General features: G+C 53.4%; 47 protein-coding genes and 7 tRNA genes. 30 read left to right on the top strand and 24 right to left on the bottom strand.

From position 1 onward, the window contains the following. Window positions 1-70: 70 nt before the first annotated feature. Window positions 71-280 (top strand): hypothetical protein, encoded by a 210-nt coding sequence (locus IEW52_RS03865; RefSeq protein WP_188628765.1) that lies wholly within the window; start codon window positions 71-73, stop codon window positions 278-280. A 139-nt stretch (window positions 281-419) separates the two neighbouring features. Here IEW52_RS03865 and IEW52_RS03870 read toward each other — a convergent pair. The 4 genes from IEW52_RS03870 to rsmC all read right to left on the bottom strand — a co-directional run bounded on the left by IEW52_RS03870 (window position 420) and on the right by rsmC (window position 2,017). Next, window positions 420-505: transfer RNA gene (locus IEW52_RS03870), tRNA-Leu, on the bottom strand. Window positions 506-577: 72 nt separating this feature from the next. Next, a tRNA-Leu gene (locus IEW52_RS03875) sits at window positions 578-663 on the bottom strand. A 106-nt stretch (window positions 664-769) separates the two neighbouring features. After that, a tRNA-Leu gene (locus IEW52_RS03880) sits at window positions 770-855 on the bottom strand. A 133-nt stretch (window positions 856-988) separates the two neighbouring features. Beyond that, complete coding sequence (gene rsmC, locus IEW52_RS03885; RefSeq protein WP_188628766.1) at window positions 989-2,017, bottom strand: 16S rRNA (guanine(1207)-N(2))-methyltransferase RsmC; 1,029 nt, start codon at window positions 2,015-2,017, stop codon at window positions 989-991. A gap of 292 nt (window positions 2,018-2,309) precedes the next feature. Between rsmC and dapA the strand changes: the two genes are divergently transcribed. After that, window positions 2,310-3,182: a 4-hydroxy-tetrahydrodipicolinate synthase gene (gene dapA / locus IEW52_RS03890; protein ID WP_188628767.1), complete on the top strand. Its 873-nt coding sequence runs from the start codon at window positions 2,310-2,312 to the stop codon at window positions 3,180-3,182. 79 nt (window positions 3,183-3,261) lie between these two features. Here the strand turns inward: dapA and hfq are convergent, their stop codons facing one another. After that, window positions 3,262-3,642 carry an RNA chaperone Hfq gene (gene hfq / locus IEW52_RS03895; RefSeq protein ID WP_188628768.1) on the bottom strand — a complete coding sequence of 127 codons (381 nt, stop codon included), beginning with the start codon at window positions 3,640-3,642 and terminating at the stop codon, window positions 3,262-3,264. 97 nt (window positions 3,643-3,739) lie between these two features. On the opposite strand from hfq, the gene IEW52_RS03900 reads away from it, so the two are divergent. After that, a complete protein-coding gene (locus IEW52_RS03900; protein ID WP_188628769.1) occupies window positions 3,740-4,912 on the top strand; it encodes a multidrug effflux MFS transporter in 1,173 nt (390 codons plus the stop codon). Between the two features lie 189 nt (window positions 4,913-5,101). Here the strand turns inward: IEW52_RS03900 and IEW52_RS03905 are convergent, their stop codons facing one another. Then, on the bottom strand, window positions 5,102-5,311 hold the full coding sequence (locus tag IEW52_RS03905; RefSeq protein WP_188628770.1) for a cold-shock protein: 210 nt from the start codon (window positions 5,309-5,311) through the stop codon (window positions 5,102-5,104). Between the two features lie 318 nt (window positions 5,312-5,629). Between IEW52_RS03905 and IEW52_RS03910 the strand changes: the two genes are divergently transcribed. Then, complete coding sequence (locus tag IEW52_RS03910) at window positions 5,630-5,938, top strand: putative quinol monooxygenase (protein ID WP_188628771.1); 309 nt, start codon at window positions 5,630-5,632, stop codon at window positions 5,936-5,938. Between the two features lie 11 nt (window positions 5,939-5,949). On the opposite strand, the gene IEW52_RS03915 is transcribed toward IEW52_RS03910, so the two are convergent. From IEW52_RS03915 to mutY, 7 genes are all read right to left on the bottom strand, one after another. After that, the gene (locus tag IEW52_RS03915; RefSeq protein ID WP_188628772.1) at window positions 5,950-6,930 is read right to left on the bottom strand and encodes a hypothetical protein; all 981 of its coding nucleotides are present in this window, start codon (window positions 6,928-6,930) and stop codon (window positions 5,950-5,952) included. A gap of 465 nt (window positions 6,931-7,395) precedes the next feature. Beyond that, window positions 7,396-7,471 (bottom strand) — tRNA-Thr (locus IEW52_RS03920). Window positions 7,472-7,491: 20 nt separating this feature from the next. Further along, a tRNA-Phe gene (locus IEW52_RS03925) sits at window positions 7,492-7,567 on the bottom strand. A 30-nt stretch (window positions 7,568-7,597) separates the two neighbouring features. Beyond that, window positions 7,598-7,673 (bottom strand) — tRNA-Phe (locus IEW52_RS03930). A 31-nt stretch (window positions 7,674-7,704) separates the two neighbouring features. Beyond that, window positions 7,705-7,780, bottom strand: a tRNA-Phe gene (locus IEW52_RS03935). Between the two features lie 95 nt (window positions 7,781-7,875). Beyond that, window positions 7,876-8,151 carry an oxidative damage protection protein gene (locus IEW52_RS03940; protein WP_188628773.1) on the bottom strand — a complete coding sequence of 92 codons (276 nt, stop codon included), beginning with the start codon at window positions 8,149-8,151 and terminating at the stop codon, window positions 7,876-7,878. Continuing rightward, the gene (gene mutY, locus IEW52_RS03945; RefSeq protein ID WP_229667782.1) at window positions 8,151-9,209 is read right to left on the bottom strand and encodes an A/G-specific adenine glycosylase; all 1,059 of its coding nucleotides are present in this window, start codon (window positions 9,207-9,209) and stop codon (window positions 8,151-8,153) included. The genes IEW52_RS03940 and mutY overlap by 1 nt, the downstream gene beginning before the upstream one ends. A 222-nt stretch (window positions 9,210-9,431) precedes the next feature. Between mutY and IEW52_RS03950 the strand changes: the two genes are divergently transcribed. The 3 genes from IEW52_RS03950 (at window position 9,432) to IEW52_RS03960 (ending at window position 13,065) form a co-directional block, all read left to right on the top strand. Beyond that, a complete protein-coding gene (locus IEW52_RS03950) occupies window positions 9,432-10,610 on the top strand; it encodes an aminotransferase-like domain-containing protein (RefSeq protein ID WP_188628775.1) in 1,179 nt (392 codons plus the stop codon). 251 nt (window positions 10,611-10,861) lie between these two features. Next, a complete protein-coding gene (gene trmB, locus IEW52_RS03955) occupies window positions 10,862-11,578 on the top strand; it encodes a tRNA (guanosine(46)-N7)-methyltransferase TrmB (protein WP_188628776.1) in 717 nt (238 codons plus the stop codon). 143 nt (window positions 11,579-11,721) lie between these two features. Further along, a complete protein-coding gene (locus tag IEW52_RS03960) occupies window positions 11,722-13,065 on the top strand; it encodes a M18 family aminopeptidase (RefSeq protein WP_188628777.1) in 1,344 nt (447 codons plus the stop codon). 83 nt (window positions 13,066-13,148) lie between these two features. Here the strand turns inward: IEW52_RS03960 and coaE are convergent, their stop codons facing one another. The 6 genes from coaE to ampD form a co-directional block, all read right to left on the bottom strand. Further along, window positions 13,149-13,751, bottom strand: a complete 603-nt coding sequence (gene coaE / locus IEW52_RS03965; RefSeq protein WP_188628778.1) for a dephospho-CoA kinase — start codon at window positions 13,749-13,751, stop codon at window positions 13,149-13,151. After that, on the bottom strand, window positions 13,748-14,614 hold the full coding sequence (locus IEW52_RS03970) for a prepilin peptidase (protein WP_188628779.1): 867 nt from the start codon (window positions 14,612-14,614) through the stop codon (window positions 13,748-13,750). Before IEW52_RS03970 ends, coaE begins: the two co-directional genes overlap by 4 nt. 58 nt (window positions 14,615-14,672) lie before the next feature. Then, a complete protein-coding gene (locus IEW52_RS03975) occupies window positions 14,673-15,887 on the bottom strand; it encodes a type II secretion system F family protein (RefSeq protein ID WP_188628780.1) in 1,215 nt (404 codons plus the stop codon). A gap of 32 nt (window positions 15,888-15,919) precedes the next feature. Continuing rightward, entirely contained in the window at window positions 15,920-17,641 is a 1,722-nt protein-coding gene (pilB, locus tag IEW52_RS03980; protein WP_188628781.1) for a type IV-A pilus assembly ATPase PilB, read from the bottom strand. Window positions 17,642-17,644: 3 nt separating this feature from the next. Further along, window positions 17,645-18,076, bottom strand: a complete 432-nt coding sequence (locus IEW52_RS03985; RefSeq protein ID WP_188628782.1) for a pilin — start codon at window positions 18,074-18,076, stop codon at window positions 17,645-17,647. A gap of 270 nt (window positions 18,077-18,346) precedes the next feature. Next, window positions 18,347-18,895, bottom strand: coding sequence for a 1,6-anhydro-N-acetylmuramyl-L-alanine amidase AmpD (gene ampD, locus IEW52_RS03990; RefSeq protein ID WP_188628783.1), 549 nt, complete (start codon window positions 18,893-18,895; stop codon window positions 18,347-18,349). A gap of 78 nt (window positions 18,896-18,973) precedes the next feature. Here ampD and IEW52_RS03995 point away from each other — a divergent pair, with 78 nt between their 5' ends. The 11 genes from IEW52_RS03995 to IEW52_RS04045 all read left to right on the top strand — a co-directional run bounded on the left by IEW52_RS03995 (window position 18,974) and on the right by IEW52_RS04045 (window position 38,348). Then, window positions 18,974-19,477, top strand: coding sequence for a retropepsin-like aspartic protease family protein (locus IEW52_RS03995; RefSeq protein WP_188628784.1), 504 nt, complete (start codon window positions 18,974-18,976; stop codon window positions 19,475-19,477). Between the two features lie 98 nt (window positions 19,478-19,575). Beyond that, complete coding sequence (gene nadC / locus IEW52_RS04000; RefSeq protein ID WP_229667783.1) at window positions 19,576-20,418, top strand: carboxylating nicotinate-nucleotide diphosphorylase; 843 nt, start codon at window positions 19,576-19,578, stop codon at window positions 20,416-20,418. Between the two features lie 274 nt (window positions 20,419-20,692). Then, window positions 20,693-21,454 (top strand): pyruvate dehydrogenase complex transcriptional repressor PdhR, encoded by a 762-nt coding sequence (gene pdhR / locus IEW52_RS04005; RefSeq protein ID WP_188628786.1) that lies wholly within the window; start codon window positions 20,693-20,695, stop codon window positions 21,452-21,454. Window positions 21,455-21,514: 60 nt separating this feature from the next. After that, window positions 21,515-24,175, top strand: a complete 2,661-nt coding sequence (gene aceE / locus IEW52_RS04010; RefSeq protein ID WP_188628787.1) for a pyruvate dehydrogenase (acetyl-transferring), homodimeric type — start codon at window positions 21,515-21,517, stop codon at window positions 24,173-24,175. A 10-nt stretch (window positions 24,176-24,185) separates the two neighbouring features. Next, window positions 24,186-26,084 (top strand): pyruvate dehydrogenase complex dihydrolipoyllysine-residue acetyltransferase, encoded by a 1,899-nt coding sequence (gene aceF, locus IEW52_RS04015; RefSeq protein WP_188628788.1) that lies wholly within the window; start codon window positions 24,186-24,188, stop codon window positions 26,082-26,084. A gap of 150 nt (window positions 26,085-26,234) precedes the next feature. Further along, window positions 26,235-27,662 (top strand): dihydrolipoyl dehydrogenase, encoded by a 1,428-nt coding sequence (lpdA, locus tag IEW52_RS04020; protein ID WP_188628789.1) that lies wholly within the window; start codon window positions 26,235-26,237, stop codon window positions 27,660-27,662. Between the two features lie 227 nt (window positions 27,663-27,889). Beyond that, complete coding sequence (locus tag IEW52_RS04025; protein WP_188628790.1) at window positions 27,890-29,761, top strand: methyl-accepting chemotaxis protein; 1,872 nt, start codon at window positions 27,890-27,892, stop codon at window positions 29,759-29,761. Between the two features lie 176 nt (window positions 29,762-29,937). After that, window positions 29,938-32,244, top strand: coding sequence for a patatin-like phospholipase family protein (locus IEW52_RS04030; RefSeq protein WP_188628791.1), 2,307 nt, complete (start codon window positions 29,938-29,940; stop codon window positions 32,242-32,244). A gap of 240 nt (window positions 32,245-32,484) precedes the next feature. Beyond that, window positions 32,485-35,082, top strand: coding sequence for a bifunctional aconitate hydratase 2/2-methylisocitrate dehydratase (gene acnB, locus IEW52_RS04035; protein ID WP_188628792.1), 2,598 nt, complete (start codon window positions 32,485-32,487; stop codon window positions 35,080-35,082). 215 nt (window positions 35,083-35,297) lie between these two features. Continuing rightward, entirely contained in the window at window positions 35,298-37,502 is a 2,205-nt protein-coding gene (locus IEW52_RS04040; RefSeq protein WP_188628793.1) for a TonB-dependent receptor, read from the top strand. Window positions 37,503-37,667: 165 nt separating this feature from the next. Beyond that, window positions 37,668-38,348, top strand: a complete 681-nt coding sequence (locus IEW52_RS04045; RefSeq protein ID WP_188628794.1) for a Fe2+-dependent dioxygenase — start codon at window positions 37,668-37,670, stop codon at window positions 38,346-38,348. A gap of 131 nt (window positions 38,349-38,479) precedes the next feature. On the opposite strand, the gene IEW52_RS04050 is transcribed toward IEW52_RS04045, so the two are convergent. Next, the gene (locus IEW52_RS04050) at window positions 38,480-39,910 is read right to left on the bottom strand and encodes a uracil-xanthine permease family protein (protein ID WP_188628795.1); all 1,431 of its coding nucleotides are present in this window, start codon (window positions 39,908-39,910) and stop codon (window positions 38,480-38,482) included. Window positions 39,911-40,369: 459 nt separating this feature from the next. On the opposite strand from IEW52_RS04050, the gene IEW52_RS04055 reads away from it, so the two are divergent. Both IEW52_RS04055 and IEW52_RS04060 read left to right on the top strand, forming a co-directional pair. After that, the gene (locus tag IEW52_RS04055) at window positions 40,370-41,410 is read left to right on the top strand and encodes a sterol desaturase family protein (protein WP_188628796.1); all 1,041 of its coding nucleotides are present in this window, start codon (window positions 40,370-40,372) and stop codon (window positions 41,408-41,410) included. 62 nt (window positions 41,411-41,472) lie between these two features. Continuing rightward, window positions 41,473-41,832: a YacL family protein gene (locus IEW52_RS04060; protein WP_188628797.1), complete on the top strand. Its 360-nt coding sequence runs from the start codon at window positions 41,473-41,475 to the stop codon at window positions 41,830-41,832. Between the two features lie 55 nt (window positions 41,833-41,887). Here IEW52_RS04060 and arfB read toward each other — a convergent pair whose 3' ends face one another. Further along, complete coding sequence (gene arfB, locus IEW52_RS04065; RefSeq protein ID WP_188628798.1) at window positions 41,888-42,304, bottom strand: alternative ribosome rescue aminoacyl-tRNA hydrolase ArfB; 417 nt, start codon at window positions 42,302-42,304, stop codon at window positions 41,888-41,890. A 186-nt stretch (window positions 42,305-42,490) separates the two neighbouring features. On the opposite strand from arfB, the gene IEW52_RS04070 reads away from it, so the two are divergent. From IEW52_RS04070 to IEW52_RS04090, 5 genes are all read left to right on the top strand, one after another. Continuing rightward, window positions 42,491-42,829 carry a P-II family nitrogen regulator gene (locus IEW52_RS04070; RefSeq protein ID WP_188628799.1) on the top strand — a complete coding sequence of 113 codons (339 nt, stop codon included), beginning with the start codon at window positions 42,491-42,493 and terminating at the stop codon, window positions 42,827-42,829. Window positions 42,830-42,843: 14 nt separating this feature from the next. Then, a complete protein-coding gene (gene amtB / locus IEW52_RS04075; protein WP_188628800.1) occupies window positions 42,844-44,070 on the top strand; it encodes an ammonium transporter AmtB in 1,227 nt (408 codons plus the stop codon). 228 nt (window positions 44,071-44,298) lie between these two features. Continuing rightward, complete coding sequence (locus IEW52_RS04080) at window positions 44,299-45,312, top strand: Fe(3+) ABC transporter substrate-binding protein (protein WP_188628801.1); 1,014 nt, start codon at window positions 44,299-44,301, stop codon at window positions 45,310-45,312. Window positions 45,313-45,347: 35 nt separating this feature from the next. Further along, entirely contained in the window at window positions 45,348-46,970 is a 1,623-nt protein-coding gene (locus IEW52_RS04085; protein WP_188628802.1) for an ABC transporter permease, read from the top strand. After that, window positions 46,970-48,031, top strand: coding sequence for an ABC transporter ATP-binding protein (locus tag IEW52_RS04090; RefSeq protein ID WP_188628803.1), 1,062 nt, complete (start codon window positions 46,970-46,972; stop codon window positions 48,029-48,031). The genes IEW52_RS04085 and IEW52_RS04090 overlap by 1 nt, the downstream gene beginning before the upstream one ends. A gap of 94 nt (window positions 48,032-48,125) precedes the next feature. On the opposite strand, the gene argR is transcribed toward IEW52_RS04090, so the two are convergent. Beyond that, window positions 48,126-48,626 carry a transcriptional regulator ArgR gene (gene argR / locus IEW52_RS04095; RefSeq protein ID WP_229667776.1) on the bottom strand — a complete coding sequence of 167 codons (501 nt, stop codon included), beginning with the start codon at window positions 48,624-48,626 and terminating at the stop codon, window positions 48,126-48,128. A 133-nt stretch (window positions 48,627-48,759) separates the two neighbouring features. Between argR and IEW52_RS04100 the strand changes: the two genes are divergently transcribed. The 5 genes from IEW52_RS04100 (at window position 48,760) to mdh (ending at window position 52,636) form a co-directional block, all read left to right on the top strand. Beyond that, window positions 48,760-49,497: an ATP-binding cassette domain-containing protein gene (locus IEW52_RS04100; protein WP_188628804.1), complete on the top strand. Its 738-nt coding sequence runs from the start codon at window positions 48,760-48,762 to the stop codon at window positions 49,495-49,497. Between the two features lie 64 nt (window positions 49,498-49,561). After that, a complete protein-coding gene (locus IEW52_RS04105) occupies window positions 49,562-50,251 on the top strand; it encodes a transporter substrate-binding domain-containing protein (protein ID WP_188628814.1) in 690 nt (229 codons plus the stop codon). Window position 50,252: 1 nt separating this feature from the next. After that, complete coding sequence (gene artQ / locus IEW52_RS04110; RefSeq protein ID WP_188628805.1) at window positions 50,253-50,900, top strand: arginine ABC transporter permease ArtQ; 648 nt, start codon at window positions 50,253-50,255, stop codon at window positions 50,898-50,900. Then, window positions 50,893-51,570 (top strand): arginine ABC transporter permease ArtM, encoded by a 678-nt coding sequence (gene artM, locus IEW52_RS04115; RefSeq protein ID WP_188628806.1) that lies wholly within the window; start codon window positions 50,893-50,895, stop codon window positions 51,568-51,570. The genes artQ and artM overlap by 8 nt, the downstream gene beginning before the upstream one ends. A 130-nt stretch (window positions 51,571-51,700) precedes the next feature. Then, window positions 51,701-52,636 carry a malate dehydrogenase gene (gene mdh, locus IEW52_RS04120; RefSeq protein WP_188628807.1) on the top strand — a complete coding sequence of 312 codons (936 nt, stop codon included), beginning with the start codon at window positions 51,701-51,703 and terminating at the stop codon, window positions 52,634-52,636. Window positions 52,637-52,952: 316 nt separating this feature from the next. Here mdh and IEW52_RS04125 read toward each other — a convergent pair whose 3' ends face one another. Together IEW52_RS04125 and IEW52_RS04130 are read right to left on the bottom strand one after the other, a co-directional pair. Continuing rightward, window positions 52,953-54,416: a carbon starvation CstA family protein gene (locus tag IEW52_RS04125; RefSeq protein ID WP_188628808.1), complete on the bottom strand. Its 1,464-nt coding sequence runs from the start codon at window positions 54,414-54,416 to the stop codon at window positions 52,953-52,955. A gap of 174 nt (window positions 54,417-54,590) precedes the next feature. Beyond that, the gene (locus IEW52_RS04130; protein WP_229667777.1) at window positions 54,591-55,481 is read right to left on the bottom strand and encodes a hydroxymethylglutaryl-CoA lyase; all 891 of its coding nucleotides are present in this window, start codon (window positions 55,479-55,481) and stop codon (window positions 54,591-54,593) included. Window positions 55,482-55,681: the final 200 nt, after the last annotated feature.

Genomic DNA, 55,681 nt, shown 5'->3' on the forward strand with positions numbered 1-55,681 from the left:
GTCGGGAAACGATTGATTTAAGTGTTAATGATAATTATTATCGATAGTGGTGAGAGAGGGAGGAGCCACTATGGTGATGTTATTGGTATTAGGCTGGTTATTAATGCTGTGGTGGGTGCCAGGCTCATCACTGATCTTGTGGCTGAGTGCGGGATTCGCTCTTTTTGCCGTAGTGCTGGCGATGCCTTCGGTCAGCCGTCATTGGTACTGGTTACCCGTTGGTGGCCTGGCCGGGTTGGGAATGCTGGTTGGCATGATGATGACTGATACTGCCATCTAGCAGGGGATATTGCGGGTACTCAGCATCATTGACCTTTATATAAGGTGCCAAGGCTGGGTATCAGAACAAGTTGAAAACAAACTGGAAGAGATAATCGGGATTTGGCTGTGAGCCAGAAAACTGCAGAAGAGAACAATGGTGGTGCGAAGGGGGGGACTTGAACCCCCACATCCATAGGACACTAACACCTGAAGCTAGCGCGTCTACCAATTCCGCCACCCTCGCATACCTGATTGTTCTGCTATTTTAGATGGGCTACCATCGTGCTTTTTGAGTACCTTCCACTATAGTTTCTAGTGGTGCGAAGGGGGGGACTTGAACCCCCACATCCATAGGACACTAACACCTGAAGCTAGCGCGTCTACCAATTCCGCCACCCTCGCATACTCAAATTGTCTGGCTGTTTTAGATGAAGCCATCATCGGTTCCTGGCANTGTTTTAGATGAAGCCATCATCGGTTCCTGGCATCGGTTATCTTGCGATAACCTTGGTGCGAAGGGGGGGACTTGAACCCCCACATCCATAGGACACTAACACCTGAAGCTAGCGCGTCTACCAATTCCGCCACCCTCGCATTGCCAAGGACTGCGAATTCTATAGATTTTTTGCCGTTCGTCAATACAACAAACCGGATAAACTGTAAAAAACCGGCATAGGGTGGCCGGTTTTTGTAAAATGAGGTTTATTCAGATTTTGCGAGAAGAAAATTAGCGGCGAGTAGCGCGATAAATCTTGAACTTGCCGTTAACCGCCAGGGTATCGCAATGACCAAAGCTTTTTTCTATGAGCTCGGGATAGGGCAGGAAGGCATTAGCCACCAGCGTCAACGAGCCACCCGGCAACAAATAATCCCTGGCCGACGTCAGCAGGGTTTCGGTAGTGTGATAGAAGGTTTTCAAACCCGCATGAAACGGTGGGTTGGCAATAATATGATTAAAGGTGCCGCTCACCTGGCTCAAACCATCGCTGGCATAGATTTTGGCATTGGCATCCAGCTGGTTGTCTGCCAGAGTGAGGCGGGTGGCTTCCAGCGCGAGCGCACTGATGTCGATACACTCCAGCATCAGCTCGGGTTGGCGTTTGAGCACGCTGGCACCAATTACACCCGCACCACAGCCAAAGTCGAGCACGCGGCCTTTCAGAGGGCTCAGGTTATCCAGCAGCAAGCGTGATCCTGAATCGAGGTGGCCAGCACTGAATACGCCTGGCAGGGTGCATACCTGCAGTTGTTCTTTTTCCAGGGCGTAGCCTTTTTGCCAGTCAGACAGCACCAGCGGCTCGGCAGGACGAATGATCTCTGCCTGATACAAACTGGCGCGACGAGCGCTGTCCAGCTTGTTGACCAGATCGCAGTAAGGAGCCAGTAACTTGGGGGCCGACTTGACGCCGCCCTTGTTATCACCGGCAATAAACACTTGGCCTCCCACGGCCAATAATGGCAAACAGGCTGCCAATAAATACTCGGCCTCGGCCTTGGCCTTGGGCATCAGTAGCAAGAGTGCCGCCGCTTGCTGTGGCTGAGGGTGAGTGCCAAATTCTATTTCGGTCATGCCCTGACTTTTTTGCCACTGAAAATAACGAAAATCAGTGGTGAATATCCGAGGCGCAGGGCCCGCATCGGCCAGCAGGGCGGGCAGGTTATCTTCCAGCAGACCGCACACCAGCAGGGGCTGCCGGGTTAGTACATCCAGGTTACGAGCCAGCATTTGGCTGACCGGGGTTAAGGCCTCAAACATCTCGGGTTCCACACTAAATTATTTGGTTGTGCATTATACATATCTACCGGCCTATTGACATTTGTCGGTCATTAGCAAAAGATGCAGAACAAGGTCTTTTTCAGGTAGTGCTCATGCTTTTTATTGTGAAACGTAAACAGGACAAACCGCTAAAACGAAAAGCGGTAGCTGCTGTTGCGTAACCGACGCCTGATCTCTTTAAGACAAGAAGTTCTCAAACCCCGGTGATGCAACAGCAACCGGGGTTTTTTATTTAAATTTTTAAATCCTCTAGCCAGGAGAAGGAGTTTCCATGTTTCGCGGTTCTTTAGTTGCCCTTTTAACCCCCTTTGACGGTACTCGTATTGACGAGCCGGCATTGCGACGCTTGGTTGACTGGCATATAGCAGAGGGAACTCATGGCCTGGTGCCGGTGGGTACCACGGGTGAAAGTCCCACCCTGACCCACGATGAGCATTGCCGTGTGATTGAAATTGTGGCCGAGCAAGCCGCTGGCCGGGTGCCGGTGATTGCCGGTGCTGGCTCCAACAACCCGGTTGAAGCCATTGAGTACAGCAACTGTGCACAGCGAGTGGGTGCCAATGCCACCTTGCATGTGGCCGGTTATTACAACCGCCCTAATCAGGATGGCCTGTATGCGCATTTTAAAATGCTGCATGACGCCACCGAGCTGCCGATTATTGTCTATAACATCCCCCCGCGTGCGGTAGTGGATATCAAACCCGAGACCCTGGCTCGCATGGCCGAGCTACCACGTATCGTGGGCGTAAAAGATGCCACCGGCGACTTGTTGCGGCCCTGGTCCGAACGTCAGGTAATTAAAAAGCCTTTTGCCTGGTTATCTGGCGAAGACGGCACCGCAGTGGCGTACAACGTGGGTGGCGGTCAGGGCTGTATCTCGGTCACCGCCAACGTGGCACCACGCCTGTGTGCCCAGTTGCAGGAGTTTACCCTGGCCGGAAAGTGGGAAGAGGCGCGCGCCTTGCAAGACAAGCTGCTGCCCCTGCATCAGGTACTGTTCCTCGAGCCTAACCCTGCAGGTCCTAAATATGCGCTGTCGCTGTTGGGCATGGCGAGCGAAGAATGCCGCATTCCTGTCGTTCCGTTGCAGGAAACCACCAAGGCGCAGATCCGTCGAGTGATGGAAGAGCTGGAGCTGATTTAATATCCGTAAAGCATGAGGCGTAACAGCCATAAAATAAAAAGGTCAGCGCGAGCTGACCTTTTTATTATAACGAGCGGGGTTAACCTTGATCATCATCCGTGGGGTGGTCGTAGTGCTCATCGCGACGCTGATACTGATCATCTCGCGAGTTCTGATGGCTTTCGTAACGTGGGCGACGTGGCTTGTTAATAATCACGCCGGTGCGAGGTGGGCGACGAGTAGCCGGAGAAATAGTCGAGATCTTGGCTTTATAGATGAGCTGCTGCTGGCCACGAGGGTCAGAGAGCAAAATACTGTATTGGTCAAAGGCACTGATCATCCCTTCCAGCTTGATGCCATTGGTAAGGAAGATGGCGCAATGAGTCTGATTCTTGCGCAGCCAGTTCAGTGCCGCATCCTGTCCGTTACCCAATGAAAATGCTTGTTGAAGCGATTGGGGATTAGCTGATTGGCCAGTCATGTAGGCAGTCCTGTTTGTTATTATTCAATCTTGATTGTGCTTAATGAATACCCGACTTGTCAAAGTAAAGCTCATATTAATCTAGAGAGGACAATACGTGACTGCCCCGCCTGCTAATACTAAAACGCTTATTCTGGCCTGTCTTATCGTTAGTATAGGGCAGTTGAGTGTAGGATTGCTGTTGCCGGTCTTACCCGCCATCAGTCAAAGTCTGTCTGAAGATCCCCAGCGGGTGCAGTGGCTTATTTCTGCCTATTTGTTTGCCTTTGGCCCCATACAATTACTTTACGGACCCTTAAGTGATGCCAAGGGGCGCAGGCCGGTGCTGATAGCCGGATTGGCGTTGGCCATACTGGGCGTAGGTTTATGTCTGTTGCCTGAGGTCTCCTTTAAGTGGCTCCTGGTGGGGCGCTTGTTGCAGGGGCTGGGGGCAGGTTGTGGCGCCGTGGTATCGCGGGCCATGCTACGCGACAGCTTTGCCGGACCGGCATTGCGCAATGCGCTGTCGTATGTGGCGATGGCCGCGGCCTTTACGCCCATTGTTGCACCGGCAGTGGGCGGTTTTATTGGCTTTCATTTTGGCTGGTACAGTGTGTTTGCCGCCATGCTGATTTATCTGTTGGTGTTATGGCTGTTGCTGTTGGCCGGCTTTGAAGAAACGCATCGGGGTGAAAGGCAAACCATGCGATTTACGACCATCATTGCCAACTACTGGCGTCTGTTGGGATTACGCCATTTTTTAGGCCATGGCGGTATGTTGTGGGGGCAGTTTTCCCTGATGATGGTCTCGGTTTCCGTTATGCCTTATATCATGCAGCAACAAATAGGCATGACGGCGGCAGAATACGGTAGCTGGGCGCTGATCCCGGCTATGGGGCTCTTGTTGGGTGGAGTAATCAACAATCGTATTCAGCGCTTTGTGGCGGCGGAGCAAGTATTGCGACTCAGCCCCTTTATTCAACTGGGCGCGGGTATCTGGCTGTTATGCATGCCGGTACAACCCATCTGGATGATTAGCGGGATTTTTATTCAGGCCCTGGGTAATGGCATGGCGTTTCCCAATGCCATGAGCCGATTGTTAGAGCCTTATCGAGAGCTGGCCGGTGCCGCAGCAGCGCTGTCGGGGGCACTGCAGATGCTGAGTGCCAGCTTGCTGACCATCACTCTGGTTTACTTTGGGGTAGCCACGGCGTTTAGTTTAGGAGTCTGTATTGTACTGGGGGCAGTGGCGCTTAAAGGATTGTCCTGGTGCGCAATAGGGCGTTGGTGATTATTTGTTAAGAGTGAAGTGTAAGGTGTTAAGGGAAAGTGCCATCGGGCCTTGTGCCAAGTCAACAAAGAGCGGTGTTTGTCTTTGGCTGATAGCTCACGGCTATTCACCTAAGGTGCTGAATGTCAGACATAAAAAAAGCCGCGCCCTAGGGGCACGGCTTATAGATTCTTTTGGTGAGGTAGTCTCTTACAGAGGAACTACGTTCTCAGCCTGAGGACCTTTCTGACCTTGAGCTACTGTGAACTCAACAGCCTGGCCTTCTGCCAAAGTTTTGAAACCCTGGCTCTGGATAGCGCTGAAGTGTACGAATACATCAGGGCCTGATTCTTGCTCGATGAAGCCAAAACCTTTTGACTCATTGAAGAACTTTACTTTACCTTTAACGATATTAGACATACCTAAATCCTGTAAACAAATCTACCATAAATACGCGTGCTTGAAAAAATACAGATTTAACTTATGAAATACAGGACGAGGTACTACTAGAACATCGTAACAAGAACATAAATATAACCATATTTTTCGAGCTGCAAGCACTCTAACCGCTTATCGGATTAGGGTCAACAGCTATTTTACCTCTCAAGGAACTTAAGCAGCCTAAACGGGCACTGTTTCTCTATATCTTCTCTATCATCGAGAGCTGTCCGGCTATTCAGCTGCGGGAGTGATGTATTAGCATGTGTTTTGATTTTTAACCTAGACCAAGAGAGTGACATGTCTGATTTATATTGTGTGGCCCGCTTCCGGGCTCATCCAGGCCAGGTCCAGGCGTTGCAACAAGCACTAAAAAGCCTGATCAGCGAGACCCACAGAGAAGAGGGGTGTTTGTTATATCAGCTTAGCGAAGAGGTGCCATATGCCGGTGCCAATGGTGAGCCCTGGGATTGCGTGTTCATCGAGCATTGGGCCAGTAGAGAGGCGTTTGGTGCTCACTGTGCTCAGCCCTATATCAAAGATTACTTTGAACAGGTCGCCCCAGAATTGGTGGCCGAAGCCGATGTCAGGTTACATCGGCCGGTTTAAGGCGGCATGAATCAGCGGCGAAATGTCAGGTCGCCTCTGAACATCATTTCTACCCGCAGGGTCACACCAAACTGGGCATCGTAATTGTGATCCCGTGGGAAGTGCAGTTCAGGGATAAAGTCGAGAAACAGAATCTCTCGATGTAAATTGCGCCGGTAGTGGGTATAAAGATAATAATCGTGTAGCCGTGGACTGGATGCACTGCGGCCTACAGCCGCGACGGCATAGCGCATTACGCTGCGCGAACCGAGTACCTGGTTAAGCTCAATGCCTTCGGAATACTCAAGCGTATCGACTTCTTCCTGCCACTGAAAGTTGGTAATGAAGCGCAGATGATGATGTTCATCCAGAGGGCGTCCAAAATCCCATTTGCTGCGTACCGAGTAACCTTCTTCATTGAACCAGGAAGCGCGGTTATAAGATTCTAACTGCCAGGGTGACTCCAGGTTCCATAATCGTTCGCCGGTAAAGCGCACATAAGGATCCGGTGGCCAGCGTACCTTTACCCCAGCGCCCGCTTGTAAATTCCAGGCTTCGGTCTTGTCCCGCTTGCCTAATTTACTCAATCCTACAATGGTGCTGCCCAGGCCACTTTGATCGTTACGCAAGCGGCTGGAGCCTTGCTCGGCCAGTGTGCCTTCGGATTCTTCGGGATCACTTTCAATAATAAAGCGCAGCCGTTTTTTAGTGGTAGGAAGGTCAAGACGAAAGCGTACCCCTGTTTCGGCATTAAAGTCGTCTACGTCGTTCCATTCCAGCTCTTGGCTGAGGCGCAGGTAAGAATTGTTCTCTATCTTCAGACTGTCGTCACTGCCAAAAAATCCATCGATATTTCGTGAACTATTGGTTACCCAGTTGGATACGGCGTCGTGCATGGGGGCGATTTTTTCTACTGCCCACCCCGGAAGATCACTGTCGTCTACCGTGTCTACTTCCTCTGCGCTCACCGTATTGGCCATTGCCAGCAAGACCATCAGACATATTTTTTTCATGGCGATATCCTTTTGCCTTTTGCACAAGCCTAGGTTTATTGAAATAAAAATGCCAACGCCATCAACAGCTAAAGTGAAAGTTTAGTGATAATACCAGGCAGATTAAATAACTGATCTATTTGGTTACTCTGCAAAGGTCGAACAAAGGGCCAGCTCCTCCGACACGCCGTGAATACCTCCATGTAGGCTCCACCGCAGAGGGGGATGGCGTGTCGTGGGAGGCCGCTGTGTTACCTCTGGCGCTCCGGCCCAATACCTGATCAGATCTTTAATGTAATGGGTCTAAGGCTATATTCGGGCTGGAGGAAAGGAGAGCAGAAGAGGGCATAGTCGCAAGCAGAATACTTTCCATACTGCAGCATAAAACGGAACGGAGAGTAGGGTAAATACACCTGAACATCAGGCACAAAAAAACCAGCCTGATGCGATTAAGCGGGGCTGGTTTGATTGGTCTTGCTTTATTTATGGTGCCGGCACCAAGAGTCGAACTCGGGACCTACTGATTACAAGTCAGTTGCTCTACCAACTGAGCTATGCCGGCCTTAACTGGTAACACAAAGATGGTGCCCGGAGACAGAATCGAACTGCCGACACGGGGATTTTCAATCCCCTGCTCTACCGACTGAGCTATCCGGGCGTAGTACGCATGGTTGCATGCTATTTAAAATGGTGCCCGGAGACAGAATCGAACTGCCGACACGGGGATTTTCAATCCCCTGCTCTACCGACTGAGCTATCCGGGCATAGTACGCATTGCTGCATACTACTTAAAAATGGTGCCCAGAGACAGAATCGAACTGCCGACACGGGGATTTTCAATCCCCTGCTCTACCGACTGAGCTATCTGGGCTAACGGGGCGTAATTAGATAAGATCGGCTCTATCAAGTCAACCGCTTTTTCAAACACATAAGCGTGTTTGCTCAAGCCTTGAACAAAGCGATGCTTTAGTCTGCAGCCGGTGGGGTGTAACCCTCAACTTTGACCTCGGCGCCTTCAAATAAATAAGCCACCATTTCCTGTTCCAGCAACTGTCTGTGCTCGGCATTCATCATGTTGAGCTTTTTTTCGTTGATCAGCATGGTTTGCTTGTGTTGCCAACCGGCCCAGGCTTCTTTGGATATATTTTCATAAATTCGTTTGCCCAAATCGCCCGGGTAGAGCTGAAAATCAAGGCCTTCGGCTTCTTTTTGTAAACGTTGGCAAAAAATAGTGCGACTCATTAATGATTCCTCTCTTGCAGTTGCGGGTAAGCGAGCAGCTTTTTCGTGGCAGCTGCCAGGCCGACCGACGCCGGTTGTTCCAAGTTATACCAAAGTCGCTCCGATCCGGCCATGATCTCGTCGGGGATCTGCCCTAATTCTACCAGCCAGGGGGTGATATCCAGATGAAAATGGCTGAATGTATGGCGAAAGCCCGGCAGGGGAGTCGGCTCTGAAGCATCAGGGTAGCGTTTTAGCCAGTGTCTTAGTTCATGTTCGTCATGAAATTCGGGAAAACAGTACAAGCCGCCCCAAATTCCCTGCGGCGGGCGCTGCACCAGTAAAATTTGCCTGCCTTGTTTAAGTAACAATAAGCTGGCCTGCTTTGCTGGCTGCACCGTTTTTTTCGGTTTGGAATGAGGGAAGGCGGTGGGCGTACCCAATGCCAGAGCCTGGCAGTCGTTTTGCACCGGACACAGCTCGCACTGGGGTTTGGAACGAGTACAAATGGTCGCACCCAGGTCCATCATGGCCTGATTGTATTGAGTCACGCCCCGGGGGGGCGTCAACTGCTCCACGAGCTGCCACAGCGCATTTTCCACGTCTTTTTTGCCGGGCCAGCCATCTTGTGCCTGCCAGCGGGCCAGCACGCGTTTGACGTTGCCATCAAGAATACCATGGTGCTGACCCAGTGAAAGTGACAGCACGGCACCGGCGGTGGAGCGGCCTATGCCCGGCAACCCCAGCACTTCTTCAAACTGTTCGGGAAACTGGCCCTGGTAGTGATCGCGAATAACCCGGGCAGCCTTGTGCAGGTTACGCGCCCGGGCATAATATCCCAGGCCGGTCCACAGGTGCAGTACCTCATCGGGTTCGGCATTGGCCAGACTCACCACATCGGAAAAGCGCGCCATAAAGCGCTCGTAGTAAGGAATAACCGTCGCTACCTGAGTCTGCTGCAGCATGATCTCCGACACCCACACTCGATAAGGTGTTTTTTGCTGCTGCCAGGGCAGGGTTTTACGGCCATGCTGTTCGTACCAGGTCAGCACGCGCTGGGCAAAAGAAGCTGTATTCACAATATCGACTATGTAGAAAAGAATGGCGGGATCAGAGCACAGTGGCGCTGTCAGTGCAAACGAGGGGATAGGTTCCTTGTGCACAGTCATTGCCGATATTCAGAAAAATATGACGCTATCAAGGGTACTCTTTTGCGCTTGGCAGTTTGTTATTTGACTATTTTCTGATACAAAAGAGCAGTTTTATTGGCGCCCGCCAAGCCCGTTTTTAGAGAGATCCTTATGCAACCCTTTTTTGCCCAGCGCTTTGCCAAGGTAGAGCCGTCCTTCATTCGTGAAATTCTTAAAGTTGCGATGAATCCAGACGTCATTTCCTTTGCCGGAGGTTTACCCAACCCGGCCTTTTTTCCGAATGAAGCCCTGGCTACCGCCAGCGCCAAGGTGCTGCAGAACAACGGCAACAGTGCACTGCAATATTCTGCTACCGAAGGGTTTGCTCCATTAAGAGAGTACATTGCCGAACGTTACTTCAAGCAGCATGGCATGCGTGTGTCGGCGGATAATATTCTGATCACCAATGGCTCGCAGCAGGCGCTGGATTTGCTGGGCAAGGTGCTGGTGAATGAAGGGGACAAGCTGATCATTGAAGAGCCCGGCTACCTGGGAGCCATTCAGGCATTGTCGGTTTACCAACCCGACTTTCAGGGCGTGGCATTGAATGAGGATGGTCTGGATTTGAACGAGCTGGATGGCTTGTTGGCCGAGCCTGATCATGCGCGCTTGCTGTATGGCGTGACCAACTTTCAAAATCCGACCGGTTTGAGTTACAGCGAGGAAAATCGTCAGGCGGTGGCCGAGCGTCTGATCAAGCACGATGTGCTGATGATCGAAGATAATCCCTATGGCGAGCTGCGATTTGAAGGTGAGCATTTGCCACCTATTGCCAAAATGGCGCCCGATAACGTGGTGTTGCTGGGGTCCTTCTCCAAGGTGGTGGTGCCTTCGTTCCGTTTGGGTTGGATGCTGATGCCGGAGTGGCTGCGCCAGAAGGTGATGATTGCCAAGCAAGCGTCGGACCTGCACACCAATGGCTTCGTGCAGCAGGTTTTGCACAGCTACCTGCAAGATAACGATCTGGATGAGCATATCGAGCGTATTCGTACCGTGTATGGTCGCCAGAAAGTGGCCATGGAGCAAGCCTTGTTGAAGTATTGCCCCGGCATCGATTTTACCCGGCCCGAGGGCGGCATGTTCCTGTGGTTGAAGCTGCCCAAGCATATCGATGCCATGGCACTGTTTAATCAGGCCATTGAAGAAAACGTGGCCTTCGTACCTGGCCAGCCATTTTATGTGCGCCCGGATATCCTGAATACCGCCCGCCTGAGCTATGCCGGTGCCGATGAAGCCACTATTGAAGAAGGCATCAAACGGCTGGGACGAGTGCTCAGCAAGGTCCTTTAAGTCACAACGGCACGCCATTAGTTAGAGGCGAATCCAGGCTGCTGGCCTTGGCCTGAGTGATTGCCCGCTTTATAATGTGCCTTATCTTGAAAACTGCATTCTTACGTTGGTGTAAGAATGCAGTTTTTCATTTTGAAACCAACAGATTAAGAACTATCCAAAGTGTCTGGCTAACGCCGCCGTCGAGCTTATGGCAGTTTTAATGCTGAACCTTGGATAATTCGCTTATTTATGCCCGCCGGAGAAAACAGATGACAGACGAACACCAGGCCGAACAAACCGAAAACGAGCTGCGCCAACGTAAAATCCGCAGCTTTGTGCGTCGTGAAGGTCGCTTGACCAAGGGGCAGGAAAAAGCCATGACCGAGCAGTGGCCGATCATGGGTATTGAATATGCGCCTGGCCTGCTCGATCTGGATGCGGAGTTCAAGCGTTCGGCCCCTCGCGTGCTGGAAATCGGCTTTGGCATGGGGGCTTCTCTGGTCGAGATGGCTCGCGTGGCTCCCGAGCTGGATTACATGGGCATTGAAGTGCATACGCCTGGGGTGGGTGCCTGCCTGATGGGCGCGGCGGAAGCCAAGCTGACCAACCTGCGCGTGATGTGTCACGATGCGGTAGAAGTGTTCGAGCATATGCTGCCCGAGCAAAGTCTGGACAGAGTGCAGCTGTTTTTCCCCGATCCCTGGCATAAAACCCGCCATCACAAGCGTCGTATCGTGCAGCCGGCGTTTGTGGAAATGCTGCGCAGCAAGCTGAAGATTGGCGGTGAATTTCACATGGCAACCGATTGGGAAAATTACGCCGAGCATATGCTGGAAGTGATGAATGCCGCGCCGGGGTACAGCAACGCGTCCACCGAGGGTGATTATATGCCAAGACCCGATTACCGACCGCTCACCAAGTTTGAGCAGCGCGGTCATCGCCTGGGGCACGGCGTTTGGGATCTGATCTTTACTCGCACAGAATAAGGCCCGGCAGGCAGCTGTAAGCCAACCCCTTTCGGGGAGCTGTAAGCTTGAAGCCGTGAGCTTTAAGCTACACCCGAAAAATGGTGTTTTTCTTTATCTGATAGCTTACGGCTGACAGCTGATAGCTTTTTTCGAGGTAATAAGTGACTCAACAAGCTGAATTTAATCAGGGTTTAATCGATTTTTTGCAATCTTCTCCTAGTCCCGCCCACGCGGTTAAAGCGATGGTGCGCCAACTTGAACAGGCTGGCTACCAGGCGTTAAACGAAGGTGATGAATGGCAATTGGAGCCCAGTCAGGGGTATTGGACAACGCGTGGCGATCGCTCGTTGGTTGCCTTTCGTCTGGGCGACAAACCGGTTGCTGAAGGCGGAGTACGCATGATCGGTGCCCATACCGACAGCCCTTGCCTGAAAGTGAAGCCCAAAGCCGAGTTGCTACGCCAGGGGTGTTTGCAACTGGGCGTCGAGGTTTACGGCGGCGTATTGATGCATCCCTGGTTTGACCGCGATCTTTCGCTGGCAGGCCAGGTGCATTTTCGTGATGAAACCGGAAAATTAACAGCGGCGCTGCTTGATGTCGCCAAACCCATTGCGATCATTCCTTCTTTGGCCATTCACCTGAACCGTGAGGCCAATAAAAGCTCTGAAATTAATGCCCAGCTGCATTTGCCACCGATATTGGGGCTGGCTACAGACGATCACTCTGGCGATAACGCCAAAACGAGTCCGGCTCTGGTGTTTCGCTGCTTGCTTGCCGACTGGTTACGGGATGAAGGCCATTCGGTTGGTGAAGTGGTGGATTATGACTTGTGTTTTTATGATACCCAGCCACCGGCGCTGGTGGGGCTGAACCAGGAGTTCATCAGCTCTGCGCGCCTGGATAATCTTTTGTCCTGTTACACCGGATTACAGGCTCTTTTAGCCGCAGACACGTTAGCCACTGACAGCCCACAAGCTGCCACTTCCTTACTGGTGTGTAACGATCATGAAGAAGTCGGCAGTGCCTCTGCCATAGGTGCCGAAGGACCATTTCTGGAAAGCGTATTACGTCGTCTGGGTGGCGAAGAACAAAAGTATCAACGCATGATGGCGCGATCCATGCTGATCTCTTGTGACAACGCCCACGCCATACATCCCAATTACGCCGACAAGCATGATGAAAACCACGGACCAAAAATAAATGCCGGGCCTGTTATCAAGGTGAATGCTAACCAGCGTTACGCCACCAGCAGCGAAACCAGTGCCTTGTTCACCAGTTTCTGTGACATGGCCAAGGTGCCTTATCAGCATTTCGTGGTCAGATCAGACATGGGTTGCGGCAGCACTATCGGCCCCATAGCGGCCACCAAACTCGGCGTCAGGGTGGTCGATGTAGGAGCACCGCAATGGTCGATGCACTCCATTCGTGAAACCGCCGGCACCCAGGATGCCTGGTACCTTGCGCAAGCTCTGCAAGCCTTCATCAGTACTTGGGATGGGCAGTAACGTACGTAAGGGGTGAAGCGTGAGGGGTTAAACACTGGATTTACAGACGCGGATTTTACTCCTCACATTTTACTTCTAACTCTTTACTGGCTAGCCAGTGCCAGATACTGTTCATGTAACTGCGCCACGGCGGCTTTCACCCGGCCACGGTCGTGACCGTTATTGTCAATCACATCATCGGCCGCAGCCAGGCGCTGTTCTCGGCTGGCCTGGCTGGCCATAATTGCCTTGACCTGCGTTTCGTCGGCCTGGTCACGCTGCATGGTACGGGCAATTTGCTGCTCGGGCGCCACATCCACCACCAGTATCCGATCGCATAAATCGGTGAGCTTGTTTTCTACCAGCAAGGGCACCACCAACAAGCAGTAGGCCGAGTCTGCCAACTGACAGGCGGTTATCATTCGCTCACGGATCAATGGATGCAGCAAGGCTTCCAGCCAATGGCGATAGGCGGGGTTTTCAAAAATTCGCTGGCGCAGTTCACTGCGATTGAGACTGCCGTCTTCGGCAAGCACTTCCGGGCCAAAATAAGCGACAATGGCGTCCAGTACCGGCTCGCCCACCGCCACCACCTCGCGGGCTATGATATCGGCATCTACTACTGTCACGCCTTGTTCACCAAACCAGTTGGCGACCGTGCTTTTACCACTGCCAATGCCGCCGGTTAACCCTACGATAAATGTCATAATGCCACGCTCCAATACCAGCTTGTTAATTGCTGGCCCCAAATCAAATATATCCAGCCGGCCAAGGCCAATGCCGGGCCAAAGGGCAGGGCACGTTCGGCACTCAGGCGTTTACTCGCCATCAAGCTCAAACCGAGTATCGAGCCTGCCACAGAAGATAACAGTAGTATGGGCAGTACGGCCTGCCAGCCAAACCAGGCTCCAAGGGCGGCCAATAACTTGAAATCTCCATAACCCATGCCTTCCTTGCCGGTGGCGAGTTTAAATACCCAATATAGGCTCCATAGCACGCCGTAACCAATGGCGGCTCCCAGCACCGCGTCCTGCAACGACACAAACAGCGTATCGATATTGAGCAATAGCCCCAGCCAGAGCAGTGGCAATGTCAGGTTATCGGGCAGCAGCAGATGATCGATGTCGATCATCGTCATGCACAACAAGGCCCAGCTGAATATGAGTGCGGCCAAAAGTTGCGGGCTGGCGCCAAAACGCCAGATGGCGAAAGCCGACAAGGCGGCAGCGCTTAATTCTATTAGCGGGTAACGTTTAGATATGCCGGCTTTGCAGTAGCGGCAACGCCCCCTGAGAAACAGCCAGCTCAATAACGGAATATTATCCAGCGCGCTTAATTGCTGCTGACAATGTGGGCACCGAGAGCGGGGTGTGCACAAATTAAAGGTAGGCTCTGTTGCTGTGCTTGCTCCGTTAAGCTCCGCACATTCCTGCTGCCACTCGCGCTGTAACATCAGTGGCAGTCTATGGATCACGACGTTCAAGAAACTGCCAATCAAAAGGCCCAGTAAAATAACGATCACATACAGTGACACTTGGTTGGTGGTTAGCCATTGGCTTAGGGTAGCCATTTAGATTCCTTGTGAGTTGAGCCCGAAAAAGCCGACATTATTCAGCGCAGGCAACCCGTTAACGAATAACGTTGCCCAGGTCAAAGATGGGAAGATACATGGCTATGACCAGGCCGCCAACCAAAATACCCAGCACCAGCATCATCAGCGGCTCGATCAGGCTGGTCAGGCCATTGATGGCGTCATCCACTTCGCGTTCGTAAATATTGGCGGCCTTGTTCATCATGCTGTCTATGGCGCCGCTTTCTTCGCCTATGGCGACCATTTGTATCACCATATCCGGGAATAGATGGTTGGCACGCAGTGCCATGTTCATGGGCAGACCGGCAATCACATCGGTACGCACCTGAAGTATCGCGTGGCGATAAATGCGATTACCGCTGGCGCCGGCTGCAGACGCCAGTCCGTCAACCAGAGGGATCCCGGCGGCAAAGGTGGTTGCCAGGGTGCGGGAAAAGCCGGTCAGGGCGGCCTTGCGCAATATGCTCCCTATGACGGGTAATCTGAGTAACAGGCGATCGCTCGCCCAGCGCACTCGGGATGAGTGGCGCCAGAGGCGTCGATAAACAAACACAATCAACATAATACCAGCGAGTATGCTCAGCCAGTTATTCAGCAAGCCACGAGACAAGCCAATGACCCATTGGGTAAACAGAGGTAAAGGAGCGCCAAAGCCGGCGAATACTTCTTCAAACTGGGGGATCACGAACAACAGTAAAATGGCGACGACGATACCGGCAACCAGGATCACCATGATCGGGTAGAACAGGGCTTTTTTAATGGTCGATTTGAGCTTTTCGGCTTTTTCCCGATGAACCGCTATCTGTTCAAAAATATGCTCTAACGCACCGGTTTGTTCGCCCGAACGCACCAGCTCGCAATAGAGCTCGCTAAATTGGTGGGGAAATTTCTTGAGGGCGTCCGACAAGGGGGTGCCGTTTTCGACCTCACTGGCCAGGCTGGTGATGAGCTGGTTGACGCTGGTCTTTTGTGCAGAGCGGGCAATTAGACGCAGGCTTTGTAATAAAGGAACGCCGGCGCCGAGCATGGTGGCAATTTGGCGGGTCATGATCGCTATGTCCGCCGAGCCGATCCTGTTGTTATATTGGGTTATCAGACTCTCTCGTTGACGACGTACGCGAAGCGGCTGTATACCTTGGCGTTGCAGCTGGTATTTAACGGCCAGCAGGCTGGTTTCCTGCATAGAACCGCTCACTTTCTGTCCTTTTTTGTTAATGCCCTGCCATTGATATAGCCGGTATTTTACCCCCATTATGTCCACCTCGTTCAAGCTGGAGACTGATGTTATCTTTCATCATTAGGCTGTGCGTGATTGTCTGCTGTGGTAATACGATTTGCTTCTGCCAGGCTGACCTCGCCCTCGCATACCTTGTTCAGTACTGCCTGGCGCAAGCTGATCATGCCCGATTGTATTGCTGCCCGGCCCAGTGTTAACGAGTCGGCGCCGCTGATAATCAAATCGGCCAGGATATGGCTCATGGGCAGCACTTCATAAATGCCGGTACGGCCCTTGTAGCCGTCGTTGCACAGGTCACAGCCAACGGCTTTATAAATTTGTGTATCGGGGGCAAGCCCTTGCAGCAAAAGCTGTTGAGCCGTTAATGACTCTGTCACCTTGCAGTGTGGGCACAGCTTTCTCGCCAGCCGCTGAGCAATGATCAAGCTGATCGAAGAGGCAATATTGTAGGTGGCCAGCCCCATATTGCCGAGCCGGGTCAAGGTCTCTGCTGCCGAGTTGGTATGCAGGGTGGAGAGCACCAAATGGCCGGTTTGTGCTGCCTTGACGGCCATTTGGGCGGTTTCCAGATCGCGAATTTCGCCCACCATGATAATGTCGGGGTCCTGTCGCAGAAAGGCACGTAGTGCGCAGGCAAAGCTCAGTCCGGCCTTGGGGTGGATTTGCACCTGATTGATGCCCGGCATGATGATCTCCACCGGATCTTCGGCGGTGGATATGTTGGTAGTCACCTTATTCAGAATGCTCAAACCGGTATAAAGCGAGACGGTCTTTCCCGAGCCGGTGGGGCCCGTTACCAGTATCATGCCCTGTGATTGCGCAAGCGCATTCAGATAAAGCTGTTTTTGTTGCTGCTCAAGGCCAAGCTGGTCGATGTCCAGCTTGATGGCGGCGCCGTCGAGCAGCCGCAGCACGATTTTTTCGCCATTTTGAATCGGCAGGCTGCTCACCCGCATGTCTATCGATTTGTTTGGCGTCAACTTGAGCTTGATGCGGCCATCTTGCGGCAACCGCCGCTCGGCAATATCGAGTTGTGCCATGACCTTGATCCTGGCGGCAAAACGGTTGGCCAGGCCAATAGGCGGCGAGGTAATGTCGTGCAGCATGCCGTCTATGCGAAAGCGAATACGGTAGAAGCGCTCATAAGGTTCAAAATGCACATCCGAGGCCTGGCGGCGCACGGCTTCCAGCAGTACGTTATGGATATAGCGCACTATGGGGACGTCATCATCCTGGCTGCTGATTGCCGCATTGTCTTCAATTGTTTTTTCTGTCAACTCCAGGTCAACCATATCGCTGTTTGCAACTTGATCCATATGCAGGCTGGTGCTGCCATGGTGCAATTTGCCGAGTAACAGCGACAGTTTGGATTCTTCCACCAATCTGGCATCGGTGACCACATTAAAGCGAAAACTGAAGTCCTCCAGCGCCGCAACATTGGTAGGGTCTGCCATGGCCAGATACAGAATGTTGTCTTGCAGACAGACAGGTAAAGCATGATGCCGCTCCACAAGATCCATGCTGAGATATTGCGGCGGCAGCGAGTCGGGTGTGACTTCGTTTAAATCGAGTAGGGTCAGGCCATATTGCTTCATGCAAAATTGCGCCAGTTCATGGCTGGTGAGCAACTGACGCTCTACGAGTATGCTGCTCAGCGGTTTATTTTCCTGCCGGGCCTGGGTGATGGCCAGCTCCAGCCGCTGTGTCTCAATTAGTGATGATTGCAGCAGACTTCTGGCCAGGCCGCTGTGTGGGGTGCTTATGGTCATGGCTCAACAGAGGCCGGCATCGACACAAGTGCCGCCTGTTGCCCAACTCACACGGCCGTTTTCGGCGGTGCCCACCATGATAAAAGTATTCTTTTTAACAACGTCGGTGCCAGTGGTGATAATGGTCCAGGATTCATTATCACCATCAGCTCTCGTCACTTCTACGCTGTCCACAATATCTGTTTGAACTAAATCAACGGCACTAGCAGTGGTTGCTGCAGCAGCACAGTTTGACCCACCGGTTTGCACGCAAATCTCGATGGCGGTTTTGGCGGGGCCGGTGGCGGCGATCACCTCGGTAAATCTGGCGCGCTGGGTGTAGGTTTGGTAGGAGGGAAGGGCGACGGCGGCCAGAATAGCCACAATGGCAACCACTATCATCAATTCAACAAGTGTAAAGCCACTGTTAGGGCGAGTAATACCTAGCTTCTTCATAATGTCATCCTGACTAACAAAGCAGAGCTGGCAGATGCCAATAAGAGTGTTGTTGCTGTGTAACCTATAGCAAGGATTAACGGGCCTGGCTAATAATTGACCTTCGGAGTGGTGAAGAGTGAGGGGGAAGCAAAGCGGTAAGCCGTAAGTTAAGTAATAAGACAAAACGAGCCTGCTCCGCAGCACCAGCCCTAAGGGCTGGGCTACAGGGTTTAGTGTATATCTTTAACTGATCGCTTAACGCTGACGGCTTAACGCTGCCCGCAGGGGTTAAAGTCGTTCAAGAAAAGCCCAGTCAAATCCGCTGCCCGGGTCGGTTTTTCGCCCGGGAGCTATGTCGCTGTGGCCAACAATACGCTCTGTGGTGATGGCGGGAAACTGCGCCTGCAATAATCGGGTGAGCTCGGTAAGCTGTTGATACTGTGCTGCGGTAAAATGGTCGGTATCCGTGCCTTCAAGCTCAATGCCGATGGCAAAATCGTTACAGCGCTCTCGGCCATTAAAATCAGACTGGCCCGCATGCCAGGCGCGCTTGTTGAAAGGCACATATTGCACCAGCTCGCCATCGCGGCGGATCAGGCAATGGGCCGACACGCGCAATTGATAAATACCGGCAAAGTAGGGATCGTCGTCCGGGTTCAGCTTGCCCAGAAACAACTGATCTATGTAGGGGCCACCGTAGCGTGCCGGTGGCAAGCTGATGCTGTGCACCACCAGCAGCGACACCTCATCTGCTGGCCGCTCGTCATGATGAGGCGAAGGGCAGTGGCGAGCCGGAGTCAGCCAGCAGTCTGCATTCATAGTCAAAGGTTGGGTCATATTGGCACATAAAATAGAGAGGCTTGTCGGTATACTAAAAGCCTTGGTATCGCAGGGGCAAGCATCGGAGGTAATGACATGAGTCGCGAAGCCAATACGCAGCGGCGTTTGGGGCGAATTATGTGGATCCTGGCCTGGGGGCTGGCGCTGGCACTACTGACTTGGTACTTTCAGCAAAAACTGGTTCAGGATCATAATCCCAATCAACAGGTTCAACGTCTGGATGCACAAACGATTGTGCTTAAACAAAATCGTCAGGGGCATTATCTGGTTAGTGGCGAGCTTAACGAGGAGCCGGTGGTGTTTTTGCTGGATACCGGCGCGTCTCAGGTTGCCATTCCTCAGGCCATGGCTGCCCGCTTGCACCTGGTGGCGGGCCAGCCGCTGCAGTTGCATACCGCAGCAGGCGCGGTAACCGGTTATCGCACCCGGGTAAAAAGTCTGTCTTTGGGTCCGTTCACCTTGTACGATCTGGAAGCGGTGATCATGCCTGCCGATAGCAGTGAAATCCTGCTGGGCATGAATGCCCTGCGCCAGTTTGAACTGATTCAGCGGGGCGACCAGATGACAATAAGACGATAATCACGGCTGTATGTGTAGCACGTGAATGCAAAAAAGTTGAATGAAACAGACACGACATCGAAAAGTTGGATAACAGGCTGAATAACATGCTGAATGCTTTGCTGGAACAAGAAATCCGTTTTAATGTGACCGCCGCGCTTAGCGAAGATCTGGGTGGAACCCTGGACCCTGCTCGCGACATTACGGCCCAGCTGTTGCCAGAGCAACAACAGGTGGTGGCCCACTTAATTACTCGGGAAGACGGCATTTTTTGTGGTCGCGCCTTTGCAGAAGAAACTTTTCTGCAACTGGGGGGTGAGGTAGCGCTTGAATGGCTGGTGGCCGACGGTGATGCCATAGTGGCCAATCAACGTTTGTTAACGCTGTCTGGTCCGGCCCGCGCCATCATGACCGGCGAGCGCACCGCGCTTAATTTTATTCAGACCCTCTCTGCCGTTGCCAGCGTTACTCGCCACTATGCGGATAAACTGGCCGGAACCCGGTGCCGTCTGCTGGATACCCGTAAAACGCTACCTGGCTTGCGCCAGGCCCTGAAGTACGCCGTGACCTGTGGGGGGGGCCACAATCATCGCCTGGGGCTGTATGACGCCTATTTGATCAAAGAAAACCACATCTTTGCCTGTGGTGGTATCGACAAGGCGGTCGCCGAAGCTCGCCGACTGCAACCGGAAAAGTCGGTTGAAGTGGAAGTGGAGTCACTGGCCGAGTTGCAGCTGGCGCTTGATGCCGGCGCCGATATCATCATGCTCGATAACTTCAGTACCGACGACATGCGCACCGCGGTAGCCACCAGCGCCGGTCGTGCCCGGCTGGAGGTGTCCGGTAACGTGACGATAGAGACCATAGCCGATTACGCCGCCACCGGTGTGGACTTCATTTCGGTAGGTGCGCTCACCAAGCACGTGCAGGCACTGGACCTGTCGTTGCGGGTTCAGGCCTGACCGCGGGGAGCAGGGGTTGAGGAGCAGGGAATGGCAACAAGCCAAGCTAACCCCTTAATCCCTAATCCCTAATCCCCCTGTTTTTTTTGGTCTGACCAATCAATTTTCTGGTATTTTTCGAGCTTTGGTCTAGCGTTAGGTGCTGGCGGTTCGTTGATGATTACTTTGCCGCCTATTGTGTGCAATCCGGATTAATTTATTGGACATTTTATCTCCGCTCTGATACCTTTTTTTAACAGTGTTAATTGGTCTTACCAATATTAAATCGGATTCAATGTCGAACCAGCGGATTAAACAGCCCAAACTCGCCGATACTATCGCTGCAAAAATCGAGCAGATGATAGTGGAAGGCAGCCTGCAACCCGGCCAGAGATTACGGCCGGAGCGTGAGCTTGCCGAACAGTACGCGGTATCGCGCCCGTCGGTACGAGAGGCGATTCAGCTGCTGGAGGCCAGAGGACTGGTATCTCGACGTCAGGGTGGTGGCACCTATGTGCAAAATGCCCTGACCAAAGGGTTGGCTGACCCCTTGTTTCAGCTGTTGGCAGAACATCCCGAGTCGCAATACGACTTGCTGGAGTTTCGCCATACCATGGAAGGTATCTCCGCGTTTTACGCCGCCATGCGTGGCAACGAAGCCGACTTCGATACTATCCGGGCAGCGCAACAGGCCATAGTGCAGGCTCAAGAGCTGGGCGATTTGCCCGCCGAGGCCAAGGCCGCCGCCGAGTTTTATATCGCGGTGGCCGCGGCGGCGCACAACGTGGTGTTGTTACACCTGTTGCGGGCCATTCAGCCGATGCTGGAATCCAGTATCTTGCGCAATATCAAAATTTTAAACCGGCGCGCCGGTATGGTGGAGAAGATTCGCGTACATCGCGCCAATCTGATCCAAAGCATATTGTCTCGCGAGCCGGAAAAGGCCAGGGATGCTTGTCATGAGCACTTGGCCTTTATTGAAGAAACTCTGCTCGACATTCAGCGTGAAGAAAGTCGTATTCAACGCTCTTTACGTCGCAATCGAGAGCAGGAATAACATGCCTTCGGCAATGACGAAACCCATGGGCAGGTGCCCCAAACGAGATAGGAAACAGCCATGTCTGATATCCTGAACAACGATGTGGATTCAATAGAAACTCAAGAGTGGTTAGACGCCCTTGAGTCGTTGATCCGTCAAGAAGGACCTGAGCGCGCTCAGTATATTTACGAGCGTCTCACCACTAAAGCCATCAAGTCCGGTGTGGCTGTGGCCAGAAATGCCCACGCAGACTACGTCAACAGCATCAAGTCTGAAGACGAGCCTGAGTACCCGGGTAACTGGGATCTGGAACGTCGTATTCGCGCTATTATCCGCTGGAACTCAGTGATGATCGTTCTGCGCGGTTCCAAGAAAGACCTGGATCTGGGCGGACACATGTCTTCCTTCTCTTCCAGTGCCACCATGTACGAAGTGGCGTTCAACCACTTCTATCGCGCCCGTAACGAAAAAGACGGCGGCGATCTGGTGTTCTTCCAGGGCCATATCTCTCCCGGTATCTATGCCCGTGCATTTGCCGAAGGTCGTTTGACTGCTGCCCAGCTGGACATGTTCCGCCAGGAAGTAGACGGCAAGGGTATTCCTTCTTACCCGCATCCTAAATTGATGCCCGACTTCTGGCAGTTCCCGACCGTTTCCATGGGGCTGGGTCCAATCAATGCTATCTATCAGGCACGTTTCCTCAAGTACCTGACCAACCGTGGCCTGAAAGACTGTTCCGAGCAGCGTGTATACGCCTACCTGGGCGACGGTGAAATGGATGAGCCAGAATCCAAAGGCGCGATTACCATCGCTGCCCGCGAGAAGCTGGACAACCTGTGCTTCGTTATCAACTGTAACCTGCAGCGTCTGGATGGCCCCGTTATCGGTAACGGCAAGATCATCGACGAGCTGGACGGTGTCTTCAACGGCGCTGGCTGGAACGTAGTCAAGGTTATCTGGGGTCGTCGTTGGGACGAGCTGATCGCCAAAGACAAGAGCGGCAAGCTGGTTCAACTGATGAACGAAACCGTTGATGGTGATTACCAGACCTTCAAGTCCAAAGACGGTGCCTATGTGCGCGAGCACTTCTTCGGCAAATATCCCGAGACCCTGGAACTGGTCAAGGACATGTCCGACGAAGAAATCTTCGCCCTCAACCGTGGTGGTCACGATCCTGCCAAGATGTATGCAGCATACAAAAATGCCGCCGACACCAAAGGCAAGCCAACCGTTATTCTGGCCAAGACCATCAAGGGTTACGGCATGGGTGACGCGGCCGAAGGCAAGAACATTGCCCACCAGGTCAAGAAGATGGACATGTCTTCGCTCAAGCACTTCCGTGACCGCTTCAACATCGAAGTGAGCGACGAAGAGCTGCCAAACCTGCCTTACATCGAAATCAAGGAAGGTACTCGCGAGCACGAATACCTGCATGCCCGCCGTCAGGCGCTGAAAGGCTATGTACCGACTCGTCTGGAACAGACTACCGACAAGCTGCAAATCCCCGAGCTGTCCGAGTTCCAGCCGCTGCTCGAAGAGCAGAAGCGTGAAGTGTCCACCACCATGGCCTTCGTTCGTGCGCTGAACATCATGCTCAAGAACAAGTCCATTGGTGAGCGCATCGTACCGATTCTGGCCGATGAAGCCCGTACCTTCGGTATGGAAGGCCTGTTCCGCCAGATTGGTATCTACAGCCCTAACGGTCAGACTTATACTCCGCAAGACCGTGAGCAGGTTGCTTACTACAAAGAAGACGTTAAAGGCCAGGTACTGCAAGAAGGTATCAACGAGCTGGGCGCAACTTCCTCCTGGCTGGCCGCGGCTACCTCGTACAGCACCAACGACTTCCCGATGATTCCGTTCTACATCTATTACTCGATGTTCGGTTTCCAGCGGGTGGGCGACTTGTGCTGGGCGGCAGGTGACCAACAGGCTCGCGGCTTCATGATCGGCGGTACTTCTGGCCGTACTACCCTGAACGGCGAAGGTCTGCAGCACGAAGATGGCCACAGCCACATTCAGGCCAACGTGATCCCGAACTGTATTACCTACGATCCAACCTACGTATACGAAGTAGCGGTTATCGTGCAGGACGGTCTGCGTCGCATGTACGGCGAAAACCCTGAGAACATCTACTACTACCTGACCACGCTGAACGAAAACTATCATCAGCCTGCGATGCCAGAAGGTGCCGAAGAAGGTATCCGCAAGGGTATCTACAAGCTGGATACCGTTGCCGGTGACAAGGGCCAGGTTCAGCTGATGGGCTCCGGTACCATTCTGAACGACGTGCGTGAAGCGGCCAAGATACTGTCTGAAGAGTACGGTATCGGTTCTGACGTATTCAGTGTGCCTTCGTTCAACGAACTGACCCGTGACGGTCAGGACTGCGAGCGCTGGAACATGCTGCACCCAACCGAAGAGCCACGTGTACCTTACATCGCCCAGGTAATGGGTGAGGCGCCTGCCATTGCAGCGACCGACTACATGAAGAACTATGCCGACCAGGTTCGTGCCTTCATGCCGTCTGCCAGCTACAAGGTACTGGGTACCGATGGTTTCGGTCGTTCCGACAGCCGTGAAAACCTGCGTCGTCACTTCGAAGTCAACAAGCACTATGTGGTGATTGCTGCACTGACCGAACTGGCCAAGCAAGGTACGCTGGACAAGCAAGTAGTAGCCGACGCCATAGTTAAATACGGCATCGACGCCGACAAGATCAACCCGCTGTACGCATAAGGGGTAATACATGTCTAAAGATATTCTGGTGCCAGATATCGGCGCAGACGAGGTAGAAGTGACCGAGATCATGGTGGCCGTTGGCGACCGTGTTGAAGCAGAACAGTCACTGCTGACCGTGGAAGGCGACAAGGCCTCCATGGAAATACCTGCCCCAAGTGCGGGTGTGGTTAAAGAAATCAAGATTGCCGTGGGTGACTCGATTAACACAGGTTCACTGATCATGGTATTCGAAGCAGAGGGCGGCGCTGCCGCCCCAGCAGAGTCAGCCCCCGCTGCTGAAGCTCCTGCTGCCGCCGCGGCACCTGCCAGTGCGGCCCGCAAAGAAGTACAAGTACCCGATATCGGTGACGACGAAGTTGAAGTAACCGAAATCAACGTCGCCGTTGGCGATACCGTGACCGAAGAGCAGACGCTGATCAGCGTAGAAGGCGACAAGGCTTCTATGGAAATCCCGTCTCCCTTTGGCGGTAAAGTGGTCGAGATCAAAGTAACCGTTGGCGACAAGGTCAACACCGGCTCACTGATCATGGTCTTCGAAGTGGCGGGTGAAGCCGCGCCCGCAGCCGCACCTGCTGCGTCTGCTCCAGAAGCCGCTGCACCAGCAGCGTCTGCTGCACCGCAAGCCAAAGACGTGAACGTCCCCGACATTGGCGGTGACGAAGTTGAAGTCACCGAAATCATGGTTGCGGTAGGCGATACCGTTGAAGCCGAACAGTCCATTCTGAATGTGGAAGGTGACAAGGCGTCAATGGAAGTGCCAGCACCGTTCGCCGGTGTGGTAAAAGAAATCAAGATTGCCGTTGGCGACAAGGTGAATACCGGATCTCTGGTGATGGTATTTGAAGTGGCTGGTTCACCGGCAACAAGTGAAGCACCTAAAGCTGCTGCACCAGCCAAGGCTGAAGCACCGAAAGCAGAAGCCCCTAAAGCCGCTCCTACAGCGGCGCCTGCTGCCAAGGCCGAGTTCGTCGAGAACAACGCCTACGTGCACGCCACGCCTGTGGTACGTCGTCTGGCCCGCGAGTTTGGTGTTGACCTGTCCAAGGTTGCCGCTACCGGTCCCAAGAGCCGTATTCTGAAAGAAGACGTGCAGAGCTACGTTAAAGGCATCATCAAGCAAGTTGCTAGCCAACCTGCCGGTGTTGCAGTAGCGGGCGGCGGCATGGCCGTGCTGGCATGGCCAAAAGTAGACTTCGCCAAGTTTGGTGAAGTTGAAGAAGTGGCAATGACGCGCATCCAGAAGATTTCCGGTCCTAACCTGCACCGCAACTGGGTGAAAATCCCACACGTGACGCAGTTTGATGAAACCGATATCACTGAGCTGGAAGACTTCCGCAAGCAGGAAAATGCCATTGCCGAGAAGCAGAAGCTGGGTTACAAGATCTCCCCGCTGATCTTCATCATGAAGGCTGCTGCCAAGGCGCTGGAAGCCTATCCCAAGTTCTGTTCTTCACTGTCACAAGACGAGCAGTCTTTGATCATGAAGAAGTACATCCACATCGGTGTGGCGGTTGATACGCCAAACGGTCTGGTGGTACCCGTGGTACGCGATGTGAACAAGAAAGGCATTCGCGAGCTGGCGCTGGAACTGGGCGAAATCTCCAAGAAAGCCCGTGACGGCAAGCTGACCGCGGCCGACATGCAGGGTGGCTGCTTCACCATCTCGTCTCTGGGCGGCATTGGTGGTACTCAGTTCACGCCAATCGTGAATGCGCCGGAAGTGGCCATTCTGGGTGTGTCCAAGTCCAGCATCAAGCCGGTGTGGAACGGTAAAGAGTTCGAACCGCGCCTGATGCAGCCGCTGGCTCTGTCTTATGACCACCGTGTGATTGACGGCGCCGATGGTGCTCGTTTCATCACCATGATGAGTGGTGTGTTAAGCGACCTTCGTCGTTTAGCCCTTTAATGTGACAAGGCAGGCATTTGCCTGCCTTTTTACTTTCTTTTCTATAACAGAACAGTAAACTTTAGCTCGTTTCATTTGTTGTGGCCGTATTGAGTCTAGGCTTTCGCAGCCATTGCTTGAACGGGGCTAAAAATCATAATAGAGGTCACCATGAGTCAAGAAGTTAAAGCTCAGGTTGTGGTATTGGGTTCGGGCCCTGCCGGTTATTCTGCGGCCTTCCGAGCGGCCGATCTGGGTCTGGAAACCGTACTCGTTGAGCGTTATTCCACCCTGGGTGGTGTGTGTCTGAACGTAGGTTGTATTCCTTCCAAAGCCTTGTTGCACATCGCTAAAGTAATGGAAGAAGCCAAGATGATGGGCAGCCACGGCGTTACTTTTGCCGAGCCAACCGTCGATCTAGACAAGATCCGCAGCCACAAAGAAAAGGTCATTGGCCAGCTGACCCAGGGTCTGGGTGGCATGGCAAAAATGCGCAAGGTCAAGGTCGTGAACGGCTACGGCAAGTTCACCGGCCCTAACACCATAGTGGTAGAAGGCGAGGGCGGTAACACCACCATCAACTTCGATAACGCCATTATCGCAGCCGGCTCACGTCCTATTCAGTTACCTTTCATTCCCCATGAAGATCCACGGGTTTGGGATTCTACTGGTGCATTAGAGCTGCGCGAAATTCCTGAAAAGCTGCTGGTCATGGGTGGCGGTATTATCGGCCTGGAAATGGGCACCGTATATTACTCGCTGGGCTCCAAGATCGACGTGGTTGAAATGTTCGACCAGGTGATCCCGGCTGCGGATAAAGATCTGATCAAGATCTATACCAAGCAGGTAAAAGACAAGTTCAACCTGAAATTGGAAACCAAGGTTACTGCTGTTGAAGCCAAAGACGACGGCATTCACGTGACCATGGAAGACAAAAAAGGCGCGAGCGAGACCACAGTGTACGACGCCATCCTGGTGGCCATTGGTCGTGTGCCAAACGGCAAGCTGCTGGACGCCGAGAAAGCCGGTGTTAACGTCGACGAGCGTGGTTTCATCCGCGTCGACAAACAGCTGCGTACCAACGTGCCACACATTCACGCCATTGGTGATATCGTGGGTCAGCCTATGCTTGCTCACAAAGGCGTGCATGAAGGTCATGTGGCCGCCGAAGTGATTGCCGGCATGAAGCACTACTTCGATCCTAAAGTGATCCCGTCAATCGCTTATACCGAGCCAGAAGTTGCCTGGGTAGGTATCACCGAGAAAGAAGCTAAAGAGCAAGGCCTGAGTGTTGAAGTGGCCAGCTTCCCATGGGCGGCTTCTGGCCGAGCCATTGCTTCCGACTCTGCCTACGGTATGACCAAGCTGATTTTCGACAAGGAAACTCACCGCGTGCTGGGTGGTGCCACTATTGGTACCAACGCCGGCGAGCTGTTGGGCGAAATCGGTCTGGCCATCGAAATGGGTGCCGACGCCGAAGACATCGCGCTGACCATTCACGCTCACCCGACTCTGCACGAGTCTGTGGGCATGGCAGCCGAAGTATTCGAAGGCTCCATTACCGATATGCCAAACCCCAAGGCCAAGAAGAAGAAGTAAGCTTCTTTCATCTTGGTTAATAAAACGCCCGGCGAATGCCGGGCGTTTTTGTTTCTGGTGAACATACATTTTTTATAACGGAGGATGATGCGTGTGACGATACGAAGAAGTAAGTCTCACATGTATCCCTTTGTTTTATTTATTATTTAAATGCTCATTTTTATCTTTGATTGGTCGATATAATAAATCTAATGTAATTAAGAAGCGACCAAGGTAAGGGAATAGAGATGCTATCCAAATTAGGTCATTTGAGTGTACGAGCCAAGCTTACCTTAGGCTTTGCTTTAGTGCTGTCGGCAATGGTGTTTACGGCGGGTATCAGCTTTTATGCGTTGTCTTCGGTGTTGGAGCGTTCGGACAAACTGGAACAGGCCGGTAATATCGACCTGCTGGTCACCAAGGCTCGTTTCTTCCAGAAAAACTACATGCTGCTTAATAACGCCGATGATCTGGCACAGGCCAAAAACTATGTGGCCCAGTCGAGAACGCTGGCAGAGCACCTGCAAACCATGCTGACGGCGGCAAATGATCGTGCACTGACCAGGCAAATTCTCTCAGGTACCCAGGCTTATGAAGTCGAGCTGAATAAAATGGCCGAACTCAACGACGCCTTTCATCGTCAGCTGGCCGCATTAAATGAACGGGGCGCGAGTGCACAGCAAAAAGTCGAAGCTCTCGAAGCCAGGGACAACAGCGCCATGAGTTGGCTGGTGCGGTTGGTCGGTGTTCGTCTGAGTGAAAAAGATTTTGCGCTGAATCGTGACGAGCGCGCGGCTCAGCAGTTGTCCTCCAACCTCAAAGGCTTGATCGATACGTTGGAAAACCGGCTGTTGATACAGAGCGATAACGCCATTCAGGCTCTGCTTGCCGAATTAAAGCAGATTCAGCAACTGGAGCAGGAGTTTATCGGTACCATTAACGCGCTTGCGACGACCGAGCAAGGTATTACCGAGCATGCTACAAGTGTCGCAGCGGCAGCCGAACAACTGCTGACCTGGCAAGAAGAAAAAATGACCCATGACAGTAATCAGGCCAAGCTGATTATCCTGCTGGTCACGCTGGGCGGATTGGCTCTGGGCATACTGTTTGCCATCATGATTACCCGCGGCATCGTTAATCCGTTAGGCTTGCTGGTTCGCCAGGCCAACCGGATTGCCGAAGGCGATCTCAGTCAGGACATCAAGCACCAGCGCCAGGACGAACTGGGGCAGTTGATGGATCAGATGCAGACCATGACGCTGAATCTGCGCCAGCTGGTGAGTGAGCTTACCCAAAGCGCTACCCATATCGCGACGTCGGCAGAAGAACTGTCATCGGTCTCCGAGCAAAGCCGCAGTGGTGTTAACCAGCAGCGCACCGAGCTGGAGCAGGTCTCTACCGCCATGAATGAAATGGCCGCCACCGTACAGGAAGTGGCTCGTCATGCCGAAACGGCATTTGGCTCGGCACGCACCGCCGATGGAGAAGCGAGTGATGGCGATCAAAAAGTCACCCTGACCATCAGCCAGATTGGCAAGCTGTCGGATGATATTCGCGAGTCATTGCAGGCCATTAATCAGCTGGAAGCCGAGAGCCTGAATATCGGCAGCATTCTTGATGTGATCAAGGGCGTGGCCGAGCAAACCAATCTACTGGCACTGAACGCGGCCATTGAAGCGGCGCGGGCCGGTGAACAGGGGCGTGGTTTTGCGGTGGTGGCCGACGAGGTTCGGGCTCTGGCTCAACGTACCCAAAAGGCAACTTCCGAAATTGAAACCCTGATCCTGGGCCTGCAAAAAAAGGCGCAAGCATCCGTGGTGATGATGGAAGAAAGTACGGCCATGGCCCTGGAAACCGTCACCATCGCCAACGAGGCGGGAGCATCTATTCGGGCGATTACTCGTTCTGTGTCTGATATTCAGCAGATGAACAGCCAGATTGCCACTGCCGCGGAAGAACAAAGCACGGTAGCTGAAGAGATTAATCGTTCTGTGTTCAGCATCCGGGAAGTGTCGGATCACTCCGCCGCCGCGACCGAGCAAACGGCCGCCAGCAGCGCCGAACTGGCTCGCCAGGGCAGCGAACTGCAGCGCCTGATCGGCCGTTTTCAGTTACCCTGACTAAATGGCGTCGAGCATCAGGCGCCCGGCACCGAATTAGCATCCAACACCGGCCCTTGACAGGGCCGGTTTTTTTTAACCGACAGTCTGCGGCTCAGCTCTGTCCTTAAACGCTGTTTTTTCTGGCCGGGCACCTTACAATGATTCCCCCTTGTTGCCTTTGAGTTGTCGTTATCATGCGCTGTTATGTGTTGTTCCTATTGTTATGGCTTGGCAGCTCGTTTGCTTATGGCCAGGCGCAAACCGACTCCAGTGGCCAGACAGATTTAATCGAAGCATTGCCTGCGCGGCCGGTAGAGCGACCAAAAATTGCCCTGGTATTGAGTGGCGGTGGGGCCAAGGGGGCGGCGCATATCGGCGTTATCAAGGCACTGGAAGCGCTGCGTATTCCTGTGGATATTGTCACCGGTACCAGCATGGGCGCCTATGTGGCGGGTATGTATGCTCTGGGACTGGATGCCAAGGAACTTGAACAACAGTTGCTGGCTCTGGACTGGAATCAGGGCTATCAGGACAAGGTGGGGCGTGATGAGCTATCACTGCGCCGCAAGCGGCAGAACGACGAGTTTTTATTACGCACCGATATCGGTATTAATCAGGATTGGCAACTGAGCTTGCCCGGGGGCTTTTTTCAAGGCCAGGCCATGGGCGCCCTGTTGCGAAAAAGTACCCTGAACCTGCCGGGGCTGAACAGCTTTGACGATTTACCGATTCCCTTTCGTGCCGTCGCCACCGACATGGAAACCGTGACCCCCGTTATTCTGGAAGAAGGGCATCTGGCCACCGCAATGCAGGCTTCCATGTCGGTGCCCGGTGTGCTGCAGCCGGTAGAAATTGACGATCGTCTGTTGGCCGATGGCGGCGTGGTGAACAACATGCCGGTAGACGTGGCGCGCGCGCTGGGTGCCGATATCGTTATCGCCGTGGATATTGGTGATGCCATGCTATCTCGTGCCCAGTTGGACGGTGCCCTGGCCATGGTCAGTCAGCTTACCAATTACCTGACGCGATCCAGTACCGATCGTCAGATTGCCCTGATGCAGGACCAGGATATTCTGATACGCCCTGCCATAGAGGGGATAGGTGTGGGAGACTTTGAGCTGATGCCCGAGGCGATTCGCCGAGGAGAGCAGGCGGCACAAACACGGTTACCACAACTGCAGGCGTTATCCTTGAGCGAGCAAGACTACTTTGATTATCAGTCCGAAAAGCTGGACCGCCGGGCGCAACTGCAGCGCTCCAATGCCGTGTATCTGGACCGGGTTGAAGTAAAAAACCGCTCCAAACTCAGCGAAAAGGTGATTCTGGATGTGCTGGGCCTGGTGCCTGGTCAGTTTCATCAAACCGAAGATCTGGAAAACGGGGTGCGTCGGCTTTATGCCCTGGATGCGTTCGAGCGGGTGAGTTATCGCATCGAAGAAGAGCAAGGGGAGCAAGTATTAACGGTACAAACCAGTGAAAAGGGCTGGGGGCCGGGGTTTGTCGACCTGAAATTTGCCCTGGAAGATGATTTTACCAATCGCTCCAATTATGAAATTGGCGCCCAGTTTCGCCGCACCAATATCAACATGCTGGGCGGGGAATGGCTGGTGGAAGCGACGTTTGGCAGCAACAAGCGGATTGCCAGTGAGATTTATACGCCGATAGTGTCCGATTACGATGTTTTCTGGAAGTTGCGCGGCGAATATGAACAGCGCGAGCGTAGTTTCTTCTTTGATGTGAATGACCCGCAGTACGATCTGTTTCGGCCACTCACCAGTCTGGATGTGGACTATGTCACCTGGAGTGCGAATACCGAATTGGGCTACAACCTGCGCCCCTGGAGTGAGCTGGCACTGGGGGTGCAGGGCCTGGTAGGCAGCCTTGATGCACGTAATGTAGATCAAAAGCTGGATGTTGATTCGGTGGGCCCTTATTTACGCTTCGGTTACGACACCCTGGATAATGTATTTTTCCCCTCACAGGGGGCGGCGCTAGAGATGAAGCTGGGTTATTTTCGCAATAGCCTGGAGTTGGAGAACGAGCGTAACAGTGTGACCGGCCTCGACTATGAGCTGGAATGGCTGCAGCCTGTTGCGTTCAATCGCCATACACTGATCAGCAAGCTGGCACTGGGTGGGTCGAGTGCCGAGCAGGAAGTGCCGGTCTTTGCCCGCAGCCTGGGGGGCTTGTTCAATTTATCCGGTTATCAGCGCGATCAACTGAGCGGTCGTTACAGTGGTTTTGCCGGTTTGCTGTATCACTACCGCTGGTTTGACAATGATTTTGGTGCCTTTCGGTCACCGGTTTACCTTGGCGGCTCGCTTGAGCGGGGCGGGGTGTGGAACACAGGGGCCGACGTGAGCTGGGAGTCGGCACTGACCGCAGGCAGCATTTTCATCGGGGTAGATACCAATTGGGGGCCTTTGTATCTGGCTTATGGTCAGGGGGAAGGAGATAAGAGCAGTATTTACCTGTATTTCGGCAACCTGTTCAGCTTTTGATGTTAATAGGTTGTTTGTGTGATTCGGCCGACATATATGCAGATAATTAGTTTTAAAAACATCGGCTTAATCCCGTATTTGACCAAAGGGGCAGGGGGCCAGATTTTAATTTAGCGTTAAAACTTATATACTGCAGCGGCATCCGCAAGGGTGTTTGTAGCAAGGTCCAGCACCTGGGTACAAGCCCCAACAAGGATATTTCCGCCCGAGATGGCGAATGATAACAAGAGGATACAGTCCGTGCTTGAAGCCTACCGTAAACACGTCGAAGAACGTGCCGTTGAGGGAATTGTTGCCAAACCCCTCGACGCAGAGCAAGTCGCCGCCCTGGTTGAATTACTCAAAAACCCTCCCGCCGGCGAAGAATCCTTTCTATATGAATTGCTGTCTACCCGTATTCCCCCCGGTGTGGATGAAGCCGCTTATGTAAAAGCCGGTTTCCTGGCCGCCGTCGCCAAAGGCGAAGTGACCTCGCCCGTAGTGTCTGCCGAACAGGCCACCGAGCTGCTGGGCACCATGCAGGGCGGCTATAACATAGCGCCACTGATAGAGCTGCTGGACCTGGATGCATTAGCTCCCATTGCCGCTCATGCTCTCAGCCACACCCTGCTGATGTTTGATGCGTTTCACGATGTAGAAGAAAAAGCCAAGGCAGGTAATATTTTTGCCAAACAGGTGATGCAGTCCTGGGCTGAAGCCGAATGGTTTTTACAGCGCAACAAGCTGGCCGACAAGATCACCATGACGGTGTTCAAGGTCTCTGGCGAAACCAACACCGATGACCTCTCTCCTGCTCAGGATGCCTGGTCTCGTCCCGACATTCCGCTGCACGCCCTGGCAATGCTGAAAAACGCCCGCCCAGGTATAGAGCCGGACGAAGAAGGCGTTATTGGCCCCATCAAGGCGATTAATACCTTGAAAGAACAAGGGTTTCCGCTGGTCTATGTGGGTGACGTTGTGGGTACCGGCTCCAGCCGCAAGTCTGCGACCAACTCTGTGCTGTGGCACATGGGCGACGATATTCCCTTCGTGCCCAACAAGCGCGCCGGTGGCATCTGCATCGGTAATAAAATTGCCCCCATCTTCTTCAACACCATGGAAGATGCCGGTGCCTTGCCTATCGAATGTGACGTTGCCAAGCTGAATACCGGTGATGTGATCGACATTTATCCTTATGAAGGCAAAATCTGCCGCCATAACAGCGATGAAGTGCTGAGCACCTTTGCGCTTAAAACCGATGTGCTGCTGGATGAAGTGCGCGCCGGTGGCCGTATTCCGTTGATCATCGGCCGTGGCCTGACCGACAAGGCCCGTGAGTCGCTGGGTCTGGACACCTCTACCGTGTTCAAGCGTCCTGCTGCGGTTGTCGAGTCCAACAAAGGCTTTACCCTGGCACAAAAAATGGTGGGCAAGGCGTGCGGCGTGAAAGGCGTGCGCCCCAACCAGTATTGCGAGCCAAAAATGACCACGGTCGGCTCTCAGGACACCACAGGCCCCATGACCCGTGATGAACTGAAAGACCTGGCCTGTCTGGGCTTTTCTGCCGACCTGACCATGCAGTCGTTCTGCCATACTTCTGCTTACCCCAAGCCGATTGATGTCAACACTCACCATACGCTGCCCGATTTCATCATGAACCGTGGCGGTGTGTCTCTGCGCCCGGGCGATGGTGTTATTCACTCCTGGCTGAATCGTATGTTGCTGCCCGATACCGTAGGTACCGGTGGTGATTCGCACACCCGCTTCCCGATTGGTATTTCATTCCCTGCGGGCTCGGGTCTGGTCGCGTTTGCCGCCGCCACCGGTGTGATGCCGCTGGATATGCCGGAATCGGTATTGGTGCGCTTCAAAGGCGACATGCAGCCGGGCATTACGCTGCGTGACCTGGTGCATGCCATTCCCTATTACGGCATTAAAAACGGCCTGCTGACCGTGGCCAAAGAAGGCAAGATCAACGAGTTTTCCGGTCGGGTAGTAGAAATTGAAGGCCTGCCCCAGTTGAAAGTCGAACAGGCGTTCGAACTGGCCGATGCCACGGCCGAGCGCTCCGCCGCCGGTTGTACCATCAAGCTGGATGAAGAGCCGATTGCCGAGTACCTCAGCTCCAACATAGTGATGCTGAAGTGGATGATCTCCGAAGGTTATGGCGATCGTCGTACCATAGAGCGTCGTATCAAGGGCATGGAAGACTGGCTGGCCAACCCGGAACTGATGTCAGCCGATGCCGATGCCGAGTACGCCCATGTGCTGGAAATCGACATGAACGAGATCAAGGAGCCGATTCTGTGTGCGCCAAACGATCCGGACGATGCCCGTCTGTTGTCCGAGGTGACCGGTGAGGTGATTGAAGAGGTCTTTATCGGCTCTTGCATGACCAACATTGGTCATTTCCGCGCCGCGGGCAAACTGCTCGACAAGTACAAGGGCCAGCTGCCAACGCGTCTGTGGGTGGCTCCGCCCACCAAGATGGACAAGGATCAGCTGACCAGTGAAGGCTACTACGGCATCTTTGGTCGAGTGGGCGCGCGCATCGAAACGCCGGGATGTTCCTTGTGCATGGGTAACCAGGCACGTGTTGCCGATAACAGCACTGTGGTGTCGACTTCAACCCGTAACTTCCCCAACCGGTTGGGTAAAGGCGCCAACGTGTATCTGGCTTCGGCTGAGCTGGCGGCGGTTGCGGCCATTCACGGCAAACTGCCGACCGTGGCCGAGTACCTGCAGTATGCCGAGCAGTTGAACGCCACGGCAGCCGATACCTATCGCTACCTGAACTTTGATGAGCTGGACAGCTACGTAGAAAAAGCCGGTACGGTCATAGTGCAGCAAGCCATCTGATTGAGTCGCTCAATCACCTGATAAAAAGCCAGCCTAGTGCTGGCTTTTTTCGATCTGGAGCATGAGTGCGGTTCAATAGTTGCTGAAAACTTTTAAAGATTAGCGGAACTTTTCAGGAAAAGTGAGAATTAAAGTTGATCTAAATCAAATATTAAATGAGAATGACTCGCCTTTAGATTCGTTTGATTTTGTTTTGATTTTTACAGGAGTTGCCAGTGCCCACTTTTATTGAATCCTCTTCTCGCCCGCCCCGAAACATTCTGGTGCCCGCTGTCGGGCTGGCGGTGGCCTCGCTGGCCGTTGCTGCACAAGCCAATGCTCAAGGCGTGACCCAGCTAGATACCATTACAGTGCAAGAAGCGCGAGCGCAGGGTTACAAGACCCATCAGTCGGCATCCGGCAAATACGTGAAACCGCTGCTCGATACGCCACAAACCGTGACCGTTGTACCCAAAGAGGTCATGAAGGAGCAGCAGGCGCTAAGCCTGCGTCAGGTGCTGTCCAATGTGTCTGGCATCACCTTTGATGCCGGCGAGGGCGGCGGTGGCTCTGGCGACAAGATCAATATTCGCGGCTTCAGTGCCAACTCCAATATGCAGATAGATGGCCTGCGCGACAGCAGCCAGAACAACCGCACCGACACCTTCAATATTGAACAGGTAGAAGTGCTGAAAGGTCCCAACTCGGTGTTTGGTGGTGCCGGTACCACAGGTGGCGCCATCAACCAGGTGAGCAAGGCGCCCAAGCTGCGAGACTTTGCCGAAGTGGGTGCCAGCCTGGGCACGGATAACTACCGCCGCCTGACGCTGGATGCCAACAAGACACTGGACGATGTTGGTGTGGACAGCGCTTTTCGTATCAACCTGATGGCCCATGAAAACGATGTACCGGGCCGCAATGATATCGACCGTGAACGCTTTGGTATCGCCCCCTCGATCACCATAGGCCTGAGCGAAGAAACCCGTGCCACCTTGAGCTACTTCCACCAGACCGACGATAACCTGCCCGACTACGGCCTGCCGGCGATAAATGGCGAGGTGTTGCCCGGTGTAGGTCGTGAGTCTTACTTTGGCTGGCGCAATCTGGACGAAGAAAAAATCCAGTCCGATGCCATTACTCTCAAGCTTGAGCACGAGCTGAATGACAGCACGCGTATTGAAAACCAGACCCGTTATAGCCGAGTCGATCGGGATACCACTATCTCTGCTTCGCATGTGAATACCGATGGTTTAGCGCCGGGTAAATACTTGCCAGCGGGACCACAGGCTTATCGTCGCGATGCTAAAACCGATCTCTGGGTTAACCAATTAGGGTTAAGCACAGAGTTTAATACCGGTAGTCTGACTCATGACATGCTGGTTGGGGGGGAGATATCTCGTGAAACCTATGATTTAACCGCTTCTAACTATGGCCTGGGCTCTACTGCAAATCCGTATCCAACAGGTGGGTACGATTTATTTAACCCACCAGGAAACTGGGAAGGCAGCACTACAGTTACCCCTCGCGGCGGTAGCGATGCGGTACTAAACACGAAAGCTTTATATGTGTTTGATACTATTGGCTTAGCACCCAAGTGGGACTTGAGCCTGGGCTTGCGTCACGACTGGGTATCCGGTGAAACCAGCGACAAGACCAACGGTGATACTGTCACTACCAGTGATAAAATGTTCAGCGGTCGTGCCGGTATCGTTTACAAGCCGGCCGATAATGGCCGAGTTTATCTGGCCTATGGCACTTCCTTTAACCCTGCGGCAGAAGCGTTGGCAACCTCGGGCCGAGTGTCGGGTGAGAGCTTGAAACCAGAGAAAAGCAATACCTGGGAGCTGGGTACCAAGTGGGAGCTGATGGATGGTCGTTTGGGCCTGGATGGCGCCTTGTTCCGGGTAGACAAAACCAATGCCCGGGAAACCAATGAGTTGACCAATGAACTTGAACTGGCTGGCGAGCAGCGGGTACAGGGCGTCGAGCTGGGTCTGACCGGTGAAATTACCGAGCAGTGGAAGGTGTTTGCCAACTATACCTTGCTCGATAGCGAAACTCTGGCTTCTGTGGCCAAGCCACAAACAGGCGGACGTGATCCTGTTGGTCAGCCGCTGGGCAATACACCCCGCAACAGCGCCAACCTGTGGACCACCTACGAGCTGGTACCGGGTGTGGAAATGGGCTATGGCGCCCGTTATGTCGGCTCTCGCCACGTAGCGTCTGATGTGGAAGCCAAGCTGGACAGCTATTGGGTGCACAACGCCATGGCCTCTTATCAGGTAAATGAAGCTTTCAGCCTGCAGTTGAACGTGAATAACCTGTTTGACGAAGAGTACGTAGAGCGGGTGCGCGGTCGCCCGGGTCTGGATAACCGCAGCTCTGCGGTTGAGCTGGGCGATGGCCGCTCGGCGGTACTGTCTGCCAACTATCGCTTCTAATAACGTCTGACGTTTTACGCTGTACGCCGTACGTTAAAGATAAACATCGTCTTTTGCGTACGGCGGATTGTTAAGTGCTACGTTATACGCCATAGGTTAAGAGCACACCGTCTTACGTATGGCGTTTAACGTATAGCGTACCGCTTTCAGTAGAGTGACTTTATTATGATGTTACATATTCCCGGCGTGCTCAGTGCCGAGCAGCTGGCCGAGTGTCGAGAGTTATTACTGGCGGCCTCCTGGGGTGATGGTAAAAGCACCGCTGGCTTTCAGTCGTCCATGGCAAAGCACAACTTGCAGCTGGCCGAAGATGACGAGCATGCTCGTTATATCGGGAACATGATCACCACGGCCTTATCCAGCAACCCCTTGTTTGTCGCCGGCGCCTTGCCGGCAAAAATATTTCCGCCCTTGTTCAACTGTTATCAGGGAGGGCAATCCTTTGGTGTGCATGTGGACAATTCGATTCGCTTTAATGGCGCGACCGGCGAGGCCATTCGCACCGACTTGTCGGCCACGCTGTTTTTTTGTGAGCCGGATGAATATGAAGGTGGCGAGCTGGTAATAGAAGACAGCTATGGCGCCCACAGCGTTAAACTGCCGGCGGGTGACTTGATTTTATATCCCTCAACCAGCCTGCATCAGGTCAAGCCGGTCACGGCGGGGGCCCGGATCAGCTCTTTTTTCTGGATCCAGAGCATGGTGCGCGACGATGGCCAGCGCACCTTGCTGTTTGATCTGGACACCAGTATTCAACAGGTTAACCAGCAGCTGGGTGCCGATAGTGACACCAGCATTCAGCTGACCGGTGTGTACCACAACCTGCTGCGTCGCTGGGCCCTTTAAAGCTAAGACGAACGGTGCTTTACGCTCGTTTATCGAGGGGCTGGTATACGGCGCACAGCCTTGTTCTTGCAATAAAAAAGCCGACCGGGCATTTGCCTGGTCGGCTTTTATTATTCAGCGGTCACTCTTGATTAACTGGCTTGCTCTTGCAGCAAGGTCTCAGCGTCCAGTGCGTCTTGTGCTTGTTCGTCTGCTTTGGCTTGTGGGCTCAGTGGCATCACCAGGTTGAGTATAATGGCCACAATACCACCGGCTGCCATGCCTGATGAGAACACATTTTTTACCAGAGCAGGCATAAACTGCAGGATATCCGGTACCTGAGAGACCCCCAAACCAACGCCGAAAGAAATCGCCATGATAAACAAGGCGCGTCTGTCTAACCGTTCGCGAGACAGGATGCGCACCCCGGCGGCGGCAATAGAGCCAAACATTACCAGGGTTGCTCCACCCAGCACTGGCTCGGGAATACGTTGCACCAGGGTACTGATGGCGGGAAACAGGCCCATTAACACCAGAATGCCTGCCACAAAGAAGCCCACATGGCGGCTGGCGACACCCGTCATCTGGATCACGCCGTTGTTCTGGCTGAAGGTCGACACCGGGAAGGTATTGAAAACCGAAGCCAGTGACGAGTTGATGCCGTCACCCAGCACACAGCCCTTGATGCGCTTCATGTAAGTAGGGCCAGAGACCGGCTCGCCGGAGACTTCCGAGGTGGCCGTGGTATCCCCTATGCCTTCCAGTGCGGTAATCAAAAATACCAGTACCAGAGGAATAAACAGCGAAGCCTCAAAACCCAGGCCGTATTGCAGCGGAATAGGAAAGGCGATGGCGGGAATATCCGCTATTTCTGCCGGTGGCAGTTTTCCCATGTACCAGGCCAGCAAGGTGCCGGCCACCATGGCGACCAGAATGGAAGACAGGCGAATATATGGATTGGGAATACAGTTCATGACCACGATAATGCCCAGTACGGTGCCGGCCAGTGCCAGGTTTTCCAGCGAGCCAAAAGTGCCGTCAGACATGGCACCATAACCGCCGCCAATGGAGGTCAAGCCCAGCTGGATCAAAGTCAGGCCGATCAGAGTCACGATAATACCGCTCACCAATGGTGAAATAATACGGCGAGCCAGGTGTAAAAAGCGGGACAGTATCATCTCGGTCGGCGCGGCCAGCAAGGCGGTGCCAAAAATGGCCGCCAGCATGGCTTCGGTGCTCACTCCACCGTCTTTCATTGCCAGGCCGCTGGCAATAATAGGGCCTAGAAAGTTGAAGCTGGTGCCTTGAATCGACAACAGGCCGGTGCCTACCGGCCCAAAGCGTTTCATCTGTATAAACGAGGCCACCCCGGTGATAAACAGCGACATGCTGATGATGTGCGCGGTATCGGCGGCGGGAATGCCCAGAGTTTGGCAAATGATCAGTGGCGGCGTAATGACGGCCACAAACAGCGCCAGCAAATGCTGAACCGCGGCAAAAAGAGACTGAATGAAGGGGGGCTTGTCGTGTAGCTTGTAGACAAGTTCCTGTTGGTTGAGCTGATTACTTGTGCTGTGACTCATGGTGTCTGCGTTCCAATGGTGTGTACAATTTATTGATTGCCGGCTCGTTGTTTTTTATTGTTGGTCTGTTGCAGGTGTTTTGTTGAACACTGGTTAATGTTGTTGGTTGTTTATCTGCTAGATTACCGAGTGCTGCTCGATATTTGTGGGCGCATAGAATACGTGAGATGTCATATTGTGACCAATTCATATTATGCATTAATTTCATCAAGGTATTCATATTGTTCATGCAAGGTGCCGCCAGCAACCCGCCCTGTTGAATTACCTGCTTGTTAGCCGCTTGTCAGTAGGAGTAAAATCCGGCTTCATTATTTATGCCCCCTCTTTATTGCCTGCCAGTGGATCTGCTGTGGAACTTGAATTTGTTAACGATTCGAACGGTCATCATAGTGTCTGATTTTGCATGGGACGCCAGGTGATGGGCTGTGGCTGAACGAATAAGTTTCACGGAGATACAACATGGAACGCCCTGAAGAGTTGCTTGTGTCCTTACAGGCCTTGCTGCTGGATCCTGTCATTGACAGGTTCATCGGTATCTTTGATCTCAATGGCCGTTTTTCGGTGGTTTTTCTGGGCTTATCCTATCTGATGGCGTCGCTGCTTTACCGGCTGCGTCAGCAGGATGGCACCACGACTGCCACCAGCTACTGGCGTTTTATCGGCGCTCGAGACGTGCTCTGGCATCCTTCGGCGCGGCTGGACTATCAGTATTATCTGGTGCGCGGAATACTCAAGCTGCTGTTTGTACTGCCGGTAATGGGGCTGGTGGATCCCTATCTCTGGGATTCCGGTCACTATGTGGGCTTTTTCGAGCGAGTCTGGGGAGAGCGGCCACAACTGGGTGAAAACATGGGGCTGATGATGCTCTATGGCCTGGGATTGTTCCTGATAGCGGACTGCGTGCATTACTGGGTGCACCGGGCCTTTCACTGTCGCTGGCTGTGGGAGTTTCACAAGGTGCACCACTCGGCGGAGGTGATGGTGCCTGCTACCGCCAGCCGTATCCATATAGTGGAAAAGGTGGCGGAAAAAATCATCAAGGGTGTCTTTATCGGCGCCTACGCCGGTGGCTTTTATTATCTGTGTGGCGGCAGCGTCAGCAAATACACCCTGTTCGGTTCCAGCTATCTGGTACTGCTGTTCAACTCATTGGCCGCCAACCTGCGGCATACCCATATCTGGTTGTCGTTCGGTCCTGTGGTCGAGCATCTGATTAACAGCCCGGCTCAGCACCAGATCCATCACAGCAACGATCCCAAACACTTCAATCGCAATTTTGGCACCAACCTGTCGATCTGGGACTGGATGTTCGGCACCCTCTATGTCACCGGCTGGCAGCCTGAGCCCCTGACTTTTGGCGCCGGCAAGCCGGAAAACAACCGCTACCGCAGCCTGTGGGCGTTGATCTTCCTGCCATTTATCCTTACTTTCAGCCGGTTACGCGACCGTATCAGGCTACGACTGGGCGGTCGACGACCGCCCTTGAATCCGGCTGGCTGAATCAGCGCTGTTCACTATCGATTACCGAGAGTAGAATCGCGGCTTTATTGTTGGAGGTGGCTGTGGAATTTGAATTTTTTCGCGATCTGAATGGTCATCATCGTGCCCGGTTCAGTATGGGACACGAAGTGATGGGGCAGTGGCTGACCGACGAAATAAGCCTGACAGAAGCGGCCGAACTGTTGGCGGTGATGGAAAAGCTGGCGGCTGGTGAATTGCCCGAGTTCAAGAAAAGTTACGCCGAATGCTCCTTGCTGTTAACGGCAGAAGAAGCCGAATTGAGCGCCCATGCCCTGGCATTTGATAGCGACGATCTGGAAGATGGCATGGCCTATTACGATGATGAACATTACGCCGGCTGCGGACTGGATGATCTGGCCCGGGTACTGGAACAGTGGCAAGACTTCTGCAGTAACCGGTAAACAGGGATTGGTGATTAGGGATTAGGGATTATACGACCGAGTCCCCATTCCCCAGTCACAGCTTGACCTTCCCTCTTGCGCTTTTGATTTTCCCGCGATGGATTTTGCTGTCGGCGCGCTTGCGTTTGGCGGCCTTGCTCGGCTTGGTGGGACGACGGACCTTGACCGGTTTGCCGGCTTGCTGCAACAGCGCGATGAGGGCTTCCTTGGCGGTTTCCTTGTTCGTCAGCTGGCTGCGATGACTCTCGACACGGATCATGATCCAGCCCGACTCCAGTATACGATTGTCCCTCATACCGGCCAGCGCCATCTTGTAGCTTTCCGGCAGGCTGGGGCTGTTGGCGTAGTTGAAGCGCAGCTGTACCGCCGAGTCGGTTTTATTCACATGCTGTCCACCAGGGCCACTGGATCGCATGGTGATAAACTCTATTTCCTGCTCAGGGATCTGCACGCGGGCAGATAACAATAACATGTTTGCTCCATTGCACTCTTTTGGTGCTTTTAGTGTATCGATTGCACCAACATCATATCACGGCCTCGTCACCCCCTCGTATGCTCAATATAACTATTTGATAATAAAGATATAAAAAGTTGGCATGAAGCTTGTTTGTTATTAATGACCACCACGGTCGTGATGGTAAAAACAAGGAGGCTCACCATGAAAATGATTTGCGCCATTATCAAACCCTTCAAGCTGGATGATGTACGCACGGCACTGGCCAGAGCGGGCATTCACGGCATGACGGTGTCTGAGGTCAAAGGCTTTGGCCGGCAGAAAGGGCACACCGAACTGTATCGAGGTGCCGAATACAGCGTCGACTTTCTGCCCAAAATCAAACTCGAAATTGCCGCACACAGCGATCAGGTGGAGTGGATTATCGACGCCATCATGGAGGCGGCTCACACCGGTAAAATAGGCGACGGCAAGTTGTTTGTCTACGACTTGCAGCAAAGCGTGCGTATTCGTACCGGCGAACGAGATATGGAAGCCATTTAAGCGAGGGAAAGCCAATGGATACCTTAACGGAAATCAAATTTGCTCTGGATACCTTTTATTTTCTGATATCCGGTGTGCTGGTTATGTGGATGGCGGCGGGTTTTGCCATGCTGGAGGCGGGCCTGGTACGGGCCAAGAATACCACCGAAATTCTCACCAAGAACGTGCTGCTGTTTGCCATCGCCTGCACCATGTATCTGCTGGTGGGCTATCACCTCATGTACTTGAATAACCCGGAAGGCGGCTGGTTGCCAAGCCTGGGCGGCTTGATAGGGCAGGTGGATGCGGGGGCCAGTCATGCGCTTGAGGCGGACTTTTTCTTTCAGGTGGTGTTTGTTGCCACTGCCATGTCCATCGTCTCCGGTGCCGTGGCCGAGCGCATGAAGCTGTGGGTGTTTCTCGCGTTCAGTCTGGTGATGACCGGTTTTATCTATCCCATAGAAGGCTACTGGACCTGGGGCGGCGGTTTTCTGTCTGAATGGGGGTTCGTTGACTTTGCCGGCTCTGGCATAGTGCATCTGGCTGGGGCCTGTGCAGCCTTGGCAGGCGTCTTGCTGTTGGGCGCTCGTAATGGCAAATACGGCAAGAAGGGGGAGATTCATCCCATTCCCGGATCCAACATGCCGCTGGCCACTCTGGGTACCTTTATTCTGTGGATGGGCTGGTTTGGGTTTAACGGTGGCTCGCAGCTGTTGCTGTCGGATGTTGAAAATGCCACCGCCGTGGCCGGCATTTTCGTCAACACCAATGCGGCAGCGGCCGCCGGTGCCATCGGGGCCCTGGCTGTGACCAAGTTGACCTGGGGCAAGGCCGATCTCACCATGATCCTCAACGGCGCGCTGGCCGGCCTGGTGGCGATTACCGCCGATCCGCTGTCGCCTAGCCATCTGTGGGCGGCCGGCATCGGCCTGCTGGCGGGCATGGTGGTGGTGTATGCCATTGTGATGTTGGACAAGCTGCGCATCGATGATCCGGTTGGAGCCATTTCGGTGCACGGTGTCTGCGGTGTGCTGGGGCTTTTGCTGGTGCCGGTGGCCAACCCCGACGCCACGCTCTGGATTCAGTTGGTTGGTGCCCTGGTGATCGGTGGTTGGGTGTTCGGCGCCAGTTTGCTGGTCTGGTATCTGCTCAAGCGCAGCATGGGCATCAGAGTGACCGAGGAGGAAGAGCTGTCGGGCATGGACAGGATAGATTGTGGTGTTGATGCCTATCCCGAGTTTGTGACGCTGAAGCGCAGTTGAGTATCAGTCGCTGCCATCGCATGGCAATGACAAAAAGGAAGTCTGCGGGCTTCCTTTTTTATTGCGCCTGCGCAAAGACAGGGACGGATAAATTCGGCAATATATCGGTAATGTGATTGCGGATGAAAACTTTCATCATTTCGATGCAAGTTACAGGTTGCTTCCCAATGGCGCCTGAGTATACTGCTGAATGTTAATTGTTCTCACTCAACTAAATGGATCTTGATGATGTCTAACAAGCTATTCCTGTCAGCAGCGGCATTACTGGTATCGAGCTTTACCGGCCAGGCCTTCGCCGAAGAAGTTAACGTTTACTCCAATCGCCAGGATTTTTTAATCAAGCCGATTATCGATACCTTCAGCCAGGAAACCGGCATCGACGTGAATGTTGTTTTCATCAAGGACGGCATGGGCGAGCGTCTGGAGCGTGAAGGACGTCTGTCACCGGCAGATTTGGTGCTGACGGTTGATGTTAGCCGTTTGATGGATGTGGTTGATAAAGACCTGACCCAGCCGGTTGACAGCAAGGTGCTGGAAGACAGCATTCCTGCCCAGTATCGTGATGCCGATGGACGATGGTTTGCCGTGACCACACGAGCCCGTGCCATTTACAGCTCAAAAGACCGAGTGGGCAAGCGTGAAGATATTACCTACGAAGAGCTGGCCGATCCCAAGTACAAGGGAAAAATTTGTACTCGCAGCGGTAAACATCCCTATAATGTGGCGCTGACGGCCTCCATGATTGATGAGCACGGTGTGGAATACACCAAAACCTGGCTCGAAGGTTTAAAAGCCAACCTGGCTCGCAAGCCTCAAGGTGGCGACCGCGATCAGATCAAGGCCATTCAGGACGGTGTATGTGATTATGCACTGGGCAACAGCTATTACTACGGCGTGATGCTGAGCGACGAGAAACAGCGTGAAGCGGCAGAAGCCGTATACATCAACTTCCCCAATCAGGAAGATCGTGGTACTCACGTGAATATTTCTGCGGTCGCGCTGACCAAGCATGCCAAGAATAAAGAAGCAGCCATTAAACTGATGGAGTTTTTGGCCGGTGACGAAGCACAGCACCTGTATTCGTCTGCCAACCATGAATACCCAGTGAAGCCTGGCGTAGAGCCATCGGATCTGGTGAAAAGCTGGGGTGATTTCGATGCCGATAAACGCCCGCTGGTTGATGTAGCAAAACATGCTAAAACCGCAGTGCAATTGGTAGACGAAGTTAAATACGACCTTTAAAAAGACGGGGGCCAGGCCCCTGTTTTGAGTTGTCAATGAAACGATCAGGTTGGACGGTCAGCAGCTGGGTTTTCGCCTTGCTGCTGACTTTGCCTATTACGGCACTTATATATGAAGCACTGTTACCCACAGAAGATATCTTTCATCATCTGTGGGTAACAGTGCTGCCTACCTATATCAGCAATACCTTTTGGCTGGTGTTGCTGGTGATGAGCTTCAGCTTGTTGTGCGGTGTCCCTGCCGCCTGGTTGATGGCCATGTGCGAACTGCCTGGTAAACGCTGGCTGCAGTGGGCCTTGATCCTGCCGCTGGCCATGCCTTCTTATATTGTCGCCTTTGTTTATACGGACCTGCTGGATTTCTCCGGACCGGTGCAAGACAGCTTGCGCCAGTGGTTTGGCTGGCAGTCGGCCGCCGATTATTATTTTCCTGCCATTCGCACCCTGGGTGGTGCCGCGTTGATCTTGGGGCTGGTGCTGTATCCCTATGTGTATCTGCTGGCGCGCACCGCCTTTATGGAACAGTCCACCAGTCTTATTCAGTCCAGTCGGCTGTTGGGCTGCACTCCCTGGCAAAGCTTCAAGAAAGTAAGCTTGCCGCTGGCACGGCCTTCCATTGCCGTGGGCCTGTCGCTGGTGGCCATGGAAACCCTGGCCGAATTCGGTACCGTGAACTTTTTTGCGGTGAATACCCTGACCACAGCCGTGTATGACACCTGGCTGGGCTATGGCAGCCTGAATGCCGCCGCTAAAATCTCTGCCATCATGCTGTTGGTGGTGATGTTGCTGCTGAGCATGGAGCGCATGAGCCGCAAGCGCCAGCAGGTGTTTCAAAAAAACATGGGCCACGAGCAGCAAACCGGTTATCAGTTAACGGGCGTGGCCAAGTGGGGCGCGCTGCTGTTTTGCTGGACCTTGGTAGCGCTGGGCTTTTTATTGCCTTTTGTCATTCTCTGCTATCACGCCGTGCACTATTTCGATCAGGCCTGGAACAGCCGGTTTTTCGAATACAGCTTTAACAGTCTGTTGCTCTCGGCCCTGGTGGCGGGGGTGGCGTTGATGATTGGTTTGTTGCTGGGCATGACGCACCGGCTGTCCGGCAAAAGCTACTCGGTTGTGCCCATGCGTCTGGCTTCCATGGGTTATGCCCTGCCGGGAACGGTATTGGCCATTGGCGTGCTGGTGCCGTTAACCAGCCTCGATTTTGCCATTAATGACGCCGCCCTGTGGTTGGGCGTCACCGAGCCGGGGTTATTGTTTACCGGCACCATGACCGCGATTGCCTTTGGTTATCTGGTACGCTTTGGTGCCATGGCCATCGGTTCGGTAGAAAGCAGCCTCGCCAAGGTGTCGCCGTCTCTCGACATGGTCACCCAGACCATGGGCTACAGCCCCGGCGCCATGATGATGAAGGTGCATATGCCGCTGATCCGCAAGGGGATGCTGGCTGGTGCCTTGCTGGTATTTATCGAATGCATGAAAGAGCTGCCGGCGGCGCTGTTGCTGCGGCCCTTTAATTTTCAGACACTGGCTACTTATGTATATCAGTTTGTATCCGACGAGCAGTTGGAGCTGGGCGCTTTGCCCGCCATTGTGATCGTGCTGGTTGGCTTGATACCGCTGATTTTCCTGAACCGATCATTGGAGCAACAACACTGATGGCGGCATTAGACGTAAAAAACCTGCGCTGTAGTTATAACGGCAAGGCGATACTGGATAATCTTTCGTTGCAGGTCGACGATAACGAAATCATGTGTCTGCTGGGAGCCAGCGGATGCGGTAAAACCACCTTGCTCAAGGCCATCGCCGGTCTGCTGCCCGTTACTCAGGGCGAGATCCAGATTCACGGCCAGCCAATGAACGGCCATGGCCTTGCCGTGGTACCGGAGCGTCGTAACATCGGCATGATCTTTCAGGATTATGCGCTGTTTCCGCATTTAAGCGTGGCCAGGAACGTGGCCTTTGGTTTGCAGTGCAAAGAAAGCAACAAGGCGGTGATCAAGAGGCGGGTGGCAGAAGTGCTGGCGCTGGTGAACCTGGCCGAGTTAGGGGAGCGGTATCCCCATCAACTATCTGGCGGTCAGCAACAGCGGGTGGCCATCGCCCGTGCCATGATTGGCAAACCCCAACTGATGTTGCTGGATGAGCCTTTTTCCAATATCGATACTCAGGTACGTATGCGCCTGATCAGCGAAATTCGCGACTTGCTGAAAGGGCAGGGCATAGCGGCCATCTTCGTGACGCACAGTAAAGAAGAGGCCTTCGCTTTTTCCGATCGCCTGGCATTATTTCGCAGCGGTCATATCGAGCAGGTGGGGCGTCCCCAGGTATTGTATCAACAGCCGGAAAACCGCTTTGTGGCCGACTTCCTCGGTCTGGCAAACTATGTGCCCGCCACCGTAATCGACAGCCAGACGGTACTGACCCCCATGGGGCCCGTTGCCAGCCAGGCGGTACTGAATGCCGCTCCCGGTACCACAGGACAGCTCATGTTGCGGCCGCGGCAAATACAGCTATCCCTGACCGAACAGGGCAATGGATGCGTGGTTGAACAACAGTTCTTAGGCACTCATACCCGTTGTGTGGTGGAGTGCCAGAGCCTGCGCCTGGAGGTCAGCACCAACGAGCCGCTGCCTGCGGTGAGTCAGGTGCACGTAAAAGTTCTGCCCCATGCACTGACCTTTTTCCCGGAGCGCCAAGGCCAACGCGCCGTTGCTTGAAAAGCAGTACGGCCCGGCTCTAAAGGGGCTCGTCGTTCGGTCTTACCGAGCCGCTGAATAGATCCGTTCCTTAGGTGCTGGTTGGTAGCAGGCGCTACACATATTGCTCAAACAACTCGAGTACGCTTTGGTACAGCGTTGCTATGGGCGTGTCGTGGGTGGGGGTAATAAAAATGGTGTCGTCGCCCGCTATGGTCCCCAGAATACCTTCCGCCTTACCCAGGGAGTCCAGCATGCGGGCAATCAACTGGGCTGCCCCCGGGCTGGTATGAATCACGATCAGCGCGCTGTTATGGCCCACATCCAGCACCAGGTTCTTCAATTGGCTGCTGCTGGTGGGGACGCCAAGCTCTACCGGCAGGCAATACACCATTTCCGTCTTGGCATTACGGGTGCGCACGGCACCAAACTTGCTCAGCATGCGCGAGACTTTTGACTGGTTAATGTTATCAAACCCTGCATCCTGCAGCGCAGTCACTATCTCTGCCTGTGAGCCAAAACGTTCCTCGTTGAGCAAGGCTTTAAAGGCCTTAACCAGTTGTTCTTGCTTTTCGTTCATAGTTTGCAGCCGACTGAGCGTGGTTGAATGAGGCATATTGTCTATCCGTCATGGTTTTTTATCAAGGATTAGTCACTTATATTGCATAAAGATGCAGAATTAGCTTGCATTAACAGCCATGCAAAATAAAATCAGTCAAACACTCTGACAGATGATGTGAATATAGCGCATGGGCATAGAATTTAACGGCATTTGCAAGTCCTGGTCTGGTCAGGAAATTTTAAGCCAAGTATCGTTCAAATGCGATGCCGGTGAGACATTAGTTCTGCTTGGCCCTAGCGGGGCAGGTAAAAGTTCTTTATTGCGGCTGATGAACCTGCTGGATGTTCCAGATTCCGGCCAGTTAATCATAGCTGATCAGACATTCTCTTTTCCAGACGCCCACCATGGCCGCTTGAACAAGCGCGCGCAGCAGTTGCGAAGCTCGGTGGGCATGGTGTTTCAGCAGTATCATTTATGGCCCCATCTCACAGTTGAGCAAAATTTGCTGGAAGCGCCGCTGAAAGTATTGGGCATGAACAAAAGTGAAGCGCAGGATAAGGTTGGGCTGTTACTGGGTCAATTGAAGCTGAGCGATAAACGTCATGCCTGGCCGGGTGCCTTGTCGGGTGGCCAGCAACAGCGAGTGGCCATTGCCCGCGCCCTGATGATGGATCCTGATGTGTTGCTGTTTGATGAACCCACCGCAGCGCTGGATCCGGAAATTACCAAAGAAGTGGCCGAGATTATCTTGCAGCTTGGCAAAACCGGCATGACTCAGGTGATAGTGACCCACGAAGTCGGCTTTGCCCGCCGGGTGGCGAGTAAAGTGGCTTATCTGGAACAGGGGCGTTTAATCGAGTATGGCGATGCCAGTTTGCTTGACCATCCCGGCACTCAGCGACTCACCGAGTTTTTAACTCATTAATGACAATAAGGACATTATCGTGAACAAAACATTATTATCTTTGGCGCTCTTGGCCAGCGCAGGAATGGCTCAGGCCGACGAAGTGAAATTTGTGACCAATGCCGCCTATGCGCCATTTGAGTTCGTTGACGAAAACAACGAGATGCAGGGTTTCGATATCGACCTGGCCAAAGCCATTTGTGAAGTCCAGAAAATGGACTGCAGCTTTCACAACCAGGCCTTCGACAGCCTGATCCCCAGCCTGAAGTTTCGCCGTTATCACGCCGCCATTGCCGCCATGGACATTACCCCGGAGCGGGCCAAGCAGGTGGACTTCAGCGATATTTATTATGAAAACTCGGCGGTCTTTGTTACCCCGACCGACAAATTCGACAATCTGGATGCCCTGAAAAAAGAAACGGTCGGCGTGCAGAATGGCACCTCGCATCAGAAATACATTCAAGACAAGCTGGAAGCCGACGGCATGGCGGCTCGCCCGTATCAAAGTGTGCAAGATGCCCTGCTTGATATGGGGAATGGCCGCATCAATGCGGTATTTGCCGATACCGCCGTGGTAGGTGACTGGCTGGCCAAAAACCAGGGCTACGCAGTGTTGGGCGAGCGCATTACCGATGATGACTACTTTGGTACCGGTTTTGGTATTGCGGTAACCAAGGGTAACCAGGCGCTGCTGGATCAGCTGAACGAAGGTCTGAACCAGCTAAAGGACAACGGCACCTACGACAGCCTCTACCAAAAGTATTTCCCTCAGTAATATGCTGACTCATCTAATGAATGCCAGCCTGATGACCTTGGGGCTGGCATTGGTGTCATTAGCCATAGGTCTGGTGCTGGGCATCCTGTTTTGTGGTGGGGAAATGAGCCGCTTTGCGCTGTTGCGCTGGCCGGTGACCTTGCTGACCACTGTGCTGCGCGGCTTGCCCGAAATACTGGTGGTGTTTTTCATCTATTTCGGGTCTACCCAAATCCTGTTTTTGCTGACGGGCGAATATATCGAATTCAGTCCGTTCTGGTGTGGCGTAACGGCACTTTCCCTGCTGTTTGCCGCCTATGCCGCGCAAACCTTGCGTGGAGCCTTGAATGCCGTAGACAAAGGGCAACGCCAGGCTGCACAAGCGCTGGGCTTGCCTGTGCTTTACACCTTTACACACATAGTGTTGCCGCAAACCTGGCGTCATGCGCTACCCGGGCTGGGTAACCAGTGGCTGGTGTTGCTGAAAGATACCGCTCTGGTGTCTTTGATTGGCGTACACGATTTGATGTATCAGGCCAAGGCCGTGGCCTCTCGTACCTACGAGCCCTTTACCTGGTATGGCATAGCGGCGCTTATTTATTTAGTGATTACCGTGCTTAGCCAACAAGGGCTGAAGCGGCTGCGAACTCGGGTAACGCGTTATGACTGATTGGCTCGATTATTTGCCAACCTTGCTGCAGGGGGTGACCATCACTCTGCAGATCACCAGTGCCGGCTTGTTGCTGGGGCTGATAATAGCGCTCGCCTTGACCTGGATACTGGAACAACGTCTGCCGGTGGCGGCACAATTGGCCGAGGGCTATTTGTTGTTGCTGACAGGTACGCCATTACTGGTGCAGATATTTCTGGTTTATTACGGTCCGGCCCAGTTTGAGTGGGTGAAAAACAGTTGGGCCTGGACCTATCTGCGCGAGCCGATGTTTTGCGCCATTCTGGCCCTGGGAATGAACGCCGGAGCCTATACCTGTCGATTGTTCAAAGGCGCACTGGACGCTATCCCCAAAGGCGAAACCCTGGCTTGCCGGGCCTTGGGCATGAATGATTGGCAAGCCTTGAGCGTGAAGCTGCGCCACGCCATGCGCCGGGTGATTCCGGCTTACTCCAACGAAGTGGTGCTGGTACTCAAGGGCAGTTCGCTGGCCAGTACCATTTCTATTATGGAGATCATGGGGTTGGCCCAGCGACTCAACGGTCAGACCTATGACACCCTGGTGGTATTCGGTCTGGCGGGCGCGATTTATCTGGTGCTTAACGGCGTGCTCACCTTTTTGTTTCGCCTGTTGGAACAAAGAGCGCTGAAATTTCAGACGAACGGGTGATGAGAGGAGTCTTTCGACTTCACAATCAGGCGTTTTACATTACCTTAACCATTGTGTTTCCGCGGTGCTTTCGCTATGTTGCTAAAGCATTAGGAAACGTCTAACAACCCAATAATAACGGAGTTCAGCTATGAAAGTTGCCGTACTTGGAGCCGCCGGTGGTATCGGCCAGGCTCTGGCCCTGCTGTTAAAAAATAACCTGCCTGCCGGTTCTGCATTAAGCCTGTACGATATCGCACCCGTTACCCCAGGTGTTGCCGCCGATCTCAGCCACATCCCAACCGCAGTCAGCGTAGTGGGTTTTGGCGGTGAAGATCCAACGCCGGCACTGGAAGGCGCCGACATAGTTCTGATCTCTGCCGGTGTAGCGCGCAAGCCGGGTATGGATCGTGCCGACCTGTTCAACGTGAACGCCGGCATCGTGAAAAATCTGATTGAAAAAGTGGCGGCTACCTGCCCTAAAGCCTGTATCGGTATCATCACCAACCCGGTAAACACCACAGTGGCCATTGCCGCCGAAGTGCTGAAAAAAGCCGGTGTTTACGACAAGAACAAGCTGTTTGGTATTACGACTCTGGATATCATCCGTGCTGAAACCTTTGTTGCCGAAGCCAAGGGCCTGAACGTAGCTGACGTTAAAGTACCTGTTATTGGTGGCCACAGCGGCGTGACGATTCTGCCGTTGCTGTCTCAGGTTGAAGGCGCTTCTTTCTCTGATGAAGAAATCGAGAAGATGACCCACCGCATCCAGAATGCCGGTACCGAAGTGGTAGAAGCCAAAGCCGGTGGCGGTTCAGCCACTCTGTCTATGGGTCAGGCGGCCTGTCGTTTTGCGCTGTCTTTGGCGAAAGCCATGCAGGGCGAAGCCGACGTGGTTGAATGCACCTACGTAGACGGCGGCAGCGAGCACGCCCAGTTCTTCGCACAGCCAGTGCTGTTAGGTAAGAACGGCGTAGAAAAAGTACTGCCTTACGGCAAGCTGAGCGCCTTCGAAGAAGCCGCCATGAACGAGATGCTGGACACCCTGAAAGGCGATATCGCCAAAGGCGTAGAGTTCGTTAAGTAATCTAACGAACCTGGTCCATTAAAAGCAGTTCATTAAAAAAGGGAGCCTCGGCTCCCTTTTTGTTTTTTGTGGGCTATAGCGATATATGAGACATCGGAGCCAGGATATCGTGTTGCGATATTGCACAGCTAAAGCAGTGCCTACATCCGTGCTATATGTCTACAGCATGAATGTAGTAGCTGCTTTAGCTGCTAAAACCTGCGCAGCAGTTTCTGATATACGAAATCGATTATGTGCACACAAACAAAAAAGGTAGCGCCAGGCGCTACCTTTTTTATTCACAGCTTATGGCTTACCGCTGCCTGAAGGGCTGGGTTTACTGGGCAGTAACCGGGCGCTTCTTATGCTGTAGCACCAAGCCAAACAAGCAGACGATGGCGGTCGCTACGCCTATCGGATTGCTGTACTGCTCTGGTAAATTTAAACCAATGGGGTTGGTGGTGATGTAAGACACAGTAATCGCCGTGCCGACTACCGCCGGCAGACTGGCCACCCAGTGGAAAGTACCACGGTCGAACAGGTATTTGGTGGCGAGCCACAGCACGCTGGTAGACAGCAGCATGTTCGAGAAGGCGAAATAGCGCCAGATGAGTGCAAAATCCAGGAAGGTCATGAAGTAGGCGATACCCAGCAAAGGCGCCGCCAATGCCAGTCTGTGCAGGGTGGTTTGCGAGATCTTGAACGCATCCATAATGGTCAGACGTAATGAACGAAACGCAGTGTCGCCAGAAGTTATCGGGAATACGGCTACGGCCAGAATCGCCATTACACCACCTACCACGCCCAGATAACTGGTCGCAATATGGTTAACCACCAGACCCGGGCCGCCTTGAGCCAGCATGGCTTTCAGCTCGATATAACCACCCGGGAAGGCCGCAATACCCGCCAACGCCCATACGCAGGCGACGATACCTTCACACATCATGGCACCATAAAATACCGGACGTGCGTATTTTTCATTGGTCAGACAACGCGCAATCATGGGCGACTGGGTGGAGTGAAAACCGCTGATGGCACCGCAGGTGATGGTCAGGAACAATAGCGGCCACACGGGTAAACCATCCGGGTTAGGCGTTAACAAGTCTTCATGACTATGGCTATCAAAGTAAGCAAACACATCGGCTGCCTGTGGCAGATGCGGCGCTTCCAGTAACAAGGCACCGGCAATCAGGGTAGTCATCACTATCATCAACAAACCAAACAGCGGATACAGCTTGGTGATGATTTTATCGATAGGCAGCAAGGTCGCCAGAAAGTAATAACCCAGGATGACCAGTACCCAGAAGCTGTTACCCGCTAAAAACGTACCTTCAAAATAGGATAAATTACTCAACAGCCCGGCCGGACTCATGATAAAAACCACGCCGACAAAAAACAGTAGCATGGCGGTAAAAACCAGCATAATGCCTTTGAACACCACGTTATAATAGTGGCCTGCAATTTCCGGTAAGCTTTTGCCATCTTCCTTCAGGCTCATGACCCCCGAAAAATAGTCATGTATTGCGCCACCCAGTACGTTACCAATCACGATCCACACCAAAGCGATGGGACCATACATGGCGCCGAGAATAGGGCCAAAAATGGGGCCCACACCGGCAATGTTCAAAAACTGGATTAAAAACGCTTTCGCAGGGCTGATGGCCACGTAGTCAACACCGTCATCCAGACGCTGCTGAGGGGTGAGAGCCTTGGGATCTATGCCCGCCTGTTTTTCAACAAAGGGACCGTAGAATTTATAGCCGAGAATAAGTACGGCAAGACTGACAAAGAAAATAAGCATTTCGCAAATTCCATATGATTAAGGGCTTAGGGTACTGATATTCTGGGCAAAGTAGCATGCTTCCTTGCCGCTGAGTACTGGATTATAGTCGTAGACTCATTATTAAGCTTCCTCCCACCCGGACCTAAATTCTCTGGCTGATGCTGACTGAAATTTTATTGATTTTGGGCTCTGTTACTCGGGCCAGGCCAACCCTGTCTTGGAGCCGTTGTGCCGGCCCAGCTGCTGGCTTATCCAGCGGCCGGTCTGTACTAAATCGTCCTGGTTCACTCCGGCATGCACTCCCAGGCCCTGCAGCAAATACACGACATCTTCGCTGGCCACATTACCCGATGCCCCGGGCGCATAGGGGCAGCCACCCAAACCGGCCACCGAGCTGTCTATGATGCGTATACCTTGCTCCAGCGCCGCATAAATATTGGCCAGTGCCTGTCCGTAGCTATCGTGAAAGTGCACCGCCAGCTGCGCCATCGGCACCTCCTGACTCACGGCATGCAGCATGGCAAGCACCCGCTTCGGGGTGCCCGTGCCCAGAGTATCGCCCAGCGAAATTTCCGTACAACCCAGCTGATACAAGGCACTGGCCACCCGTGCTACTGCCGCAGGCGTAATCGGGCCTTCATAAGGGCAGTCCAAGGCAGTAGATACATAACCGCGCACTGCTATGTTATGCGTTTTGGCCAGGGCCAGCAGCGGCGCAAAACGCGCCAGACTATCGGCAATAGAGGTGTTGATGTTGTGCTGGCAAAAGGACTCGGAGGCGGCAGTAAACACGGCCACCTGATCTGCACCTGCGGCCAGCGCCGCCTTGAGCCCTTGTAGATTAGGCGTGAGTGCACTGTAAATCACCCCAGGTTGACGCTTGATGCCGGTCAGCACGGCCTGGCCGTCGGCCATCTGCGGCACCCACTTGGGAGAGACGAAGCTGGCGGCCTCAATGTGCCTCAGGCCACAGTGCGCCAGCCGTTCAATCAGCTCTATTTTAACGGCGGTGGGCACCAGGCTGGCTTCATGCTGCAAGCCATCACGCGGTGCCATTTCCACCAAAGTCACAGACTCCATCATCACCCCCCGTTACCGCTTTCAATTCTCTCTCAAGCTATTTAGCGCAAAGGCGGATAAAGGGCGCTGCACCGACGACCATCACATGGCAGGGAGGCCATGTGCTGAGCGCCACATGGATGATGAGATGGACACCTCTTGTGCAACCGGCGTCATTACGCGCCATATTTGGGTTACCCACTCAAATATCATCACAAAAGGTG

The organism is Oceanisphaera marina (genome assembly GCF_014643915.1).
Lineage (GTDB): Bacteria > Pseudomonadota > Gammaproteobacteria > Enterobacterales > Aeromonadaceae > Oceanimonas > Oceanimonas marina.

Bases quoted from the DNA above. Each gene is read 5' to 3' on its own strand.
- IEW52_RS03910 (WP_188628771.1), top strand. From the start codon at position 5,630: ATGTCTGATTTATATTGTGTGGCCCGCTTCCGGGCTCATCCAGGCCAG.
- aceE (WP_188628787.1), top strand. From the start codon at position 21,515: ATGTCTGATATCCTGAACAACGATGTGGATTCAATAGAAACTCAAGAG.
- IEW52_RS04055 (WP_188628796.1), top strand. From the start codon at position 40,370: ATGGAACGCCCTGAAGAGTTGCTTGTGTCCTTACAGGCCTTGCTGCTG.
- IEW52_RS03905 (WP_188628770.1), bottom strand. From the start codon at position 5,311: ATGTCTAATATCGTTAAAGGTAAAGTAAAGTTCTTCAATGAGTCAAAA.
- rsmC (WP_188628766.1), bottom strand. From the start codon at position 2,017: ATGTTTGAGGCCTTAACCCCGGTCAGCCAAATGCTGGCTCGTAACCTG.
- IEW52_RS04100 (WP_188628804.1), top strand. From the start codon at position 48,760: ATGGGCATAGAATTTAACGGCATTTGCAAGTCCTGGTCTGGTCAGGAA.
- IEW52_RS04050 (WP_188628795.1), bottom strand. From the start codon at position 39,910: ATGAGTCACAGCACAAGTAATCAGCTCAACCAACAGGAACTTGTCTAC.
- trmB (WP_188628776.1), top strand. From the start codon at position 10,862: ATGACAGACGAACACCAGGCCGAACAAACCGAAAACGAGCTGCGCCAA.
- IEW52_RS03865 (WP_188628765.1), top strand. From the start codon at position 71: ATGGTGATGTTATTGGTATTAGGCTGGTTATTAATGCTGTGGTGGGTG.
- IEW52_RS03950 (WP_188628775.1), top strand. From the start codon at position 9,432: ATGCAACCCTTTTTTGCCCAGCGCTTTGCCAAGGTAGAGCCGTCCTTC.
- IEW52_RS04085 (WP_188628802.1), top strand. From the start codon at position 45,348: ATGAAACGATCAGGTTGGACGGTCAGCAGCTGGGTTTTCGCCTTGCTG.
- artM (WP_188628806.1), top strand. From the start codon at position 50,893: ATGACTGATTGGCTCGATTATTTGCCAACCTTGCTGCAGGGGGTGACC.
- pilB (WP_188628781.1), bottom strand. From the start codon at position 17,641: ATGACCATAAGCACCCCACACAGCGGCCTGGCCAGAAGTCTGCTGCAA.
- dapA (WP_188628767.1), top strand. From the start codon at position 2,310: ATGTTTCGCGGTTCTTTAGTTGCCCTTTTAACCCCCTTTGACGGTACT.
- arfB (WP_188628798.1), bottom strand. From the start codon at position 42,304: ATGTTATTGTTATCTGCCCGCGTGCAGATCCCTGAGCAGGAAATAGAG.
- IEW52_RS03970 (WP_188628779.1), bottom strand. From the start codon at position 14,614: ATGGCTACCCTAAGCCAATGGCTAACCACCAACCAAGTGTCACTGTAT.
- IEW52_RS04080 (WP_188628801.1), top strand. From the start codon at position 44,299: ATGTCTAACAAGCTATTCCTGTCAGCAGCGGCATTACTGGTATCGAGC.
- argR (WP_229667776.1), bottom strand. From the start codon at position 48,626: ATGCCTCATTCAACCACGCTCAGTCGGCTGCAAACTATGAACGAAAAG.
- aceF (WP_188628788.1), top strand. From the start codon at position 24,186: ATGTCTAAAGATATTCTGGTGCCAGATATCGGCGCAGACGAGGTAGAA.
- IEW52_RS03915 (WP_188628772.1), bottom strand. From the start codon at position 6,930: ATGAAAAAAATATGTCTGATGGTCTTGCTGGCAATGGCCAATACGGTG.
- IEW52_RS04030 (WP_188628791.1), top strand. From the start codon at position 29,938: ATGCGCTGTTATGTGTTGTTCCTATTGTTATGGCTTGGCAGCTCGTTT.
- IEW52_RS03995 (WP_188628784.1), top strand. From the start codon at position 18,974: ATGAGTCGCGAAGCCAATACGCAGCGGCGTTTGGGGCGAATTATGTGG.
- artQ (WP_188628805.1), top strand. From the start codon at position 50,253: ATGCTGACTCATCTAATGAATGCCAGCCTGATGACCTTGGGGCTGGCA.
- IEW52_RS04025 (WP_188628790.1), top strand. From the start codon at position 27,890: ATGCTATCCAAATTAGGTCATTTGAGTGTACGAGCCAAGCTTACCTTA.
- IEW52_RS03940 (WP_188628773.1), bottom strand. From the start codon at position 8,151: ATGAGTCGCACTATTTTTTGCCAACGTTTACAAAAAGAAGCCGAAGGC.
- coaE (WP_188628778.1), bottom strand. From the start codon at position 13,751: ATGACATTTATCGTAGGGTTAACCGGCGGCATTGGCAGTGGTAAAAGC.
- IEW52_RS04070 (WP_188628799.1), top strand. From the start codon at position 42,491: ATGAAAATGATTTGCGCCATTATCAAACCCTTCAAGCTGGATGATGTA.
- IEW52_RS04045 (WP_188628794.1), top strand. From the start codon at position 37,668: ATGATGTTACATATTCCCGGCGTGCTCAGTGCCGAGCAGCTGGCCGAG.
- IEW52_RS03985 (WP_188628782.1), bottom strand. From the start codon at position 18,076: ATGAAGAAGCTAGGTATTACTCGCCCTAACAGTGGCTTTACACTTGTT.
- IEW52_RS03975 (WP_188628780.1), bottom strand. From the start codon at position 15,887: ATGGGGGTAAAATACCGGCTATATCAATGGCAGGGCATTAACAAAAAA.
- IEW52_RS04130 (WP_229667777.1), bottom strand. From the start codon at position 55,481: ATGATGGAGTCTGTGACTTTGGTGGAAATGGCACCGCGTGATGGCTTG.
- IEW52_RS04090 (WP_188628803.1), top strand. From the start codon at position 46,970: ATGGCGGCATTAGACGTAAAAAACCTGCGCTGTAGTTATAACGGCAAG.
- pdhR (WP_188628786.1), top strand. From the start codon at position 20,693: ATGTCGAACCAGCGGATTAAACAGCCCAAACTCGCCGATACTATCGCT.
- hfq (WP_188628768.1), bottom strand. From the start codon at position 3,642: ATGACTGGCCAATCAGCTAATCCCCAATCGCTTCAACAAGCATTTTCA.
- IEW52_RS04125 (WP_188628808.1), bottom strand. From the start codon at position 54,416: ATGCTTATTTTCTTTGTCAGTCTTGCCGTACTTATTCTCGGCTATAAA.
- mdh (WP_188628807.1), top strand. From the start codon at position 51,701: ATGAAAGTTGCCGTACTTGGAGCCGCCGGTGGTATCGGCCAGGCTCTG.
- lpdA (WP_188628789.1), top strand. From the start codon at position 26,235: ATGAGTCAAGAAGTTAAAGCTCAGGTTGTGGTATTGGGTTCGGGCCCT.
- IEW52_RS04105 (WP_188628814.1), top strand. From the start codon at position 49,562: ATGGCTCAGGCCGACGAAGTGAAATTTGTGACCAATGCCGCCTATGCG.
- amtB (WP_188628800.1), top strand. From the start codon at position 42,844: ATGGATACCTTAACGGAAATCAAATTTGCTCTGGATACCTTTTATTTT.
- ampD (WP_188628783.1), bottom strand. From the start codon at position 18,895: ATGACCCAACCTTTGACTATGAATGCAGACTGCTGGCTGACTCCGGCT.